The following is a 56,105-nucleotide window of genomic DNA, read 5'->3' as shown; positions in this document are numbered from 1 at the left end:
GGCTGAAAAATTTGTGGATGAAGTGAAAAAGAAAACAAATAACAATGAGTTTGGAGTCGATAATAAATATTATGATACGTACTTAAGAGAAAGACTTGATTCGTTGAAAGGCGCATATAAAGATATTGATTATACTGAATCGCCAGAGTACTCAGATTTTGAGATTTTCTTAACGGTGGCAAAAGAATTGGGAATTGAAGTTGAAGTGATTATTTTCCCAGTTAATGGTAAATGGAATGACTATACTGGAGTTTCCAGAGAGATGCGTGAAAAGACTTATAGAAAAATCGAGAGTGTAGCTAATCAGTTCGGCGTAAAAGTGTTAAACTATGGTGACAGAGAATATGAGGATTATTTCTTGTTTGATGTGATGCACGTGGGTGTGAAAGGATGGATGGAAGTTGAAAAAAATCTATATGAATTTTCTAAATAATGCAACGGATAAACAAAAGTTCGTTCTATGGACTGCTTTCTTCTATGTGGTTATTTTAGGTTTAGTTATCTATTGTTTAGTAACTGATTTCTCGAATGTTCAGGAGTTTATTTATAGTGAATTTTAGTGATAATCAATATGACTTTGATCACTGCTTTAAGTATAAAAAAGAGGGGGCAATCCCCTCTTTTTTGTTTAGAATTTAATATTTAATAGTTCGTTTACTTCGTTATAGGTGGATTGGATTCGCTCAAGCGTTTCTTTATCGACGGTATGCTCTAGAGGGCCTCCTGGCATATAGTTTTCAGCGAGAAAAATTTGGTAATCATAGGCTTGTCTTCCTTCGAAGGTCCGGTCTATTCTTGTGCGGGAAACCCATGTTGGATGGGCTTTAACACTTGTGAGTGTGGTCTTTCCCTTTTCTTTTTCGATAGTAATATCCATTATCACACCACGTTCTGTCCAAATATCATCAAGCGTTTCAAGTCGTTGGTTAGAAAGGAGATTCCCCATCGAGTAGATGATGAATTTCTTTTCACCGTCTTTAGTGATAGTTTCGGTCGGTTCAATGACGTGTGGATGTCCGCCAAAAATCACGTCCGCACCCCATTCAATCATTTGGTGATACGTATCAATTTGTCCTTGTGTTGGATGAAGGTGATATTCTTCTCCCATTTGTGGCAACACAATCGTAAAGTCGGCAATTTCTTCAGCGCGTTGGATGAGTTGCTTCACTTTTTGCATATTCAAATCGTATAAGTGGTTGTTATATTCTTCGTCGGTAAGGCTTGCTTCGATTCCGTTGAAGCCATACGCAAATCCAAGGATAGCGACTTTAATGCCATTGACTTCTTTTACAAGAATGCCTTCAGATGGGTCGACTTTTACCCCGAAAATATCAAGTCCGTTTTTACGAAAAGCATTGGCTGTGTATTTCAACCCTTCGATGCCTGTATCAAGAATATGATTATGCGCTAAGTCGAGTACATCGTATCCTGCGTCTTTGATGCTTTGAATCACTTCTTCTGGCGCATTGAAAATTGGATATCCAGCAAGGGGTTCGTTTGGGTTGATGGTTCCTTCGAAATCTCCAATCGCAAGGTCCGCGCTGGATACGAGTGGGGTAATTTGTTCATAGTCATTTTTGAAATCATATGATGTCCCATCAAATGCACTTCCATAAACAATATCATGATAGAGCATATCTCCGCTTGCGGTGATGCGAGCAACTTGCTTATTCGTTGGTGGTGACTGCAGTTTATTTGGTGTAGCATCTTGGTTTTGTTCGCCCGAAGTCTTTTGTGTTTGAACAGTCTCTATGCTTTCTTGCGCGGAGGGACGAGTAAGGAATCCTGCCGTAATCGTAAATGCAGATAAGATACAAACCCCATAAAATTCCATTCGCTTAATCTTGTCATTCTGTGAATTGCCTCTCATATATTCCCCTCCAATACCTGTTGTAACTGTATTATACCCCGAATTAATTCCTATTTAAATAGTAATTTTGGAATATGAAGAAATAAATAATTTAATCACAATATCCTCTAGAATTACTCAGCTGATAGCTATATAATTTAGTTGAAGGCAGTAGGTGATAGTTTTTTATAGGAAATTGTTATAGGAAGGGTGTAGGGAAATGGATAAGTCGATTAGGTTTCTTCTAAGAATCTTCTGTTGTTTTGCTGCTTTGATTATTTTAGTTCTAGTGCGGGTTAGAGTAGCTAGTGTGTATGGAGAAACGGGAGCCTCGATTCATTCTAGGGACGAGATTGTTCATCTAGAAGAAGAAATTCTTAATATGTCTCGCGATGGTGACGAACATATAGAAGGTGTTGATTTTGAACATGCGGTCGAGACGTACTATGATGTACCGCTGTTTAAAGAGGAAAAGAATCTAGATAGCGAAGAGATTGAACGTCTCGTAACAGATAGTCACTACAAATGGGTGGTTCCGATAAAGAATCCTTCATTGGAGAAAGAGGCGCATCTTTATATAGGAGGCCCAGCAAATTCGTCGGAAATAGAAGCTAAAGTGAAGCAGGGATATCTGACAAAAGAAGAAGGAGAAAAACTGATTCAGTCACAAGGAAAATGGACAGTTGCATATGTGAGCACTTATGAGAAAAATAAGCATTCGATTGTGACAGCGGCACAGGAAGTGATTGCCAGAGAGAACTTGAATGTTGAAAAGATTTTGTTTGTTGTGCCCAAAGAACTACAAATTCCGGTAGTGCTTATAAAAGTTGATGGGGAATACCAAGTGATGTTTCATGAGTTTCCTTTAGTAGAAGGTGGCATCTCAAATGTAAAAGGTGAGTTATCACTTGATCGGTTCTATCCGTTTAATGAGGCTAAAGAAGTAGTGCGCGAGTTCGCTAAGGAACATCAATTAGGTTTGACAAGTGGTGATGCGAGACCGAATGGCGTTGTCGTTCCGTGGAAAGAGTCTTCCATTGTTGTGGTAGGTATAGGGGTTGCTGGATTCGTCCTTTATAAACTGTTTCGAAAAAAGATAGCGCAACCAAAAGTTCCTAAACCTTAAAAAACTGTAATAAAACGACAAAGGGTGGAAAAATAAAAGGAAATACGTTATAATAAGACCGTTAAAAATAAATGCTGTAAGCATCAAGGAGGAACTAAAACATGAGTCGTTTAGTAAGCATGACTGAAATGTTACAAAAAGCTAAAGAAGGTAAATACGCTGTTGGTCAATTCAACATCAACAACTTAGAATGGACACAAGCAGTATTAACAGCAGCTCAAGAAGCTAACTCACCAATTATCTTAGGTGTATCTGAAGGCGCTGGTAAATACATGGGTGGTCCTACAGTTGTTTCTGCTATGGTAAATGCATTATTAGATGCAATGAACATCACTGTTCCAGTAGCATTACACTTAGACCACGGTTCTTCAGTAGAAGTATGTAAACAATACATCGACGCTGGATTCAGCTCAGTAATGTTTGACCACTCTCACTTCCCAATCGATGAAAACATCGCGTTAACTAAAGAAGTTGTAGAATATGCACATCCAAAAGGAGTTTCAGTTGAAGCTGAAGTAGGTACTGTAGGTGGTACTGAAGATGGCGTAACTGGAGGAATCAACTACGCTGACTTAAACGAATGTGTACGTATGGTTAAAGAAGCTCACATCGATGCTTTAGCAGCAGCTTTAGGTTCTGTTCACGGAACTTACTCAGGTGAACCAGTATTAGGTTTCGATGAAATGTTAGCAATCTCAGAAGCTACAGGGGCTCCATTAGTATTACACGGTGGATCAGGTATCCCAGAATACCAAATCAAAAAAGCAATCGAACGTGGACATGCTAAAATCAACGTTAACACTGAATTACAACAACAATGGACAGCAGCAGTTCGTGCTAAATTAAACGCAGACGCTGGTGTTTATGACCCACGTAAAATTATCAAACCTGGTTTCGATGCAATCGTTAAGATTACAAAAGAAACAATGGACATCTTCGGTTCAACAGGAAAAGCTTAATAATTACTATTTTGAGACAGGTGATTTCGCCTGTCTCTTTTTAATTAGACCAATAAATATCCACTGGCTAAGCCGGTGGATATTTATTTGAGCAAAATAATACCATAAAAGAGCAATATTATCATATGTGATAATTATCATATATGATAATTTTAAGGTGTGGAGGTGGGAGAAATGAAGCGCAAGTTTAAAATCGAAAGAGATATGGTAGATCAGCTAGATGAGTATTCATACAAAGAAAAAGTAAAGTATGCAGCCATATTAAAAATACTGCAAGAAGATGGGTTAACAGAAGAGATGATTCAAAAATGGGGTCGATGGTATAAAGGAAAACACGGATTGCTAATAACCCTTTCAAAAAATGTTAAGGAGGAGATGGACGATGGGGACGTACCTAACTTCAAAACTTTGCAAGCTTTCATCAGAATATCCGACGTTTGAGTATGATTTAGAAAAGGAAATGATGATGCAGCGAGTTGCGTTACAAATGACAAAGTTACAGACGGTGACAGGACTTTCTTTAGAAGATTTTGCAAAAGAAGTCGATCTTAAAGCATCAAATCTTTCGAGATTGCAGAGCGGAGACCATAATCCAACTATTCTTACTCTGTTGGATTTAGCTTATCGATGTGGATATGATGTAGAAGTGAAAGTAAAAAAGAAAAAACTGCCTAAGTAGCATTACAAAATTACAATTGTTCACAGAAAAAATCTCTTAGAGCATAGCAATTTAACTCCTAAATTTGTTTTTATAAGTGTAAGACTTATTAGATTATGAATAGAAATGAGGAGGAAAAATTATGACACATCATACATTTGTTGAGAAGAAACTGCATTTACGATTCAAAGGGAGTGACAGAAAAACAAAGAACCTGATTATTTCACGTCCTAAGGATAAATTGAAGAAGGATTCAGCTAATATAGCAATGGAGAGTATTATAGGAGCTAATCTTTTTGAAAAAGACGGAGTACAATTGTATGAAGGACGAAGAAATGCTTATTATAAGACGCGGAGAGTGGATGTCTTTCTTTAACAACAATAAATAATCGAATAAATATCCACCGGCTAAGACGGTGGATATTTATTTGTGGAGTAAGTTTCTTCTATATAGATTGTACCGAATAAAAGGGAACATTTTCTCTTAAGAAAATTCTTGACGTGTTGAAGGAGAAATGCTATTCTATTAGAGGTGCTTTTATACCTGATTCCTGATAAGTAATCAAATCAGTCGTGCTGACTGGTAAGAAGGCCATTTTATGAGACAGTGATGTCTTTTAATTTTTAACAAAAAATGGTCCGCCCGGAAGTGTGGACCAAGAAGAACCCGTTAGGGAAGGAGGAAGAGCTTAATGCCAACTATTAACCAATTAGTCCGTAAACCTCGTAAATCAGCAGTTGAGAAATCAGCTTCTCCAGCGTTAGGTAAAGGCTATAACAGTTTCAAAAAATCACAAACGAATACAAACTCTCCACAAAAACGTGGTGTATGTACTCGTGTAGGTACTATGACACCTAAAAAACCTAACTCAGCGTTACGTAAATACGCTCGTGTACGTTTATCTAACTTAATCGAAGTAACTGCGTACATTCCAGGTATCGGTCACAACTTACAAGAACACAGCGTTGTGTTAATCCGTGGTGGACGTGTAAAAGACTTACCAGGGGTACGTTACCATATCATTCGTGGTGCTTTAGACACTGCAGGAGTTAACAACCGTATGCAAGGCCGTTCTAAATACGGTACTAAACGTCCTAAAAAATAATTAAAAAAATAAAACACTCATTAAATGAAAGGAGGATTATAAATGCCTCGTAAAGGTCCTGTCGCAAAACGTGATGTTTTACCTGATCCAATTTATAATTCAAAATTAGTTACTCGTTTAATCAACCGTTTAATGGTAGATGGAAAACGTGGTAAAGCTGCAACAATCTTATATAACGCATTTGATATCGTTAAAGAAAAAACTGGAAACGATCCAATGGAAGTTTTCGAACAAGCAATGAAAAACATTATGCCTGTTCTTGAAGTTAAAGCTCGTCGTGTAGGGGGTTCTAACTATCAAGTTCCTGTTGAAGTTCGTCCAGACCGTCGTACTACATTAGGTTTACGTTGGTTAGTAAACTACTCACGTTTACGTGGTGAAGACACAATGGAAGTTCGTTTAGCTAAAGAAATTATGGATGCTGCGAACAACACTGGTGCTTCTGTTAAGAAACGTGAAGATACACATAAAATGGCTGAAGCGAACAAAGCGTTTGCTCACTATCGTTGGTAAGATTAAAAAGGTTTTTCAACCTTTTTGGTCTCGCTTATTGTTAGAAATATAGAAAGAGGTGTAGAACGAAGATGGCAAAAAGAGAATTCTCTCTTGAAAATACTCGTAATATTGGTATCATGGCCCACATCGATGCAGGTAAAACTACAACGACTGAGCGTGTACTTTATTACACTGGTAAAATCCACAAAATTGGTGAAACTCACGAAGGAGCTTCACAAATGGACTGGATGGAACAAGAACAAGAACGTGGTATCACTATTACATCAGCTGCTACAACAGCACAATGGAAAGGTCACCGTATCAACATCATCGACACTCCAGGGCACGTGGACTTCACAGTTGAAGTAGAACGTTCTCTACGTGTATTAGATGGTGCGGTAGCTGTACTTGATGCTCAATCTGGGGTAGAACCTCAAACAGAAACTGTATGGCGTCAAGCTACAACATACGGAGTTCCACGTATCGTATTTGCAAACAAAATGGATAAAATCGGTGCTGACTTCTTATATTCAGTACGTACAATCCACGAACGTTTACAAGCAAATGCACACCCAATTCAATTACCAATCGGAGCTGAAGACAACTTCACTGGTATCATTGACTTAATCAAAATGAAAGCTGAAATCTATACAAATGACTTAGGTACAGATATCCAAGAAACAGATATCCCTGAAGATTTACAAGATTTAGCTGAAGAATGGCGTGAAAAATTAGTGGAAGCAGTTGCTGAAACTGACGAAGCTTTAATGGAACGCTATTTAGAAGGTGAAGAAATTTCAGAAGCTGAATTAAAAGCAGCTATCCGTAAAGCTACATGTGCGGTAGAGTTCTACCCAGTATTATGTGGTTCTGCCTTCAAAAACAAAGGGGTACAATTAATGTTAGATGCAGTAGTTGACTACTTACCATCTCCATTAGATGTTCCTTCAATTAAAGGTATCGATCCTAACACAGACCAAGAAACAGAACGTCATTCATCAGATGAAGAACCATTCTCAGCATTGGCCTTCAAAGTTATGACTGACCCATTCGTAGGTCGTTTAACATTCTTCCGTGTGTACTCTGGTACTTTACAATCAGGTTCATACGTTAAGAACTCAACGAAAGGTAAACGTGAACGTGTAGGACGTATCCTACAAATGCACGCGAACTCTCGTCAAGAAATTCCAGAAGTATTCTCAGGAGACATCGCTGCTGCAGTTGGTCTTAAAGATACAACTACAGGGGACACATTATGTGACGAAAAAGCGGAAGTTATCTTAGAATCAATGGAATTCCCTGATCCAGTTATCGAGGTTGCTATTGAACCTAAATCAAAAGCTGACCAAGATAAAATGGCTATCGCTTTACAAAAACTTGCAGAAGAAGATCCAACATTCCGTGCTTACACTAACCAAGAAACTGGTGAAACAGTTATCGCTGGTATGGGTGAGTTACACTTGGATATCATCGTTGACCGTATGCGTCGTGAGTTCAAAGTAGAAGCTAACGTAGGTGCTCCTCAAGTATCTTACCGTGAAACATTCCGTGCTTCTACACAAGCTGAAGGTAAATTCGTTCGTCAATCAGGTGGTAAAGGTCAATACGGTCACGTATGGATTGAATTTACTCCTAACGAAGAAGGTGCTGGATTCGAATTCGAAAACGCTATTGTCGGTGGGGTAGTTCCTCGTGAATACATCCCTGCAGTTGAAGCTGGATTGAAAGACGCTATGGAAAACGGGGTATTAGCTGGTTATCCATTAGTTGACATCAAAGCTAAACTTTACGATGGATCATACCATGATGTCGATTCATCTGAAACAGCCTTCAAAGTTGCCGCTTCTATGGCATTGAAAGCTGCTGCTAAGAAAGCTCAACCTGCTATCTTAGAACCTATGATGGCTGTTGAAATTACAGTTCCTGAAGAATACTTCGGAGATGTAATGGGACACGTTAACGCTCGTCGTGGACGCGTTGAAGGTTCTGAAGTTCGTGGTAACGCACAAATCGTTAAAGGTATGATTCCTTTATCAGAAATGTTCGGTTACGCAACTACATTACGTTCTGCAACACAAGGTCGTGGTACTTTCAGTATGACATTTGACCACTATGAAGATGTTCCTAAGAGCATTGCAGAAGAAATCATTAAGAAAAACGGCGGTAACGGAGAATAATCTCTAGCGCTGCATCCTATCAAATGAACTGAATCGACTGGTTATGTCAGTCATAACCAGTTGATTTTTAAGAGAGTTCTTTGGTATAATTACAATCGGTAGATACTGTTATAGAATCTAACAAAACTCAATTATTAGGAGGAATCATTTAAATGGCAAAAGAAAAATTTGACCGTTCAAAACCACACGTTAACATTGGTACAATCGGCCACGTTGACCACGGTAAAACAACATTAACTGCTGCTATTACAACTGTATTAGCTAAGAAAGGTTTCGCGCAAGCTCAAGATTACGGTTCAATCGATAAAGCTCCAGAAGAACGCGAACGTGGTATCACAATCAACACAGCTCACGTTGAGTACGAAACTGACACTCGTCACTACGCTCACGTTGACTGCCCAGGACACGCGGACTACGTTAAAAACATGATCACTGGTGCTGCTCAAATGGACGGTGCTATCTTAGTAGTATCTGCAGCTGACGGCCCAATGCCACAAACACGTGAACACATCTTATTATCACGTCAAGTAGGTGTTCCTTACATCGTTGTATTCTTAAACAAAGTTGACATGGTTGACGATGAAGAATTATTAGAATTAGTAGAAATGGAAGTTCGTGACTTATTATCAGAATACGATTTCCCAGGCGATGACACTCCAGTTATTGCAGGTTCTGCTTTACGCGCTTTAGAAGGCGACGCTTCATACGAAGAAAAAATCTTAGAATTAATGGCTGCAGTTGACGAATACATCCCAACTCCAGAACGTGACGTTGACAAACCATTCATGATGCCAGTCGAAGACGTGTTCTCAATCACAGGTCGTGGTACTGTTGCTACAGGTCGTGTTGAACGTGGACAAGTTCGTGTTGGTGACGAAGTTGAAATCGTTGGTATTTCAGAAGAAACTTCTAAAACAACTGTTACAGGTGTTGAAATGTTCCGTAAATTGTTAGACTATGCTGAAGCAGGGGATAACATTGGTACATTATTACGTGGTGTTACACGTGACAACATCGAACGTGGACAAGTTCTTGCTAAACCAGGAACAATCACTCCACATACTAAATTCAAAGCTGAAGTTTACGTATTAACTAAAGAAGAAGGTGGACGTCACACTCCATTCTTCTCTAACTACCGTCCTCAATTCTACTTCCGTACAACAGACATCACTGGTGTTTGCTTGTTACCAGAAGGCGTTGAAATGGTAATGCCTGGTGACAACGTAACTATGGAAGTTGAATTAATTCACCCAGTTGCTATCGAAAACGGTACTAAATTCTCTATCCGTGAAGGTGGACGTACAGTAGGTGCTGGTTCAGTAGCTGCTATCGAAAAATAATTTTTCTTAAAATTGATTTTCAAGACTATCCAATTTTGGATAGTCTTTTTTTATTAAAAAATTTTTAAAATAAAATGTCAGACAATTGAAAGCGAAAAACATAAATGAGTATAAATCTCTGAAAACGTTGATATATCAACGTTTGTAAAGGCTTTAAAATAAAATGGAACACACGGGCGCGTGTGCATAAATAAATGCTGTTAAATCAACGGTTTTCACTTGCAATCAAAAAAAGAATCTTGTATACTATTAAAAGTGCCGCAGAGGAATGTAAATTCTAAAGCAGCATACCCCCTCTTAAAATAAGAAGGGGAGCTATGAAACGAGAGGTTGCGACACGCCCGGACGCTTTGCCACGAAAGGGTCAAGTCGGAAATTCGCGTGGAGCTAGTCTTATGACAACATTAGACGAAGGAGGAAAGACAATGGCAAAACAAAAAATCCGTATCCGTTTGAAAGCTTACGAACACCGTGCGCTTGATCAATCAGCGGAAAAAATCGTAGAAACAGCAAAAAGAACTGGTGCTAGCGTAGCTGGTCCAATTCCATTGCCAACAGAAAGATCGCTTTACACAGTTATTCGTGCGACTCACAAATATAAAGATTCTCGCGAACAATTTGAAATGCGTACACACAAGCGTTTGATCGACATCGTTAATCCAACGCCAAAAACTGTTGATGCCTTAATGAAGCTTGATTTACCAAGCGGCGTTGACATCGAAATCAAATTATAATAAATAGAAAAATGGAGGTGTAACCATGACCAAAGGAATCTTAGGCAAAAAAGTAGGGATGACTCAATACTTTACAGAAGCAGGTGAACTTATTCCTGTAACAGTTGTTGAAGTAACTCCAAACGTTGTTCTTCAATTAAAAACAATCGAAAACGACGGTTACGAAGCTGTTCAATTAGGTTTCGACGACTTACGTGAAGTTTTATCAAATCGCCCTGCTAAAGGTCATGTAGCAAAAGCAAATGCTACTCCTAAGCGCTTCATTCGTGAATTCAACAATGTCGAGCTTAGCGAGTACGAAGTAGGACAAGAAATTACAGTTGATGTATTCAAAGCAGGAGACATCGTTGACGTAACAGGTACATCTAAAGGGAAAGGTTTCCAAGGTGCTATCAAACGTCATGGACAATCTCGCGGACCAATGGCTCACGGTTCTCGTTACCACCGTCGTCCTGGTTCAATGGGTGGAGCATCATTCCCATCACGCGTTTTCAAAGGTAAAGCATTACCTGGACAAATGGGTGGCGACCGTATCACTATTCAAAACTTAGAAGTAGTGAAAGTTGATGCAGAACGCAATGTAATCTTAATCAAAGGTAACGTACCTGGATCTAAGAAATCATTAGTAGAAATTAAAACAGCAATTAAATCTAAATAATAAATAGGGAAGGAGGAACGAGAGAATGACAAAAGTTACATTATTTAAACAAGATGGAACAACAAACGGAGAAATCGAATTAAACTCAGAAATCTTCGGAATTGAACCAAACGAAAATGTAGTATTCGACGCAGTAATCATGCAACGCGCTTCATTACGTCAAGGAACACACGCTGTTAAAAACCGTAGTGCGGTAAGCGGAGGCGGCCGTAAACCATGGCGCCAAAAAGGAACTGGTCGTGCTCGTCAAGGATCAATCCGTTCACCACAATGGCGTGGCGGAGGTATTGTATTCGGACCAACACCTCGTTCATATAGTTACAAATTACCTAAAAAAGTACGTCGCTTAGCGATTAAATCAGTATTATCACAAAAAGTATTGGATAACAAGCTTGTTGTAGTGGAAGCATTACAATTTGACGCACCAAAAACAAAAGAGTTTGCACAAGTATTGTCTAACTTAAACGTTGATACAAAAGTGTTAGTAGTTGTAGAATCTTCAAACGATTTCGCATTATTAGCAGCTCGTAACATTCCAAACGTAACAATCGTTGACGAAACAGATGTTACAGTATTAGACGTTGTAAACAACGACAAATTATTAATCACTAAAGCAGCTCTTTCTAAAGTAGAGGAGGGACTTCAATAATGGATGCACGTGACGTAATCAAACGCCCTATCATTACTGAAGCTTCAATGCTTGCTACTGACGAAAAGAAATACACTTTTGAAGTTGATGTACGTGCTAACAAAATTCAAGTACGTCAAGCCGTAGAAGAAATTTTTGGTGTTAAAGTTGAAAAAGTTAACATCTTAAATGTACGTGCTAAATTCAAACGTGTTGGCCGCTACGGTGGTTACACTAACAAACGTCGTAAAGCAATTGTGAAGCTTACAAAAGATTCAAAAGATATTCAATTATTCGCTGAAGAAGCTTAATCTTCAGAAAGAAAAAACTACTATAATAATAGGAGGAAATAGACGTGGCGATTAAAAAATATAATCCAACCTCAAACGGCCGTCGTAATATGACAGGTTATGACTTCAGCGAAATCACAAAGTCAACACCAGAAAAAACTTTGTTGGAATCATCAAAAAACAACGCTGGTCGTAACAGCCAAGGTAAAATCACTGTACGTCACCAAGGTGGCGGACACAAACGTGCTTACCGTGTGATCGACTTCAAACGTAACAAAGATAACGTTGAAGGTGTAGTTCACTCAATCGAGTACGATCCAAACCGTACAGCAAACATTGCATTAATTCACTATGTAGATGGTGTTAAAGCATATATCATTGCTCCAAAAGGTTTACAAGTAGGACAACGTATCGAATCAGGAGAACATGCTGATATTAAAGTAGGTAATGCTTTACCATTAGCAAACATCCCAGTGGGTACTGTAATCCACAACATTGAAACAAAACCAGGTAAAGGCGGACAATTAGTTCGTTCAGCTGGTACAAGTGCACAAGTACTTGGTCAAGAAGGTAAATACACTTTAGTTCGTTTGAACTCAGGTGAAGTTCGTATGATTCTTTCAACTTGCCGTGCAACAATCGGTACTGTTGGTAACGAACAACACGAATTAATTAACTTCGGTAAAGCAGGACGTTCTCGTTGGAAACGTAAACGCCCAACAGTTCGTGGTTCTGTAATGAACCCTAACGATCACCCACACGGTGGTGGTGAAGGTCGCGCTCCTATCGGACGTCCAACACCTGTATCTCCATGGGGTAAACCAGCTCTTGGATACAAAACTCGTAGCAAGAAAGCTCGTTCTAACAAGCTTATTGTTCGTGGTCGTAAAAAATAATTAACTAGATAGCAAATCTGATTCTATTAAAATTCTGGAAGGAGGATTTCCATAATGGGTCGTAGTTTGAAAAAAGGACCTTTCGTCGATGATCATTTGATGAAAAAGGTTGAAGCTGCTCAAGGTAGCGACAAAAAAGTTGTGATCAAAACTTGGTCACGTCGTTCAACAATTTTCCCAAACTTTGTTGGACAAACAATTGCTGTATATGACGGCAGAAAACATGTTCCAGTATATATTCAAGAAGACATGGTAGGTCACAAATTAGGTGAATTCGCACCAACAAGAACTTACCGTGGTCACGTGAATGACGATAAGAAATCTAAACGCAAATAACGAGGGGAGGACTTGAAAAATGTCAGAACAAATCACATCTGCAAAAGCAGTTGCTAAAACAGTTCGTATTGCACCTCGTAAAGCTCGTCTTGTTGTCGATCTAATTAGAGGTAAAAAAATCGGTGACGCAATTTCAATCTTGAAATTTACACCACGTTCTGCATCACCAATCGTAGAAAAAGTTTTAATGTCTGCAATTGCTAACGCTGAACACAATTTTGACTTAGATGTTGAAAACTTATATGTAAGTGAAGCTTACGTGAACGAAGGACCAACTATGAAACGTTTCCGTCCACGTGCTAAAGGTTCAGCTTCACAAATCTTAAAACGCACAAGCCACATCACTGTAGTGGTATCAGAGAAGAAGGAGGGATAATCAGTGGGTCAAAAAATTCATCCATTAGGAATGCGTGTTGGAATCATCCGTGACTGGGATTCAAAATGGTACGCAGAAAAAGATTTCGCAGAATTCTTACATGAAGATTTAAAAATCCGTGATTATATCCGTAAACAATTAAACGAAGCTAGCGTTTCAACAATTGAAATTGAACGTGCTGCTAATCGTGTTAATGTTTCAATCCACACAGCTAAACCAGGTATGGTAATTGGTAAAGGTGGATCTGAAGTAGATAAATTACGTACAAACTTAAACAAACTAACAGGTAAACGAGTTCACATCAACATTGTTGAAATCAAAAAACCTGATTTAGATGCTAAATTAGTTGCTGAAGGAATCGCTCGCGACTTAGAACGTCGTATCGCTTTCCGTCGTGCACAAAAACAAGCTATCCAACGTACAATGCGCGCTGGTGCTAAAGGTATCAAAACAATGGTATCAGGTCGTTTAAACGGTGCCGATATCGCTCGTTCTGAAAGCTATTCAGAAGGAACAGTTCCATTGCATACATTACGTGCGGACATTGACTACGCATGGGAAGAAGCAGATACAACATACGGTAAATTAGGTGTTAAAACTTGGATCTACCGCGATGAAGTATTACCAACAAGAAAGAACAAAAACTCTGAGAAAGGAGGGAAATAATCATGTTAGTACCTAAACGTGTAAAACACCGTCGTGAGTTCCGTGGAAAAATGCGCGGGGAAGCTAAAGGTGGTAAAGAAGTAGTATTCGGTACATACGGTTTACAAGCAACAGAATCTCACTGGATTACAAACCGTCAAATCGAAGCAGCACGTATCGCTATGACACGTTACATGAAACGTGGTGGGAAAGTATGGATTAAAATTTTCCCTCACAAATCATACACAGCTAAAGCTATCGGGGTTCGTATGGGTTCTGGTAAAGGGGCACCTGAAGGATGGGTTGCACCAGTTAAACGCGGTAAAGTGATGTTTGAAATCGCTGGCGTATCAGAAGAAGTAGCACGCGAAGCTTTACGTTTGGCATCACACAAATTGCCAGTTAAAACAAAATTTGTGAAACGCGAAGAAAATGGTGGTGAATCGAATGAAGGTTAATGAACTTAAGAAAGAACTTAAAGGGTTATCCACTGCTGAACTTGTTGAAAAAGAAAATGAATTAAAACAAGAACTATTCAACTTACGATTCCAACTTGCTACTGGGCAATTAGAAGGTACAGCACGCATTCGTGAAGTACGTAAACAAATTGCGCGTATCAAGACTGCATTGCGTCAAGAAGAATTGCAAAAATAATCATCAGCAAAGGAGGCAATGAACATGACTGTAGAACGTAACCAACGTAAAGTATATCAAGGACGCGTTGTTTCAGATAAGATGGACAAAACGTTAGTAGTTGCAATCGAAACTTACAAACGTCACTCAACTTACGGTAAACGTGTTAAATATACTAAAAAATTTGTAGCTCATGATGAAAATAACTCAGCAAAAGTTGGGGACATTGTTAAGATTATGGAAACTCGTCCATTGTCAAAAACAAAACGTTTCCGCTTAGTTGAAATTGTTGAAGAAGCAGTAATTATTTAATTTCAAATTGTGTATACATTTGAAAGGAGGAACCAATAGTGATTCAAACAGAAACTCGACTAAAAGTGGCTGACAACTCAGGCGCTCGTGAAGTGTTAACAATTAGAGTTCTAGGCGGATCTGGCCGCAAAACAGCTAATATCGGTGACGTAATCGTTGCATCCGTTAAACAAGCAACACCAGGTGGAGTTGTTAAAAAAGGGGATGTCGTTAAAGCTGTAATCGTTCGTACTAAATCAGGTGCACGTCGTAAAGACGGTTCATACATTAAGTTCGACGAAAATGCATGTGTAATCATTCGTGATGACAAGAGCCCTCGTGGAACACGTATCTTTGGACCAGTTGCACGTGAATTACGTGACAACAACTACATGAAGATCGTTTCATTAGCTCCAGAAGTATTATAATTCTCATCAAAATCGAAGGAGGTGTAACACATGCACGTAAAAACTGGTGATATCGTAAAAGTAATCTCAGGTAAAGACAAAGGTAAAGAAGGAAAAATCTTAAAGAGCTTTCCTAAAAAAGACCGTGTAATCGTTGAAGGTGTTAACATTGTTAAGAAACATCAAAAACCATCTCAAGCGAACCAAACAGGGGGAATCGTTGAAGTGGAAGCTCCAATTCATGTTTCAAACGTAATGTTCGTAGACCCAACTACAGGTAAAGCAACTCGTACAGGCTTTAAAGTAGAAAACGGTGAAAAGGTACGCGTACCTAAAGGTCGTAATAAAGCATAATTCAGTAATTTGAGGAAGGAGGACCATCCTGCATGAATCGCTTAAATGCAAAATACAAAAACGAAGTAGTACCTTCATTAATTGAAAAATTTAACTACAAATCAGTTATGGAAGTACCAAAAGTAGAAAAAATCGTTATTAATATGGGTGTTGGTGATGCAACATCTAACGCTAAAAACTTAGAAAAAGCAGTTGAAGAGTTAACATTAATCTCTGGTCAAAAACCAGTTGTAACAACTGCGAAGAAATCAATCGCTGGTTTCCGTTTACGTGAAGGTATGCCAATCGGAACTAAAGTTACTTTACGTGGTGAACGTATGTATGACTTCTTAGACAAGTTAGTAACAGTTTCATTACCTCGTGTACGTGACTTCCGTGGGATTTCTAAAAAATCTTTTGACGGACGCGGTAACTACACATTAGGTGTTAAAGAACAATTAATCTTCCCTGAAATTGACTACGATCGCGTAGACAAAGTCCGTGGTATGGATATTGTTATCGTAACAACAGCTAATACAGACGAAGAAGCAAAAGAATTATTAACTCAACTTGGAATGCCTTTCCAAAAATAAAAATAAAACTCACAGGAGGCGAGTAGTTTGGCTAAAAAATCAATGATCGCAAAAAACAAACGTCCAAAAAAATATTCAACTCAAGAATATACTCGTTGTGAACGTTGTGGTCGACCACATTCAGTTTATCGTAAATTCAAACTTTGCCGTATTTGTTTACGTGAGCTTGCCTATAAAGGGCAAATCCCAGGAATGAAGAAAGCAAGTTGGTAATCATTACTACTTGATAAAGGAGGTACTCATTAATGGTTATGACAGATCCAATCGCGGATTTCTTAACTCGTATTCGTAACGCGAACATGGTTCGTCACGAATCACTAGAAGTTCCGTCATCAAACATGAAAGTTGCTATTGCGAACATCTTAAAATCTGAAGGTTTCATTAAAGACTTCTCAGTTGAAGAAGATGGTAAACAAGGCATCATGAAAGTGTTCTTGAAATATGGAAAAAATAACGAACGTGTAATTACAGGATTGAAACGTATTTCTAAACCTGGTTTACGTGTTTATGCTAAAACAGGTGAAGTTCCTAAAGTATTAAACGGTTTAGGAATCGCTATTGTATCAACATCTGAAGGTGTTATTACAGACAAAGAAGCAAGAGCTAAAAACGTAGGTGGAGAAATTCTAGCATACGTTTGGTAATCTAGAAAATAAGGAGGTGCAGCCAAGTGAGCCGTATCGGTAATAAACCAGTCGTTATTCCAGCTGGAGTAACAGTAGACGTTAAGGATCATACAGTAACAGTTAAAGGTCCTAAAGGTGAATTAAGTTATACATTTAACCAAAACATTTCTTTAGAACAACGCGAAGGTGAAGTAGTATTCACTCGTCCAGATGATTCAAAAGAAAACAAAACAATCCACGGAACAACTCGCGCAGTTTTCAACAACATGGTAGTTGGTGTTACTGAAGGATTCCAAAAAGAATTGGAATTAATCGGGGTTGGGTATCGTGCTCAATTACAAGGTAAAAAACTTGTATTAAACGTTGGATATTCTCATCCAGTGGAGTTCACTCCAGAAGAAGGAGTAGAAATCGAAGTTCCTTCTAATACAAAAGTAATCGTTAAAGGTTATGACAAACAAAAAGTTGGCGAATTAGCTGCTAACATTCGTGGCGTACGTCCTCCAGAACCTTATAAAGGTAAAGGAATTCGTTACGTTGATGAATTTGTACGTCGTAAAGAAGGTAAAACAGGTAAATAATTTTAGTGATTATTTACCTTTTGTTGCGCTTATCGCAGCATGATTAATTAATAAGAGGTGAAAATTGTGATTACAAAACCAGACAAAAATAAAGTGCGTCAAACTCGTCACGCACGTGTTCGTCGTAAAATCTCTGGTACTGCTGAGTGCCCACGCTTGAACGTTTTTCGTTCTAACAAAAACATCTACGCTCAATTAATTGATGACGTAGCGGGTGTGACGCTAGCAAGTGCCTCTACTTTAGATACTAATGTAGAAAACGGAACAAAAACTGAGGAAGCTTCTGCTGTAGGTAAATTAATTGCAGAACGCGGACTTGAAAAAAATATTAAAGAAGTAGTCTTTGACCGTGGTGGATACTTATACCATGGACGTGTAAAAGCTTTAGCTGAAGCTGCACGTGAAAATGGACTAGTATTCTAGGAAAAGGAGGATCCACAATTCATGGTTAATATTGATGCAAGAAACTTAGAATTAGAAGATCGTGTTGTTGCGATTAACCGCGTTACAAAAGTTGTAAAAGGTGGACGTCGTTTACGTTTTGCTGCTTTAGTAGTTGTCGGTGACCATAATGGACATGTTGGTTTCGGTACTGGTAAAGCTCAAGAAGTACCAGAAGCTATTCGTAAAGCTATTGAAGATGCTAAGAAAAACCTTATTGAAGTTCCAACTAGTGGTTCTACAATTCCTCACGAAGTTATCGGTCGCTTCTGCGGTGGTAACGTATTGTTAAAACCAGCTCAAGCCGGTTCAGGAATTGCAGCAGGTGGACCAGTTCGTGCCGTTGTTGAATTAGCAGGTATTTCAGACGTAACTTCAAAATCTTTAGGTTCAAACACACCAGTTAACATGGTTCGTGCTACAATCGAAGGATTAAAACAATTAAAACGTGTTGAAGATGTTGCTGCATTACGTGGCAAATCAGTTGAAGAACTTTTAGGATAAGGAGGACATTAAAATGGCAGAATTAAAGATTACTTTAAAGAAAAGCTTGATTGGACGTCCTCAAAACCAAATCGATACTTGTAAAGCATTAGGCTTAACAAAAATTCGTTCAACAGTTGTTAAACCAGCTAACGTAGCTATCAAAGGCATGGTTAACACAGTTTCACATTTAGTGGATGTTGAGGAAGTTTAATTTAAAACTTATAAGAGGAGGTGCCCGGAACATGAAACTTCATGAATTACAACCAGCTGAAGGTTCACGTAAAGAACGTAACCGTGTTGGTAGAGGTCAAGGTTCAGGAAATGGTAAAACTGCTGGACGCGGAAGCAAAGGACAAAAAGCTCGTTCAGGTGGTGGCGTTAGATTAGGATTCGAAGGTGGACAAACTCCATTATTCCGTCGTATTCCAAAACGTGGTTTCCAAAATATTAATCGTAAAGAATATGCAGTTGTAAATCTTGAAACATTAAACCGTTTTGAAGATGGTCAAGAAGTAACTGCGACTGTACTAGTGGAGGCTGGTATCGTTAAAAATGAAAAAGACGGTATCAAAGTGTTAGCTAATGGTAAACTTGAACGCAAGTTAACTGTAAAAGCAAATAAATTCTCGCAAGCAGCAAAAGAAGCTATTGAAGCTGCAGGTGGAACTGTAGAGGTGATCTAATGTTCACTCTACTAAAGAATGCTGTTCAAATGAAAGATATTAGAAAACGTCTGTTATTCACATTGTCGATTCTAATTATCTTTCGTATTGGATCACAAGTTACTGTTCCTGGTGTAAATGCTGGAGCAATTCAGACATTTGCAACAACAGGAATTTTCGGATTGTTAAATACATTTAGTGGTGGGGCTTTATCAAACTTCTCATTGTTCTCAATGGGAGTTTCACCTTATATCACCGCATCCATTGTTGTCCAATTGTTACAAATGGATATTCTACCAACGTTCGTTGAGTGGTCTAAACAAGGGGAAGTTGGTCGTCGTAAATTAAATTCGGCAACTCGTTATTTAACAATTGTGATTGGATTTTTCCAAGCATATGCAATTTCTTTTGGATTTAATGTTTGGTCAAACTATGGGTTAATTAACAACCCAGGGGTCAAAACATTCTTAATGATTGCACTTGTGTTAACAGCTGGTTCCATGTTTCTAACATGGTTGGGAGATATGATTACCGTTAAGGGGATTGGTAACGGGGTTTCCGTTCTAATCTTCGCAGGTATTGTAGCAAGAATGCCACATGATATTTATGAATTCTATGTAAATCAAATTCAAGGTCGTACAGACACTGATTTTTATCGTGCAGTAGGATTCACAGTTGCATTAGTTGTAGCGATTGTTTTAGTCGTTATGTTAGTAGTATATATTGAACAAGCGCAACGTCGCCTGCCAATCTCATACTCAAAACGTGCAACTGGTTCAAGTGAAACATCTTGGTTACCTTTAAAAATCAACTCTGCAGGGGTAATTCCGGTTATCTTTGCTAGCTCATTTATGACATTGCCATCAACTATTTTAAGTTTGTATGCAAAAGATCATAATGAATCTGGCTGGTACCAACTTGCCACTAACATTTTTGATTTTTCTAAACCTGCTGGTGCAACATTATACACAGTGTTAATTGTTGTATTTACATTTTTCTATGCTTTCGTACAAGTAAACCCAGAGAAAGTAGCAGAAAACTTACAAAAATCAAGCGGATATATTTTAAGTGTCCGTCCTGGTAAAGATACAGAACAATTCGTTTCAGGTACTTTACTACGATTAAGTACAGTTGGTGCTCTTTATCTTGGTGGTATCTCAATCCTTCCAATGGTAGCTTCAGCATTATGGAACTTACCTCGTGGATTGATGCTTGGTGGTACAAACCTTCTAATCGTTGTTGGGGTAGCGTTAGAGTTAAGCCGACAAATTGAAGGACGTACAATTAAACGTAAGTATAAAGGATTTATTGAGGAATAATGGAAGAAATTGACAAGATGCAGCAATGCGTTTTGTCAGTTCTTCAATTATGATTCTAGGAGGCAACTATGAACATTATCTTAATGGGTCTACCTGGTGCAGGTAAAGGTACTCAAGCAGAAAAAATCGTTGCTACATACGGAATTCCACATATTTCAACAGGAGATATGTTCCGTGCTGCTATGCAACAAGAAACTGAATTAGGTCTTAAAGCTAAATCATTCATGGATAAAGGCGAATTAGTACCTGATGAAGTAACTAACGGCATTGTAAAGGAACGTTTACAACAAGCCGATACAGAAAAAGGATTCTTATTGGACGGTTTCCCACGTACTCAAGCACAAGCGGAAGCACTTGATAAAATCTTAGCGGAATTAAACCGCTCAATCGATGCAGTAATTAACATCGAAGTGAACCCAGAAATCTTAATGCAACGTCTAACAGGAAGAATTATTTGTCGTAACTGTGGTGCTACTTACCACAAAACAAATAATCCACCTAAAGTAGAAGGTACATGTGATCGTTGTGGTTCTCATGATTTCTATCAACGTGAAGACGACAAACCTGAAACAGTGGAAAATCGAATTCAAATTAACATTGAACAATCAAAACCAATCTTAAACTACTATAATGCAAAAGGCTTATTACGTAATGTTGATGGAGAAAGCGGCATTGACAATCTCTTCAAAACAATTCAATCAATTATGGGCGAACCTCGCTAGGAACTGCCTGTTATCTTGCAATTATGGTAGCTAAAATGGTATACTTAGAAAGTTAGATAACGGTAGAAGTCCGTCAAATAATCCGTAAAAACTTTTTACAAGTAAGGAGGATGAGACATGGCAAAGGAAGACGTAATTGAAATTGAAGGTATTGTTAATGAAACATTACCGAATGCGATGTTCAAGGTCGAACTTGAAAACGGTCATGAGGTTTTAGCGCATGTATCTGGAAAAATCCGGATGCACTACATTAAAATTTTACCGGGCGATAAAGTAACGGTTGAATTATCACCGTATGATTTAACGCGCGGAAGAATCACGTATCGCTTTAAATAATGGACTCCGTTAATGAAATAGAGGAGGGAACTTAAATGAAAGTTAGAGCATCAGTAAAACCAATTTGCGAAAAATGTAAAGTAATTAAACGCAATGGTAAAGTTATGGTGATTTGTCAAAATCCCAAACATAAACAACGTCAAGGATAATATATAAGGAGGTACTCATTAGTATGGCTCGTATTGCAGGTGTGGATATTCCACGTGAAAAACGTGTTGTTATTTCTTTAACCTATATTTACGGTATCGGTATTACTACTTCAAAACAAATCTTAGCAGCTGCTAACGTTAGTGAAGATACTCGTGTTCGCGATTTATCGAACGATGAGTTAGACCGTATCCGTGCTGAAGTGGATAAACTAAAAATTGAAGGTGACTTACGTCGTGAAGTGAACTTAAACATCAAACGCTTGATGGAAATTGGTTCATACCGTGGAGTTCGCCACCGTCGTGGTTTACCAGTTCGTGGTCAAAACACAAAAAATAATGCTCGTACTCGTAAAGGCCCAGCTAAGGCCATTGCAGGTAAGAAAAAATAATTTAGAGAAGAAGGAGGTTAATTCTTCATGGCAAAGAAAGTTGTACGCAAACGCCGCGTGAAAAAGAATATTGAATCTGGTGTAGCACACATCCGTTCAACATTTAATAATACAATTGTTATGATTACAGACGTTCATGGTAATGCTATTTCATGGTCTTCTGCAGGTGCTTTAGGATTTAAAGGTTCTAAAAAATCAACACCATTTGCTGCTCAAATGGCTGCTGAATCTGCTGCAAAAGGTTCAATGGAGCATGGAATGAAAACTGTAGAAGTTTCTGTTAAAGGTCCTGGTTCAGGTCGTGAAGCTGCTATTCGTTCATTACAAGCTACTGGATTAGAAGTGACAGCAATTCGTGACGTAACACCAATCCCTCATAATGGATGTCGTCCTCCAAAACGCCGTCGTGTGTAATGGATTGTTATTGTTGAATTTTGTCGGACAATCGCACATTGAACGTACGTTTTGAAAGGGGTAAATAACATGATCGAAATTGAAAAACCAAAAATTGAAACGATCGAAATCAGCGAAGATGCAAAGTTTGGTAAATTCGTTGTTGAGCCACTTGAACGCGGTTATGGTACTACCTTAGGGAACTCATTACGCCGAATCTTATTATCGTCACTCCCTGGTACTGCAGTAACAGATATCCAAATGGATGGCGTTTTACATGAATTTTCAACAATAGATGGCGTGGTTGAAGACGTAGCTGCAATCATTTTAAACATTAAAAAAATTGCATTGAAGTCTTTCACTGAAGATGAAAATAAAGTATTAGAAATTGATGTTAAAGGTCCAGCGGTAGTAACTGCAGGCGATATCAAACATGATAGCGACATTCAAGTTCTAAACCCTGATTTATATATCTGTACAGTAGCTGAAGGATATCACTTCCATGTTCGTATGAATGCTAAAAATGGTCGTGGATATGTTCGCTCTGACTACAATAAATCTGATAATATGCCAATTGGTGTAATCCCAATTGATTCTATTTATACTCCGATTAGTAAAGTGAACTACCAAGTCGAAAACACTCGTATTGGTCAAAAAAATATTTATGATAAACTAACTCTTGATGTATGGACAGATGGTTCTATCGCTCCTCAAGATGCTGTTAGTTTAGCGGCTCGTATCTTAACTGAGCACTTAAATATCTTTGTTAATTTAACAAATGAAGCACATCCTATGGAAATCATGGTCGAAAAAGAAGAAACTCAAAAAGAACGTCTTCTTGAAATGACTATTGAAGAACTAGATTTATCAGTTCGTTCATATAACTGCTTAAAACGTGCTGGAATTAATACAGTACATGAATTAACAAGCAAGTCTGAAGCGGAAATGATCAAAGTTCGTAACTTAGGTCGTAAATCGCTTGAAGAAGTGAAACAAAAATTAATCGATTTAAATTTAGACTTACGTCGTGAAGACTAATAGAAACTCTTAAGAAGGAGGAATATTAAAAATGGCTTATCGTAAATTAGGACGTACAAGTTCACAACGTAAAGCGTTATTACGTGACTTGACAACTGACTTAATTATTAACGAACGTATCGTTACAACTGAAGCTCGTGCTAAAGAAATCCGTTCTACTGTAGAAAAAATGATTACTTTAGGTAAACGTGGAGACTTACATGCTCGCCGTCAAGCAGCTGCATTTGTACGCAACGAAGTAGCAGATGTTCGTGAAGAAGGCGAATCAATCGTTGTTGAAACAGCGTTACAAAAATTATTTAATGATTTAGCATCACGTTACAGCGAACGTCAAGGTGGATACACTCGTATTCTTAAAACTGAACCTCGTCGTGGCGATGCTGCACCAATGGTTATCATTGAATTAGTTTAATAAACATTCAATCGAACACTTTTCGATGGTTGAAAAGAGCGTCATGATGGTAATAATCATCTTGCTTATAAGATGGAAAGTCTGGGGCTACTGAACAGGTAGCCTTATTCTTTCTCAGATTATTTAGTCTAGCTCGTTGTTTTCCCGCCGAAGCTTTTTGGCGGGAGAGCACTTCATCATGAAAAAGTGTGTTTTTTTATTTATACATATTTTTGATACATACATAGGAAAAGGGAAAGGGGTGTCCCCGTTGCAATCAACAATTATTGAGTTAAATAACATCCATTATCGTTATCATGAAGAGGATGAGCGTGAAGCGTTGGCAGGAGTATCCTTAAAGGTCGAACGCGGTGAATGGTTAGCCATCATTGGGCATAATGGTTCTGGGAAATCAACATTAGCCAAAGTCATGAATGGACTTATCGAAGCAGGTAGTGGAGAAGTTCTGATTAATGGTGTTGTTTTAAATGATGAGACCGTATATGACGCTAGACGTGCGGTGGGTATGGTTTTTCAAAATCCAGATAATCAATTTGTTGGGACAACGGTGGAAGACGACATCGCCTTCGGATTAGAAAATATCGGGCTCCCACGAGAAGAAATGATTGAGCGTGTGACTCGCGTTCTTGAAATGGTAAAAATGAGTGACTTTAGAACGAAGGAACCTGCACGACTCTCAGGAGGCCAAAAGCAACGGGTTGCGATTGCCGGCGTCACAGCCTTAGAACCTTCTGTCATTATTCTCGATGAAGCTACTTCTATGCTGGATCCTAAGGGACGTATGGAAGTTATCGGGACGATTCAAAAGTTACACAAAGAGAAAAACATTACGGTCATCTCGATTACACATGATTTAGATGAAGCAGCGCAAGCAGACCGTGTTGTGTTAATGGAACAAGGACAAATTCAACAAATCGGAACTCCTGAAGAAATTTTCAAATTGGGAACGAAGCTTGTTGAAAAGGGACTCGATGTGCCGTTTGCTGAGAAATTAATCGAAGTACTTCGCGAAAAGGGATTGGAAGTTCCTGAAGCGTATCTTGATGAAGAAGGGTTGGTGGAATGGTTATGGACATCCGTTTTAACGAAGTAAATTTCGCATACCAAGCAAACACACCTTTTGAAACACGTGCGCTTTTCGACGTAAACTTCAATATTCCATCAGGAAAGTACACGGCCATCATTGGACATACAGGTTCTGGGAAATCGACCATTTTACAACACTTAAACGCGTTACTGAAACCAACATCGGGTACGGTGGAACTTGGGGATCGCGTAGTAGACTCTGAAACGAGCAATAAAGACCTGAAGCCACTGCGCCAAAAAGTCGGTATCGTATTCCAATTTCCGGAATCACAACTCTTCGAAGAAACGGTTGAAAAAGATATTGCTTTTGGGCCAAAGAACTTCGGAGCAAGTGAGGAAGAAGCAAACCAGCTAGCGAAAGAGACTCTAAAAATCGTGGGACTTCCTGAAGAGGTCTTACATAAGTCACCATTCGATTTATCTGGGGGACAAATGCGTCGTGTAGCGATTGCTGGCGTGTTAGCGATGCAACCAGAAGTATTAGTCTTAGACGAACCAACAGCGGGATTAGATCCTAAAGGTCGCTTTGAGATGATGGAAATGTTTGCGCAACTCCAACGCGAAAAAGGCATTACAATCGTCCTTGTAACACACCAAATGAATGATGTTAGCGATTATGCGAATTACGTGATTGTGTGTGAAAAGGGGACTGTTGTAAAAACAGGAACTCCTGAAGAAGTATTTGCGGATGCTGCTTGGTTACAAGAAAAACAACTAGGCTTGCCTTCGACTGTTCAGTTTGTCGAAAAGCTAAAAGCAAAAGGATTCCAAACAGACGCTCGTCCAATGAACCTAGACGCTTTAGCAGATTTACTTGTTTCACATTCGAAAAACGGAGGTGACACAAGTGCTCGATAAACTTATTTTAGGTCGCTACTTACAAGGCGATTCATGGATTCATAAACTCGATCCAAGAACAAAATTAATTGGAACATTTGCATTCGTGTTAGTCATTTTCTTAGCGAATAACTGGGTGACATATGGCTTATTAATCGCCTATACACTGATTGCCTTACTTTTATCGAAGATTCCATTAGGGTTCTTCTGGAAAGGGATTAAGCCGTTAATTTGGGTGATTCTGTTTACAGTAGCACTTCAAATCTTATTTACAAGCGGTGGAGACGTCTACTTCCAATGGGGATTCATTCAAGTAACGTCTGAGGGGATTATTAATGCGGTATTCATCTTCTTACGTTTCGTATTAATTATCTCGTTCTCAACGCTATTAACACTAACAACCGCACCATTACAATTAACGGATGCGATTGAAGCGGTGATGAAGCCATTAGCCGTTGTGAAATTCCCAGTGCATGAAGTGGCATTAATGTTATCCATTGCACTGCGTTTTGTACCAACATTAATGGACGAAGCACAAAAAATTATGAACGCGCAACGAGCTCGTGGGGTTGATTTTGGAGAAGGAAATCTCTTCGAACAAATGAAGGCGATTATCCCAATCTTAATTCCGTTATTTGTCAGCTCATTAAACCGTGCGGAAGACTTGGCAACAGCCATGGAAGCACGTGGATACCAAGGCGGAGACGGACGTAGTAAGTACCGTGTTCTAAACTATGAAATGCGTGATGCCATTGCGGGATTATCCCTTGTGGCCGTAACGATTTTATTATTTGTATTAAAAGCATAAAAAAATAAGGAGCTTGACTTGTCAAGCTCTTTTTTGAAAGAAGGGAAAAGGATGCAGCGATATAAACTCGTCATTCAATATGATGGTACGCCGTATGTTGGATTTCAAGTACAAGAGAATGGGAATAGTATTCAAGCAGAACTGAATAAAGCCTTGAAGAAGATGACAAAGGGGCAATATATTCCTGTTAGTGGCTCTGGTCGTACCGATTCTGGAGTGCATGCCAACGGTCAAGTGGTTCATATCGACTATCCCAAAGCTATCGAAGCTGACTCACTTGTTCGTGCGATGAACAGTTTATTGCCGACGTCGATTCGGATTGTTTCGGCAGAGGCAGTATCGGATGACTTCCATGCGCGCTATAGTGTGACTGGGAAACGATATATCTATAAAGTAACGACTGCTGCTATACAGAGTCCTTTCCGTCGTCAATATGAACTGCATCACCCATTCAAGACGGATGTCGAACGCATCAATAAGGCGTTTGAAGCGGTGATAGGAGAGCACGACTTTACAAGTTTTTGTTCGACTAAAAGTGATAAAGACTCTAAAGTACGAGTGGTCACAAAAGCAGAAGTTGCTCGTTACGGCGATGAATTGATTTTCACGTTTGAAGGGGAAGGGTTCCTTTACAATATGGTTCGAATTCTCGTTGGAACGGCGCTTCAAATTGGAGACGGCTTACGGGAAGTAGAAGAGATGAAGCAAATTCTAGAAGCGATGGATCGAAATGCGGCAGGACCAACAGCACCTGCTCATGGACTGTACTTAGATGAAGTGTTTTATAAGAATTTCGACTAGAAATATGATAGGATGAAAGTAGTTATATTAAAAGGAGTGTCAATATGGTATTAAAAGATTTCGACAAAAACTTAGAAAAATATGCTAAATTATTAATCTCAACAGGGATTAACGTGCAACCAGGTCACACAGTGAATATTGTGATTGACGTAGACCAAGCACCTTTAGCTCGTTTATTAGTAAAAGAAGCTTACGCACACGGAGCAAGCGAAGTAATCGTATCATGGGCTGACGATTTTGTAGGCCGTGAGCGCTTATTACACGCTGCTGAAGACCGTATCACAAACGTTCCAGAATACCGTGTAGCAGAAATGAACTACTTATTAGAGAAGAAAGCAAGCCGCTTAAACGTTCGCTCAGCGGATCCAGATGCATTCGCTGGCGTATCAGCAGAACGTCTTCAAAAATCAACAAAAGCATTAAGCCTTGCATTAAAACCATTACGTACAGCAACACAAGCCAACAAAGTGAGCTGGACTGTAGCAGCAGCTGCTGGTAAAGAATGGGCGAAGAAAGTTTTCCCTAATGCAGCAACTGACGAAGAAGCAGTAGATTTATTATGGGATCAAATCTTCAAAACTTGCCGTGTTTACGCTGATGATCCAGTGGCAGCATGGAAAGAACACGAAGAAAAATTAGATGCTAAAGCAGCTATTTTAAACAAAGAACAATTCGTAAAATTACACTACACTGCACCAGGAACAGACTTAACTCTTGGAATGCCTAAAAACCATGTTTGGGAAAGTGCTGGAAGCTTGAACGCTCAAGGAGAACACTTCATCGCAAACATGCCAACAGAAGAAGTCTTCTCAGCTCCTGACTTCCGCGTAGCTGACGGATATGTATCAAGTACAAAACCATTGAGCTACAACGGTAACATCATCGAAGGAATCAAAGTGACTTTCAAAGACGGTCAAATCACAGAAGTATCTGCTGAAAAAGGCGACAAAGTAATGAAAGACTTAGTATTCGAAAACAATGGTGCTCGTGGATTAGGTGAAGTTGCATTAGTAAGCGACCCATCACCAATCTCACAATCAGGAATCACATTCTTCAACACATTATTCGATGAAAATGCATCAAACCACTTAGCAATCGGTTCAGCTTATGCAACAAGCGTTAAAGGTGGAGAAAACTTCGAAACTGAAGAAGAATTAAGAAAAGCTGGATTAAACCGTGCTGATGTTCACGTGGACTTCATGATCGGTGGACCAGAAATGAACGTGGATGGTATCCGTGAAGACGGTACTGTTGTTCCAATCTTCCGTAACGGAGACTGGGCTATTTAGTCGGATAAATTGAAAAAGTAAAAGGAACGAACTTTGAGAGAAGTTCGTTCCTTTTTTTGTGTTGTTATAAGAAAAATTAATACGGCTATAAGAAAATTCAATTGGTAAAAACTTCACAAAGAAGGTACAATAAAAACAGAGGAATCCTTATAAAGTTCGTAATAATTCAATGAGTTCTAAGACGTTTTGCGAATAAGTTTCGTTTGGGCGATAGGCGACTCCGATTGGGAAAAATCCATTTTTATCGATGAGAGGAATCCATACGAGTTCGTCATCTGAATAAAACTCTTTATATTCCAGCGCCATGATGCAAACGGAGTTAAAGGTTGCAAGACTGGCAAGGAGTACTTCCCAGTTGTCGTCTACGTAAACGATATTCGGTTCAAAGCCAAAATGTCTAGAGCGTTGGTGTAATAATTTTCCAAGCATAAAGTGTTCAGACAAGGTGCTAAAACGTTCCTCCTTCAAATCTTCAAAGGTGATAGAGTCTCTCGAAGCTAGGCGATGACCCTTAGGAACGACAAGACTCGCCTGGTAACCAGCGAAGTGTTGTTGGAACGGTTCAATCACAATATCGGATTCAATCTTTGGAAAGGATAGAACACCAAGGTCGATTTCTTCATTCACTAGTGCAGTTTGAAGCTCACGCGAACCGCCTTGTACCATCGTTAAGTGAATCGAAGGATGCGACATCATAAAACGCGAGAATTCAGGCATTAATTTGATCGCAAAAAGTGTCGGTAGCCCAATTCGAATTGTTTCTTTTTGAGGCTGATTAAGCTCATGAATTTGAGCCACAGTCCCTTCCATCAAAGAAATGATTTTCTTACCATTATCGTATAAGAGCTGTCCAGCTTCAGTCAGTCGAATACTATTGTTAGTTTGCTGAATAAAAAGCGGAGTATGTAATTCGGATTCTAATTTTTTAATGGTTTGAGAAAGGGTCGGTTGCGTAATGAATAAACTACGAGCGGCATTGGAATATCCGCCATGGTCAACGATACTAATGAAGTAGTGTAGGTGTTTAATATCCATTGGACATCTCCTATTCTTTTAAGTGAAGTGTTATACAATAATTGTAACAAAGAATAAAGACGGAAACAATAAGGTTTTGAAAACATAAAGGAGGAATTATGATGAAAATTACAATCGCAGGTGCTGGCGCCATGGGAAGTCGCTTTGGATTAATGCTCCATCAAGCAGGGCATGAAGTGCTCCTAGTCGATGGATGGAAAGATCATGTGGATGCCATTCAAAAAGAAGGATTAAAGGCAAACTATAATGGAGAAGAAATCGTTGTAAAATTACCAGCGGTGCTCCAAAGTGAAGTCACAGAAGAGATGACAAGTGACCTAATCATTTTATTTACAAAAGCGATGCAATTAGAAAGCATGTTAACAGATTTGAAACCAGTGATTCATGATGAAACAAAAGTACTTTGCTTACTCAATGGTATTGGACATGAAGAAGTGATTGAACAATTTGTTCCAAAAGAAGATATCTTTATTGGGAACACGATGTGGACGGCTGGAATGGAAGGTCCTGGTCGCGTGAAACTCTTCGGTAGCGGAACGGTAGCCATGAAGAACTTGGTGGATACACCAGAGGCAAAAGCCAATGCCGAAGAAATCGTTGAGGTGTTGAACAGCGGTGGTTTAAATGCATCTTACTCTGAGAATATTCTATTCGCCATTTATAAGAAAGCATGTGTAAATGGAACGATGAATGGACTCTGCACCATCTTGATGAGTAATATGTATGAATTTGGTTCTACAACGACTGCACACTTGATTGTTGAAAATATCGTGAAAGAATTTTCAGAAGTTGCGAAAAGTGAAAACATTCTGTTAAATGTTTCAGAAATTGTAGATTTCATCGAAACGAATTGTTATAATCGTGAAACAATTGGGCTTCATCACCCATCGATGTATCAAGACTTAATTGAAAATAATCGTTTAACAGAAATCGACTACATCAACGGAGCGGTGGTGCGTAAAGGACAAAAATATGGCGTTCCAACACCATATTGTGAGTTTTTAACAGCATTGGTTCATTGTAAAGAACAAATTCTTGGAGCTAAATAGCTCAGATTAGAGGGGGACAAAACTATGGAAGCACAAGCAAAACAAAAAATGACGGCTTCAGTTTTTATCAATAAAATCTTAGCAGGGACAGCCCTAGGGGTTATCGTCGGACTGATTCCAAATGCCGTTCTTTCAGCAATTTTAAAACATTTTAGTCAATATCCAATCGCAGTAACCATTACGCAAATCGCGGTTATTTTCCAATTAGCAACTCCACTGATTATCGGGGGCTTAATTGCATTACAATTCGGATTTAAACCAATGCCGATGATGGTTGTTGCAGGGGCCTGCTTCGTAGCAAGTGGGGTAGTGACGTATAATGCAGAACTTCAAAAATATGTCGGTGCTGGAACAGGGGACTTGATTAATACAATGGTCACTGCTGGTATCGCTGTGGGAATGTTAATGCTGATCAAAGATAAATTTGGTTCAACTGCCGTTGTAGCAATGCCAATCGTTGTTGGTGTGGGTTCTGCCTTTATCGGATTGCTATTATTACCATACGTTAAAATGATTACAGCAGCCATTGGTCAAGTCATCAACGAGTTCACAACATTACAACCAATCTTGATGTCAATCTTAATCTGCTGCTCATTCGCAACATTAATCATTTCGCCAATCTCAACTGTAGCGATTGGTTTAGCAATTCAATTAAACGGTGTATCTGCCGGGGCCGCTGCTATGGGGGTTGCTGCAACAGCCGTAGCATTAGTGGTTCACTCATGGAAAGTCAATAAATCAGGGGTAACATTAGCCATCGCTCTTGGAGCTATGAAATTGATGATGCCTAACTTATTCAAATATCCAGTAATCTTGATTCCATGTTTATCAACAGCGATTCTTTCAGCGATTCCAGTAGCGCTATTCTCAGTAAGTGGTACTCCACAATCTGCAGGGTTCGGTATCGTAGGATTGGTAGGACCGTTAGCTTCTATCGATGCTGGATTGAACGTTGCCTTAGCAGCTATTGTATGGTTCGTTGTTCCAATTGCAGCAGCGATTGCAAGCAAAATTTTATTTGAAAAAGTTCTTAAATTATACGATTCTTCTGTCGTATTCAAATTCCAAGAATAAGCACAAATTCCTATCGACTCCTTCATGCAAATTGCATGGAGGAGTTTATTTTTATTTTTGCAGGAAGATGGTACAATAAACGTAATAGAAGGGAGTGGTCGGATGAGAATTCAACAATTAATTTATTTCGAGAAAATCGTTGAAAAAGGCTCTATGAATGAAGCCTCAAAAGACTTATATGTCAGCCAACCAAGTTTATCAAAGGCCATTCGTGAGTTGGAATTAGAAATGGATATCACCCTCTTTCAACGGGGGAATACTGGAATTACATTGACGGGAGAAGGGCGTGAGTTTTTAGTTTATGCTCGCCAAGTGTTAGACCAAGTCAATTTGATGGAAGAAAAATATAAACGACAAACAAAACGGAAACGGACATTCTCCGTATCCGCGCAACACTATGCGTTTGTGGTGCATGCCTTTGTCGATTTTATTCAAAAGGAAGCAGGAGACGAATATCAATTCACGCTTCGTGAAACGGAGACTCAAAACATTTTAGAAGACATCACGAACTATAAGAGTGAGATTGGTGTCTTGTATTTGAATGATTTCAACCGCAAAGTGATGGAAAAATTATTCAAGGAGAAAGACTTAGTATTTACACCACTCTTTACAGCGAAACCACACGTGTTCTTAAGCACACAAAATCCATTAGCAGAGAAGAAGAGTATCACATTAGAAGAGTTAGAAGACTACCCTTACTTATCTTATGAGCAAGGGGAAGAAAACTCATTCTACTTCTCAGAGGAAATCCTCAGCACGATGGAGCATAAGAAGAGTATTAAGGTAAGTGACCGTGCGACCATCTTTAACCTAATGATTGGCCTAAATGGATACACCATCAGTTCAGGGATTATTAGTAGTAAGCTAAATGATGATAAGATTGTTGCGGTGCCGCTGGACGTAGAAGATACAATGGAACTCGGAATTTTGCAACACGATCAACGCAAATTATCCAAAGAAGCAGGGCGATTCTTGCATATGCTAAAAACACATATTCAGGAATACGGCTTCGAAGTTCAAAATCTTGATTTTTAGTTCACAAAGAGGTTGAAACTATTCGGAAAATCGTAGATAATAAAAGAACATAAGACATTATTACTCAGTAGAAGGAGACGAATACAAATGAGTTGGAAAGAAACAGCAAAATTATGGGAATCTTTTGAGGCACTTGAAGAAGGATTAAAAGTGCAATTACAATCAATGGATGACACACAAAAAGAGGAAGCCTTCTATACACCATTAGAGTTTGGTACTGCGGGAATGCGTGGAATTGTGGGACCTGGGATTAATAGAATGAACACTTACACAGTGCGTCAGGCAACTGAAGGATTATCACGCTTAATTGAAAGTTACGGGGAAGAAGCGAAAAAACGTGGGGTAGCGATTGCTTACGATTCACGTCATTTTTCACCAGAATTCGCAATGGAGTCTGCACGTACTTTAGCAACTCATGGGATTGCTTCGTATGTATTTGAAAGCTTACGTCCAACACCAGAATTATCATTTGCAGTACGTCACTTGCATACATTTGCCGGAATTATGATTACAGCTAGTCATAACCCAGCAGCTTACAACGGATATAAAGTATATGGTGAAGACGGCGGTCAAATGCCTCCAAAAGATGCGGATGCTTTAACGGCATATGTGCGTCAAGTAGTTAATCCGCTTGAACTTAAAGTGTTAGATGATGAAGCATTAGAAGCATCAGGACTTGTAACGATTATCGGAAAAGACGTCGATGATGCGTACTTGAAAGAAATCAAAACAGTCTCTGTAAATCCAAAACTTCTTAGCGATGTGGAAGGATTATCAGTCGTTTATACACCATTACACGGTACAGGTTTAATGCTTGTTGAAAAAGCATTAGAACAAGCAAACTTCAAAGGCTTGCACGTTGTTGAAGAACAAGCAATGCCAGATGGAGATTTCTCAACAGTTAAATCTCCAAACCCTGAAGAAGCGGGTGCATTTGAATATGCGGTAGAATTAGGGAAAAAAGTGGGCGCTGATGTATTATTAGCCACTGACCCGGATGCGGACCGTATGGGTGCAGCCGTACGCTTACCAGATGGAAGCTACCAAGTGATTACAGGGAACCAAATTGCGGCTATCTTAGTTGATTACTTATTATACGCTCACCAACAAGCAGGAACTCTTCCAAGTAATGCGCTTGTTGTAAAATCAATCGTAAGTAGTGAACTTCCAACAGCAGTCGCTCAAAGTTATGGCGCTGAAATGATGAATGTGTTAACAGGATTCAAATTCATTGCAGAACAAATCCAACATGACGAAGAAACAGGAGATCATACGTTCATGTTCGGTTTCGAAGAAAGTTATGGCTACCTTGTGAAATCATTCGTCCGTGATAAAGATGCCGTTCAAGCAGTGTTATTACTCACAGAAGTAGCCGCACACTTCAAGAATGAAGGTAAGACTTTATATGATGGTCTTCAAGCGTTATACGCAAAACACGGGTACTTCTTAGAAAAAACAATTTCTGTAACAGTAGCTGGTTTAGAAGGTCCACAAAAGATTAAAGCTTTATTAGATGGCTTACGCTCTTCAGTTCCAACAAGCTTTGGAGGATTGAAAGTAGCGTTAGCGCAAGACTTCGCAGTGAATGAGCAAAAAGATGCGAACGGAGTCGTTTCTGAAATCGGACTTCCAACTTCAAATGTATTGAAATATATTTTAGAAGATGAATCATGGATTGCGGTTCGTCCAAGTGGCACAGAACCAAAAATTAAGTTCTACATCGGTGCAAAAGCGGATAGTGAAGAAGCTGCAAAAGAAAAAGTAGCAGCCTTACAAGCCGACTTAGAAAAATTACAAAAATAATGAAATGAGTCACTTACGATTGTGAGTGGCTCTTTTAGTTTCGCATTAAATATTGCGAATGAGGAAATAAAATGATATAATACATTTATATTACAAATGGTAATTGAACGCACAATATTTTTCAAAGTAAGAGGGAAAAGACAATGAATAAAGAAACGAAACGTTTTTTACTAGGAAGTGTAGCACTATTGTCATTGGTAGTAGCAGGGTGCTCTACTGAAAAAAAAGATAGTGAAACGACACAAGTTACAACTGCTGAAGCTTCAACAGAAGAGACCACTCAAGTGACGACACAAGCGACAGCACAAGATGTCAGCAATTATAAAACAGACGGTACGCAACCATCTGAAACATTTAACTGGGAAGCAACAGTCGCTCCACTAAAGAATTTTGAAAAAGAATACATCGATTATGATGGGAATAGAGTAAAAATGAAATCGGCCTCTCTAGCAAATGCGGTTTCGGAGCTAAAACAGATGAAAAGTAAAATCACTGAGCCAAAAGTTCTTGAAGCATTGAAATTACTCGACGCTGTATTTATAGACCAGGGAAATATTGGAGAGCTCTTAAAGGCTGCAGGAGTATCGAGCCAAAAGGAACTTTATACGAAGATTTGGAATGATTTTATGATATCGTTCCTCAAATCAGCTAGACCAGAATTTACTAATGATGCTACGTATGAATATGCGGGTGTCACTTATGCAATTAAGGACTATGGCCCGATGAAATTAAAAGTTGATGTGAATTCGCTGGGGCAGGCTGGTGCTTATACTTTAGAAAGTTATGGTGTAGAGGGAGATACGGTGTACCTCAAGTATAGAGCGCCAATTAAGGATGAAGGAGTAGAGAATCTATTAATCAAGCATCAAACGAATAATCAAGCCTTCTTTGATGCCCTCAAGGAATTGTCTGCAAAAATTGTGAAAACAGATTATAGTAAAAATTTATTGTTGAGATTTTTATATAGTTTAGGATCTCTGGAATTTAAAGGAGATGGTTCCTTTGGCACAAAAGGTGATAAAGAATATTTAGACCAAAGCAGATATATTGTAGCGATTAAAGTAGATGACAATGGGAATAAGAGTATAGATATGAATAATTTGGTGGCTTTATTACAAATCTATGCTGATAATGCAAACGAGGCAAATAAATCCCGATTCAAGTCAACACGTTAACAATTTCATGTTAGCCAGCTACCCAATTGGTGGCTGGTTCTTTGTTGGAGTTTAGAGGAATTTTATAGAAAGATGGAACTATGTTATACTTACTACAAGTATATCGTGAATAACAAAATCTATGAAGATTGAGAGGGGCAGTTTATGAATAAAAATGCCAAACGATTTTTAGCAGGGAGTGTGGCCGTTCTATCACTAGTAGTAGCGGGATGCTCTCAGTCTAAATCAACATCAGAAGTAGCAAAGGAAACAACAGAAGCAACAAGTGAAGTAACAACACAGGTAGCTTCTAATACAAAAACGGATGCTAAAAATCCAGCAGCATCATTTGACTGGAATGCAAAGATCGCACCAATGACGAAATACGAACAAACGTATGTTGAATCAAATAGCGGAAAAACAGTTACGATGAACCTGGAGGGTGTCAAAAAAGCAGTAGAGACCTTGAATGAAAAGAAGAAGAGCATTACTGATAAGAAAGTTCTAGAAGCTTTAAAACTTGTGGATGCAGTATTTGTAAATCAAGAAAACTTTGACGTGCTTCTAAAAGCAACAGGGACTTCAAGCCAAGAAGAACTCTATACTCGTATTTGGAATGATTACATGGTGAACTACTTGAAGGAAGCACGCCCAACATTTACTAATGACGGGGAAGTGGAGTATCAAGGAGTGAAGTATCCCGTTAAAGTCTATGCTCCAATGTACTTAAAGGTAAATACGAATGCCTTAGGAAGAGCAGCAGCTTATACGCTCGAAGATTACAAGGTTGAAGGCGATACCGTATATTTGAAATTAAAAGCACCTCGTGTTGACTTATACCAATATGAAGTACAAGCAAGCTATCAAACAAATAACAAAGCCTTCTTCGATGGACTGGTTGAAGAAGTACAAAAACTGGGACAAACAGACTTTACAAAAGCGCTCTTGTATAAATTTATTTACCGCTTAGCAGCCGTTGGATTTAGAGGAGATGGCTATGTCAACTTAGAAGGAATGGATTATTACGATAGAAACGAACACTATTTAGCGATTAAGGTGGATGACAAAGGCAATGAAACTATCGATGATAAGAATTTAGTGAACCTTCTACAAATCGATATGAAGCCGGCGAACGAAGCAAATAAGACAAAATTTGAATAATTAAACTGAAAAGGCCGATAATGCTGAAAAAGGATTACCGGTCTTTATTTTGTCTAAACGGTAAAAAATAATGGTGTTCCAGTCGGACTTGCATGGGATAATGAAGTCAAAGCATACGAAGAACAAGTGTTATCAAAAAGAAACTAAGGGAGAATTGAAAAATGACAAAATTTATTAAATCACTAGTGGTAAAAAATTATGTGAACTGACAAAAGAATCGTACTTGCGTTATTGGGACGAACGTAATGGCGGGAACGTATCCGTACGCTTAGAAGCGAGTGAAGAAGAAGCGTATGAAGATGTGAAAGAAGTGAAACGTGTCCTCGACTTAGGATTCGACGCTTCCACACTTGCGGGCTACTATTACTTAGTAACCGGTACAGGCCGTTACTTCAGAAACGTGATCAACCAACCGCTTCTTGATTTAGGCTTGGTTCGTATTTCAGAAGACGGACAAAAAGCAGAATTACTATGGGGATTCGAAGATGGCGGAAAACCAACCTCAGAATTCGCGAGTCACTTAATGAGCCACATCGAACGACTCAAAGTGAATCCAAATCATAAAGTGGTCTTCCATTGCCACCCAACAAACTTAATCGCGTCAAGCTTCACACAACCATTAGACGAACGTCATTTATCAAGACTTCTTTGGAAAATGCAGGCTGAATCGATTGTGGTTTTCCCAGAAGGGATTGGTGTGATTCCTTATATGACACCTGGAACAAACGTCATTGGGGAAGCAACGGCTGCGAAAATGGCTGAGTTTCGAGCTGTGATTTGGCCGCATCATGGATTGTTTGCGGCAGGCGATACTTTGGATGAAACATATGGGTTAATCGAAGTGATTGAGAAAGCTGCGATGATTTACTCTCAAGTAGGGGCTCAAGGCGGAAAAATCCTACAAGAAATTACAGATGTGCAATTACAAGAAATTGCGGAATACTTTAACATGACTCCGCACGAAGGTTTCTTAGACGTTTAATAGATGAATCGTTTATAGGGCAAGCTGAAAAGGCTTGTCCTTTTTTGCGTTTTAACAGTCCTCAAGTCGCCAACCGTGTACATTAATACTGAACTGTTGTAAAATAAAGGGGTAACTACAATAAAAAAGGGGTATTGACAGATGAGCTCAATTTACAATGATGATAGTTTAACACTACATACAGACCTATACCAAATTAATATGATGAAAACCTACTGGGAAACAGGCGTTTATGAGAAAAAAGCCATTTTCGAAGCGTATTTCAGAAAATTACCTTTTGAAAATGGATATGCGATTTTTGCTGGACTAGAACGCATCGTTCGTTACATTGAACAATTACGTTTCTCAAAAACGGATATTGACTATTTACGTGGACTTGGACATTATCCAGAAGAATTCTTAACATACTTAGAAAACTTTGAATTCAAAGGAAGCATCCGTTCAGCAGTAGAAGGGGAACTCGTTTTCGCGAACGAACCTCTTGTGCAAGTAGAAGGAACGCTTGCGGAATGCCAATTAATTGAAACTGCCTTATTAAATATCGTCAACTTCCAAACACTTATCGCAACAAAAGCGAGCCGTGTACGCATGGTTTCAGGAGACAATCCAGTATTAGAATTCGGAACTCGTCGTGCGCAAGAATTAGATGCGGCCATTTGGGGAACACGTGCAGCGTACATCGGTGGATGTGATGCGACAAGTAACGTTCGTGCCGGCAAGATGTTTGGCATTCCAGTTTCTGGAACACATGCCCACTCATTAGTACAAGCGTACCGTGATGACTACGAAGCGTTTAAAGCCTATGCTGAGAGTCACCGTGACTGCGTGTTCTTAGTGGATACGTATGATATCTTGAAATCTGGTGTTCCAAATGCCATCCGTGTAGCCAAAGAATTCGGCGACAAGATTAATTTCTTAGGTGTTCGTATCGACAGTGGTGACATGGCGTATATGTCGAAAAAAGTTCGTCAACAATTAGACGAAGCTGGATTTACAAAAGCGAAAATTTACGCATCAAGTGACCTTGATGAAAAAACAATCCTCAACTTGAAGATGCAAGGTGCTAAAATTGACGTTTGGGGAATCGGTACTCGTTTAATTACAGCGTATGACCAACCAGCACTTGGTTGTGTGTACAAGCTTGTAAGTATCGAAGATGAAAACGGCGTAATGGTGGATACAATGAAGATTTCAAACAACGCTGAAAAAGTATCGACACCTGGTAAGAAACAAGTATGGCGTATTACACGTAATTCGGACGGAAAATCTGAAGGGGACTACATTGCGCTATGGGATGAACGTCCAGATCAATTAGACGAACTCTTTATGTTCCATCCAGTCTACACTTATATCAATAAAACAGTGAAAGACTTTACTGCGCGTCCAATTTTACAACCGATTTTCAATAACGGAAAATTAGTGTATGAATTGCCAAAACTTCAAGAGATTAAAGCATACAAAAACGAGCAAATCGAAGCGCTATGGGACGAATACAAACGTATCTTGAACCCAGAGCAATATCCAGTCGACCTCTCTCAAAAGACATACGACCAAAAATTGGCAAGTATTGCGGAAATCAGAGAAGAAGTGCGTCTTAAATCAGAACAGTTGGCCAAAGAAAACGCAAAGTAAGGGGAACGTTATGAGACCATTACAACAAAAAATTATCGAAACGCTTCGTGTGAAACCAGTGATTAATCCTGAAGAAGAAATTCGTAAAACCGTCGATTTCTTAAAGGCGTATCTTGCAAAGCATCCCTTCTTGAATGGGTATGTCCTTGGGATTAGCGGCGGACAAGATTCAACGCTTGCTGGGAAACTTGCACAAATGGCGATTGATGAATTGAACGAAGAACAAGACCAAAAAGTGTATCGTTTTTATGCCGTGCGCCTTCCTTATGGGGTGCAAGCAGATGAACAAGATGCCATGGATGCAATTGACTTTATGAAAGCAACGGATGTGCTTCGCGTGAACGTGAAGGATGCAGTAGATGCGTCTGAACGCAGTATTGAAGCCTTAGGAATGGAAATTTCGGACTTCAATAAAGGAAATATCAAAGCGCGTGAACGCATGGTCGCTCAATATGCGATTGCCGGCCAAACGGGTTGTGCCGTTATTGGAACAGACCATGCGGCAGAATCGGTAACAGGTTTCTATACGAAATTTGGGGACGGGGCTGCGGATATCACTCCGCTATGGCGTCTCAATAAACGTCAAGGCCGTGCGATGTTACAAGTGCTGGGTGCTCCTGAGCATTTATACTTGAAAGTTCCAACGGCAGATCTTGAAGAAGATCGCCCATCACTTCCAGACGAAGTAGCGCTAGGGGTTACTTACGAAGAGATTGATGATTATCTCGAAGGAAAAGACATCAACGAAAAAGCTGCAGAGACGATTGAAAATTGGTATCGAAAGACAGAACATAAACGTCACTTACCAATCACAATCTATGATGATTTCTGGAAATAAAGCTTCAAAGGCTATTCCTATCAGACAACTGGTAGGGATAGTCTTTTTTTGCTCTTTCAAGCAAACGCTCTATTGAATTTCGAATGCGGAGTGCTATAATGAAGATAACAATAGTCGGTTAATAGTTTTCAATTTCATTGGAGGTGGTCTTTATGGACTTAGTATTACCATTGTTTCTGGGGACGTTTGCACTGATGGGAGTTGCTCTATATTTGTTCTACTGGATCATCCGATTAGCCGTAAAACATGGAGTAGAATCTCAACAAAGGAAGTCACATTAACGGCTTCAGAAAAAAGAAATAGAGGTGGCGTGCCACCTCTATTTTCGTGGAGGAAGACAATGAAAGAAATGAAACACTTTGGCGTGTATGGAGTTTGTATTCGCGAGGGACGCATCCTTTGCATCCGTAAGACACGTGGGCCTTACCGCGGGAGATTTGATCTGCCAGGAGGAACGCCAGAAGAGGGCGAGAGTTTGGTAGAAACATTGCGTAGAGAAATGTTAGAGGAGACTGGGTTCCAAGTGTCTGCCATTCATCAAAATACGATTCGTGATGTGTTTGTGACCGTTCCAGGGATTGCGCGAGTGCATCATGAGTTTGTTTTGTTTACCATCGATGTTGAAGAAAAGGGTGCTCAAACGGTAGAAGACTTCGTGACGAGCGAAGAGAAGAACGATTCGAAGGGGATTGAGTGGGTTCCACTTGAAGAAGTCAGCCTTACCAATGCATCTCCACTCGTAATAGAAGCCGCAAGACCTTCAGAGGCATTCGAGGCGAAGCATTACGAACAATGGGTGATGTACGACGAAGATTTTATGAACTAAAATGAATTTAGCTATTTAAAGAACTCTGAATTTTTGTTACAATGAAGTTGGAGCATTTATTCATGTTTTTAGAACCCTTTTTTGAAAGGGGATTCAGGGAGGTACTATTAATGGAAGTTATTGTTGTAAAAACTCAAGAAGAAGGCGCATTAGCTGCTTTTGAGATTTTTAAACGCGCACACGGCGAAGGAGCGCAAGTGTTTGGACTAGCGACAGGCTCAAGTCCAATTGGGTTATATGAATTACTAAGAAATAGCGATTTAGATTTCTCAGATCGTATCTCAGTGAACTTAGACGAATATGTTGGATTGGCACCAACGGATGAACATAGCTATCATTATTTCATGAAAGAGCAATTATTCGATGCAAAACCATTTAAACATAGCTATTTACCAGACGGATTGGCCGAAGATGTCGATGCAGAAGTTGTTCGCTATGAACGCATTCTTCAAGAAAATCCGGTTGACCTACAATTATTAGGAATTGGAAGTAACGCGCATATCGGATTCAACGAACCAGGTACACCGTTCACACAACGCACACATAAGGTTCATTTAACAGAATCAACCATTGAAGCGAACAAACGCTTTTTCGAAAAAGAAGAAGATGTGCCACGCTACGCTTATTCAATGGGATTACAATCGATTATGGATGCTAAAGAAATCGTGTTAATTGCATTCGGACCTAAGAAAATCCATGCGATTAAAGGATTAGTGGAAGGTCCTATCACAGAGGAAGTTCCTGCAAGTATCTTGCAAAACCATCCGAAAGTGACCGTCATTTGTGATGAAGCAGCTGCAGCATTATTAACAAAATAAAGAGTTTGAAAGGGCGTCTTCCGGGCAACGGAAGGCGCCTTTTTGCGCTTTTAAAAGAGAGATAATCAGCTGATTTAAGCGTGTAAAGGCTTGTTTTCAAAAATTTTCTGAAAAATTTTTTGTAAACCTAAAAAAACACTTGACGAAATTATTTTTTTAGGGTAACCTAATAAATGTAGAATCTACATAAATTGAGGGGATGAATTCATTGATTACGATTAAAAATGTTGGGGTATCGTATGCGATGCAACCACATGTTTTAAAAGATTGTAATGCAACCATTGAAGGACCAACCATTACTGGGATTATTGGGCCCAATGGTGCAGGTAAATCAACATTATTAAAAGCAATATTAGGACTTATTCAATCGTCAGGAGAAATTCTGATTGATGGAGAACCCGCAAAAAAAGTATTACAGAAAATCGCCTATGTCGAACAAAAAAGCCAGATTGACTTTACATTTCCAATCACCATTCGTGAGTGCGTTGCTTTAGGAAGAACCGTTAAAAAGAAACCATTGCAACGATTGACGAAAGAAGATTGGGAAAAAGTTGATACAGCCATTGAAGAAGTTGGATTAACGGATTTAGCATCTCGCCAAATCGGGGCTCTTTCTGGCGGTCAATTCCAACGTGTACTATTAGCGCGTTGCATGGTTCAAGAAGCACAATATATTTTCCTTGATGAACCATTTGTAGGGATTGATATGCTTAGTGAGAAAGTCATTATGACAATTCTCCGTAAATGGAAAGAGGAAGGGAAGACTATTTTAATGGTCAACCATGACTTATCGAAGGTGAAAGAATACTTTGACCAGGTGATTCTTGTTAAACACGCGATTGTAGCCTCTGGAAAAACAGAAGACGTATTCATTAAGAAATACTTAGATGATGTATACGGCGGAAGTGTCTATATTCCACAAGGAGGTGAGCAACATGCATAATTTCATTGAAGGGTTAATGGAATTCCATTTCCTACAAAATGCGCTTGTTTCAGCAGTCGTGATTGGTGCGGTTGCCGGAATTTTAGGATGCTTCATCATTCTAAGAGGGATGTCATTAATGGGGGACGCTATCTCTCACGCGGTATTACCGGGTGTAGCGTTGTCGTTTATTTTAGGCATTAACTTCTTTATTGGAGCCCTGGTGTTCGGGTTATTAGCATCGTTCCTTATTGCATTTGTGAATCAAAATAGTACTATCAAAGGCGATACTGCTATCGGGATTACCTTTAGTTCGTTTTTGGCATTGGGAATTATTTTGATTAGTGTGGCGAAGAGTTCAACAGACTTATTCCATATTTTATTCGGGAATATTTTAGCCGTACAAGATATTGATTTACTCATTACATTGGTGGTGAGCGTGATTGTAGTCGTCGTTATTTTAGCGTATTTTAAAGAATTACAAGTAACGAGCTTTGATCCAGTCTTTGCTCAATCTACAGGGATGAACGTACAATTTTACCACTACTTATTGATGTTCCTCTTGGCGCTTGTATCAATTACCGCGATGCAAAGTGTCGGGACAGTTATGATTGTGGCACTATTAATCACCCCTGCAGCAACAGCGTATTTATATTCAAATCGTCTGAAAACAATGCTCATTTTAGCCGCAACATTTGGCTCACTGTCATCCGTATTAGGATTGGTTATTGGATATACGTTTAACATCGCTATTGGATCAACCATCGTATTAACAGCAGCAGCACTTTTTGTCGTAAGTTTTATCGTTTCACCAAAACAAAGAGAAAGAAGGAAATCTCATGAATAGAATGAAGAAACTCTTTGTAGCAGCACTTGTTGTATTAGGAATTGCAGGATGCGCTACAAGTAAAGATACAAGTAAAGATAATAGTTCAAAGGCAAATACTGAAAAAATCAATGTGGTGACAACCAACTCTATTATTTATGATATGACAAAAAATATCGCCGGTGATTTAGTGAACTTACATAGTATTGTTCCAGTAGGACAAGACCCACACGAGTATGAACCATTACCAGAAGATGTTCAAAAGGTACAAAAAGCAGACTTGATTTTCTATAATGGAATCAACTTAGAAAACGGTGGGGACGCTTGGTTCACAAAGATGGTGAATAATGCGAAGAAAGAAGCGAATAAAGATTACTTTGCAGTGAGTGATGGCGTAGAAGTGATTTACTTAGAAGGCCAAAGTGAAGCTGGAAAAGAAGACCCTCACGCATGGTTAAACATCGAAAACGGGGTTATTTATGCGAAGAACATTGCAAAACAATTAATCGCAAAAGATCCAAAGAACAAAGAAACATACGAAAAGAATTTAGCAGCATATGTTGAAAAACTAGAAGCATTAGATAAAGATGCTAAACAACGTATCGCGAAAATCCCTGAAGAAAAACGTTTAATCGTAACAAGTGAAGGTTGCTTCAAGTACTTCTCTAAAGCATACGATATTCCATCAGCGTACATCTGGGAAATCAACACAGAAGAAGAAGGAACTCCAGAACAAATCACGAAATTAGTTCGTCAATTACGTGCATCAAAAGTTCCATCATTATTCGTAGAAAGTAGTGTGGATGACCGTCCAATGAAGACTGTTTCTCAAGAAACTGGTCTACCAATCTTCTCAACAATCTTCACTGACTCTATTGCAGAAGCAGGAAAAGATGGAGACAGCTACTACAGCATGATGAAATGGAACCTAGATAAAATTATCGAAGGTTTAAGCAAATAGTGAATCGGGGCTCCTGGGAAACCGGGAGCTCTTTTGTTTTGAGTTTTGAATGAGAATAACAAACAGCGAGGTGAAGAAGAATGAATAAATTTTTAAAAGGGATGTTTATCGTATTAATCATTGCGATGACAGGAGCAATGATTTTCCAAATTTTCTTTCCAGAGGTGATGGGTTCACACTCGGGATACGGAGTTGCAGTCGGTTGGCAAAGGGAAATCGGATTTTGGAATCTAGCCGTCCTTATGATTTTGATTGCTGTAAATGTGAAGTATGATTGGTTTTATTTGCGAGTGGTATTGGCAGCACTGATGGTTGGAGGAATTGGCATTGGAACCAATCATTTGTTAACGTATTTAGCTCAGGCTTCTTCAGTAAATCTCGTTGGAGCCATTGAAAACTACCTTCTTGTTGTAGGATGGGCAGTTGGTTGGTATCTTCAAGACAAAATGGAAAAGATGAATCCGTAGGGTTTATCTTTTTTTATGCAAATTTACACTCACTAGTTGACAAGCGAAAAGAATGGGTCTAAAATACAAAACAACTTAAGAACATAAATTCATTGACAAAGAGAGTACAGAATTTTGGAGTCGCAAGCGAGATGAGGTAGAGTGGAAGCTCATTGGATAAGAAATTCTGGAAGCGCACTTTGTAGAAAAGATGGGGAAATCGAGTAGCCATCTTCGCAGAAATCTGCGTTAACAAGGAAAAGGATCGGGAAGCAATTCCCCGTCAAAATAGAGTGGTACCACGACAGACATCGTCTCTTATGCTATTTGCATAAGAGGCGTTTTTATTTTATAAGGAGGTTTCAAATGAAGAAAATTATAGCGATGCTCATCGTGCTTGTCGGCTTTTTAGCTTCGTGCACGAATCAAGTAACAACAGAAAATAGTACAGGGTCAGCGGTATTAGACCGTATTTACAAAAAGCAAAAAATCGTCATCGGAACAACAGCGGACTACCCGCCGTTTGAATGGCATTATATTAACGACGGTAAAGACTCAGTCGTCGGAATTGATATTGATATCGCCAATGCCATTGGGGAAGCGCTTGGGGTAGAAGTTGAGATTCGAGAGATGGAATTTAACTTCTTGATTGCTGCGATGAAGTCTGGGAAAGTTGACCTCGTTCTTGCAGGGATTACGCCAACGGAAGAGCGGAGTAAGGAAGTGGCGTTCACGAATATTTACTACGATTCACATATGGTAGCGGTCGTGAAGAAAACGGATGCCGGTAAGTTCACGTCGCTAGATAGCTTCAATGGGGCAAATGTCGGAGCGCAAAAAGGAACCTCTCAAGAAGGAATTGTAAAAGACACATTGACAGGAGCAACACTCACGTCACAACCGAAAAATCCAACCTTGATTTTAGCGTTGCAACAAGGGAAACTCGATGCGGTGATTATGGATAATATTGCAGCGGATGAGTTTGTAAAGGCAAATTCGGATTTAACGGTTGCTTCGGTAGAAATTCCAAGTGAAGATGCTGGGACTGCAGCAGTGGCACAAAAAGGCAATGAAGTGTTTGTACAAAAAGTACAAGAAGTGCTCGACCAGTTAGAGTCTTCAGGAAAACTGAAAGAATCGATTATTCGCAATACGAATTTAATGTCAGAATAGAAAGAAGGAAAAAGAATGGAATTAATCATTAAATATTGGCCTCTGTTTCTCGAAGGGGCAACGACAACCGTGTTACTGTCATTCTTCTCTGTAATTGTCGGGGTTGGATGTGGAACGTTAATGGCACTCGCAAGACTCAGCTCGAACAAATTCTTGTCAAAAGCAGCGAAGGTCTATATCGACATTATTCGTGGAACGCCACTTCTTGTGCAATTGTACTTAGTGTATTTTGGACTCGCGACCGTCCTTGATTTAAACGACTTCGTTTCAGGAATCATTGCCGTGTCCGTTAATACGACAGCCTATATCGCTGAAATCATCCGTAGTGGGATTCAATCGGTGGATAAAGGGCAAATGGAAGCCGCTCGTTCAATGGGGATGCCAAAAAGAATGGCGATGCGTCAAATTATCTTGCCACAAGCGATGAAAAATATTTTACCGGCCATCGGGAATGAATTTGCGACCTTAATTAAAGAAACATCGATCGTCTCTTTAATTGGTATTCACGATTTAATGTACAGTTCGGATACGGTTCGTGGAGCAACCTTTACCGTATTTATACCACTGTTAATGACGGCGTTCTTATACTTCGTCATGACTACGACGATTGCATTCTTTATGGACAAACTAGAAAGGAAGTTACAAGCCAGTGATTAGAACAGAAGAGATTAAAAAACAATACGGCGACAAGCAAGTCTTAAACGGAATTTCCACTCATATTGAACAAGGGGAAGTGCTCGTGATTATCGGTCCTTCTGGATCAGGAAAATCGACTTTCTTACGTTGCTTAAACTTATTAGAAGAACCCACTAGCGGGAAGGTGTTCTTCAAAGACCAATGCATCAATGAAAAAGGAGTGGACCTCGATAGCGTGCGTCAACACTTAGGCATGGTATTCCAACACTTCAATTTATTCCCGCATTTAACCGTATTAGAAAATATCACCATTGGACCAATCCAATTGAAGAAAATCGACAAGGCGGTCGCAGAACAAAAAGCACACGAGCTTCTGGAGAAAATGGGTTTAGCCGATAAAGCGGATGTTTATCCAAACTCCTTATCTGGGGGACAAAAACAAAGAATCGCGATTGCGCGCTCCCTTGCGATGGAACCCGATGTGCTCTTATTCGATGAGCCAACGTCAGCGCTAGACCCAGAAATGGTCGGCGAAGTGCTAGGCGTGATGAAAGAACTCGCAGCAGGTGGCATGACCATGGTTGTCGTAACGCATGAAATGGGATTTGCCCGTGAAGTGGGAACGCGTTTAATCTTCATGGACGGTGGCGTGATTGTGGAAGAAGGCTATCCAAAAGAAGTCCTCGAGAATCCACAAATGGAGCGGACACAATCGTTCTTATCAAAAGTATTAATCTAATAGAAGAAAAGTCTTATTTGCGATGATGCGAATAAGGCTTTTTTGTGGGTTGAAAAAACGTAAACAAAATGCTAACATTATTACAAATTGTTAGTGAATTGTTTACGTTTTTAGGAGGTGAAAGAATGAATTCAAAACAAACAGAAATTATAGAGTATTTAAAAAGAAATAATGGCATCTTATCTTATCGTGAAGTGAAAGAAGCAGGATTAAGCTATCGAACCTATCGAAAAATGATTGAGCAAGAGGAACTTGAACCACTCGGGAAAGGTTTGTATGGGTTGGCAGAATACTATATGGATGACTGGTATTTAATTCAATTACGAAATCCAAAAGGAGTATATGCACTCGATACGGCATTGTGGTTACACGGATTGTCGCTAACGGTTCCTTTTGAAAAAACGATGATGTTCCCATACGGAGTGAATACTTCAACGATTAAGCAAGCACAAGAAGTGAAACCTGTTGTGACACGTACTAATTTTGATGTTGGTATTGTAGAAATTGAACGCCAAAAAGGGCAACAAATCCGTATATATGAAATAGAAAGGACTCTAGTAGAGTGTTTGCGTCCGGTATATAAAATGGATGTACAATTGATTGCACAAGCTTTCAAACTATATTTCCAAAAGTATTCAGTAAACTATCAAAAATTGATGTATTACGCAAAGCTCTTCAGAGTCACCGATAAAATATATTCATATATTGAGGTGCTATCGTGAAGTTCAAAAATGCTACGAGTCTTAAGAACAGAATATAAAAGATTGCGCAGGAGAAATAAGTTCAACAAAACTTTTTCATGACTAGCACATGATAAGTAACTTGCTGTCAAAACATTTTCAGAAAATAATCCTTGCAATGAATCTTGTGAGGTGCTACAATGTAAAACGTAAGAATTACGATTTAAGAAATGGAGACAGAATATATCATGAAAAAAACGACATTTATTGGATTATTATTGATGTTTGTACTGGTTGCCGTTGGATGTGCGCCAAGTAATTCAAATAGCAAAACACAATCAGGAAAGCTAAAAATTTCAACGACTTTCTTTCCGATTTACGATTTTACAAGAAACATTGTAGGGGATGAAGGAGACGTATCGCTTGTCATCGGTGCTGGAACAGAGCCACACGACTACGAGCTTTCTGCAAAAGAAATCGCAAAAATGAGCGAAGCAGATGCACTTGTTTATGATAGCGAGTATATGGAAACATGGATTCCTGCAGTTCTTAAGACTATCGAATCTGATAGCAAAGTCAAAGCAATCAGCGCAACTAAAGATATGGTACTTCTTCCTGGTGGAGAAGAGGAAGAACACGACCATGACCACGATGGCGAAGGCCACAGCCATGAATATGATCCACACGTATGGTTATCACCAGAGCGCGCGATTCAAATGGTTCAAAACATTACTAAGCAGCTAGCGGAAGCTTTCCCTGAGCGTAAAGAAGCTTTCGAGAAAAATGCTAAAGCCTACATCGAAAAATTAACAGCGTTGCATAAAGACTACACAAATGCATTTAAAGATGCCAAACAAAAGAACTTTGTAACTCAACATACAGCATTCCACTATTTAGCATTAGACTACGGCTTAAACCAAGTCGGAATCACTGGGATTTCACCAGAAGCTGAGCCAAGTGCTGCACGTTTAGCAGAATTAACAAAATACGTGAAAGAAAACGACATTAAGATTATTTACTTTGAAGAAAATGCTTCTGAGAAAATCGCGAAAACATTAGCGGAAGAAGCAGGCGTTGAGTTAGCCGTTTTAAATCCAATTGAATCTTTAACAAAAGAGGAAATGGATAAAGGTGAAGACTACATCTCTGTAATGCGCGAAAACCTTGAAGCGTTGAAGAAAACGACAGACCAACCAGGAAAAGACATCCAACCAGAACACGCAGAAGACGAAAAAACAGTCCACAAAGGCTACTTCGAAGACAGTGCTGTAAAAGATCGCACACTTTCTGATTACGCTGGCGAATGGCAATCCGTATATCCTTACTTAGTGGATGGCACTCTTGATCCAGTCTTTGACTACAAAGCAAAAATTGGCAAAAAGATGACAAAAGACGAGTACAAAGCATACTACACAACAGGATATAAAACAGATATTAAAAATATCAATATCACGGATACTACAATGGAGTTCCAAAAAGAGGATGGAACAACTGCTAAAGCGGAATACAAATATGTAGGATATAAAATCCTAACATACAAAAAAGGAAACCGCGGCGTCCGCTTCTTATTCGAAGCGGTGAACCCAGTAGAAGGCGCTCCTAAATACGTTCAATTCAGCGACCACAACATCGCTCCAGTGAAAGCAGAACACTTCCACATCTTTATGGGCAATGAAAGCCAAGAAAAACTATTCGAAGAAATGGACAATTGGCCAACATACTACCCATCAAACTTGACAGGGTTGGAAATTGCACAAGAGATGGTTGCTCACTAAAAAACAGGATGTGAGAAAAGGCGTTCATAGGCGATGACGGTTCGCAGTTTAGCCGTAAGCGGTCTGTAAGACCGTGCGGACTAAACTCGAAAGGCTTGAGCCTATGCCTTTTCGAACTCAACTACACAGGATACGAGACCGAACGCTCAGAAATGGAACGTTGGACTGGAACACCGGAAGGAACGTGCAACGTTCTGCGGATGTTTCAGGAAACGCACGCCATTTCTGTGAGGTCGAGTTCAACTTCACAGGATGGCAGAAAGACAGAAACTAAGAATGATTTCACAGTGTGAAGTCATTCTGTTTCGTAGTCTTTCGCCCGCAAAGTTTATTAGACTTTCTTGAATCACGAGTGATGAAAAGAAAGTCAATAAACCACTGCGTATAAATCGATGCAAATAAATCTATGCAGACACCAAAACAGGATTCAATATCGAATCCTGTTTTTTTGTTTACTCAAAATTAACTTATAAGTTAATTTTGATTTTTTAAACGATGTGCAATTATCATAAAAGATAATTATCATATATGATAATTTCAGCTTTTTTCACGAGAAAAAATAAGCACAAAACCCGCGCTATCATGCGAAAAAATATACTCTCAAAAAAGTGCATTTTTTAGGGGTTGATTTGTTGACTATTACTAAACTTAATGTATAATGGTCTTTGTGTTAGTAAACAATTAGTTTAAAAGGAGAAGACAATGGAAATCGGTCATCAACTGCGTGCCCTCCGTATTCAAAAGGGGTTAACGCAAGAAGAGTTAGCAGAGAGAACAGATTTGTCAAAGGGATATATCTCGCAATTGGAGAATGATTTGAGCTCACCATCAATGGATACGTTCTTTGATATTCTTGAAGTGTTGGGATGCCCTGCAGCGGACTTTTTCGATGAGGGGCCAGAAGAGGCGCTCACGATTTACCGCGAAGAGGATATGACGATGATGGAAGACGCCAAGCACCATACGATGGTCACATGGCTCAATCCAGACTCGAACGAGCATGAGATGGAACCCGTAATTCTAGAGTTTGCCGTTGGGGGAGCGTACAAGACGTTCCAACCGTCACTTGCAGAAACATTTGGGTATGTGCTCGAAGGTTCTATTCAGGTCAAAGTCGGTAAACAAGTTGAAGTAGTTTCCAAGGGAGAGTCCTTCTATTTTGAGGCGAAAGCCAAACACCAAATTAGCAACGCCGCTAAGACAACATCGAAAGTTTTAGTCGTGGCGACAGATTCATATTTATAATTAAGAAAGTTAGGTGCTAGCAATGTCAAACAACACAATTATCTCATTTGAGAATGTGAACAAATTTTATGAGGACACTCATGTTTTAAAAAATATCAACTTCGAAATCGAAAAAGGAAAATTCTATACATTACTAGGGCCTTCGGGATGCGGTAAAACAACAATCTTGCGTATCATTGCTGGATTCACAGATGTATCAAACGGAAAAGTGACTTTAAACGGGGCAGACGTTACTAACCTTCCACCAAACAAACGTAAAGTGAACACTGTTTTCCAAGACTACGCATTATTCCCACATATGAACGTATTCGAAAATATCGCGTTTGGATTACGCTTAAAGAAAACTCCAGAAAACATCATTAAAGAAAAAGTGGCAGACGCTTTAAAAATGGTGCAATTATCAGGCTACGAAAACCGTGAAATCTCACAAATGTCTGGTGGACAACAACAACGTGTGGCTATCGCCCGCGCGCTTGTCAATGAACCAGAAGTGCTACTACTTGATGAACCATTATCAGCATTAGACTTAAAACTTCGTACAGACATGCAATATGAACTTCGTGAATTGCAACAACGTTTAGGAATCACATTTATCTTCGTAACGCATGACCAAGAAGAAGCGTTAGCGATGAGTGATGAAATCTTCGTTATGAGTAAAGGAGAAATCTTTCAATCGGGAACGCCAGTAGATATTTACGACGAACCAATCAACCGTTTCGTTGCCGACTTTATCGGTGAAAGTAATATCGTTGACGGGGTTATGAAGGAAGACTACCTAGTAGAGTTCGTTGGAAAAGAATTCGAGTGTGCCGATGCCGGTATGCGTCCAAACGAAAAAGTTGAGATCGTGATTCGTCCAGAAGACTTAACGTTAACTTCTATCGAAAATGGAAAATTAACAGTTGAAGTGGACACGCAATTGTTCCGCGGAGTTCACTACGAAATCATCTGCTATGACGAAAATGGCAATGAATGGATGATTCACTCAACTCGTAAGGCAGAAGTTGGATCAAAAGTGGGCTTATACTTCGAACCACAAGATATCCACGTAATGCGTTTTGGAGAAAGTGAAGAAGACTTCGACGCTCGTTTAGAAAGCTACGAAGACGAGGTAGAAGAAAATGATTAAACAATCGCGTCTATTATTTTCCATTCCATACTTTATCTGGTTGTTATTATTCGTAGTAACGCCACTTGGAATGATTTTCTATAAATCATTCTTCGACATCAATGGTCAAGTAACGCTTGGAAACTACACGAACTATTTCGCGTCAGGAAACTACTTAGAAATGACATTCAACTCTGTGTGGTACGCATTTCTAGTAACACTTGTAACGCTATTCGTGAGTTATCCAACAGCACTTTTCCTAAGTCGTACAAAACATAAACAATTATGGCTTTTATTAATCATCTTACCAACATGGGTAAACCTACTATTAAAAGCCTATGCATTTATTGGAATCTTTAGCCAAACAGGAACAGTGAACAACTTCCTTTCATTATTCGGATTGGCGCCACAAGAATTCCTATTCACTGACTTCAGTTTCTTAACGGTAGCAGCGTATATCGAGTTACCATTTATGATTTTGCCAATCTTCAACTCTATCGAAGAGTTGCCAAGTTCACTCATTGCGGCAAGCCGCGACCTTGGGGCAACAAAATGGGATACGTTTAGACGCGTTATCTTCCCATTAACAATGAACGGAGTGCGCAGTGGAGTACAAGCCGTATTTATTCCATCACTCTCACTCTTCATGTTGACTCGTTTAATTGGAGGAAACCGCGTGATTACACTTGGTACAGCCGTTGAACAACATTTCTTAGTAACGCAAAACTGGGGAATGGGTTCTACAATCGGGGTTGTATTGATTGTAGCAATGATTATTTTAATGTTTATTACAAGAGACCGTAGAAAAGGAGGCGTATCAGAATGAAATTAGAAAATAATAGCAAGTGGACGAATCTCTACTTAGTTTTCGTATTCGTAGTTTTATACGCTCCGATTTTCTACTTGATTTTTTACTCATTTAACAGTGCTGGTAGCATGAACGGATTTGAGAGTTTCACACTCGACCACTATAAAGCCGTTCTTGCGGACACACGTTTAATCGGAATTGTACTCGATACATTAATTCTTGCACTCTTATCTTCTTTAATCGCGACAGCGATTGGAACACTTGGAGCTATCATGATCCATTACATCCGTTCAAACCGTCGCAAACAAGTATTATTAGGCTTTAACAATATTTTGATGGTATCGCCAGACGTTATCATCGGTGCCAGCCTTTTAATTCTCTTTACAGTGGTTGGATTCAAACTCGGCTTTATGTCGGTATTACTTGCGCACATCGCGTTTAACATTCCAATCGTTGTACTGATGGTTTTACCAAAATTATCAGAAATGAACCCATCGATGATTACAGCTGCTCGTGACTTAGGAGCAACAAGCTCACAAGTATTAACACGCATCGTTTTACCAGCAATTACACCAGGAATTCTAAGTGGATTCTTTATGGCATTTACGTATTCATTAGACGACTTCGCCGTGACATTCTTCGTAACAGGAAATGGATTCTCAACGATTGCCGTTGAAATCTACTCACGTGCGCGCCAAGGAATCAGCTTAGAAATCAATGCCTTAAGTACATTGATGTTCCTATTCTCATTATCACTCGTGATTGGATATTATTTCATTCAAAAATTCCAACAAAAACGATTGAATGGGAAGGCTTCAGAGAGTGACCTATTGAAAGGAGTCACACTATGAAGCGACTAACGATGTTAATCGGGACGATCGTAGTTTCTTGCCTAGTGTTGTTTGGAATGCGTAAGAATTTTGAAACAGCAACGGCAGGTGACCCTCAAACCATTATCGTATATAACTGGGGAGACTATATCGACCCAGAACTTATTACACAATTTGAGCAAGAAACAGGTTATAAAGTCATTTATGAAACGTTCGATTCAAACGAAGCCATGCTGACAAAAATTAAGCAAGGTGGAACGAACTATGACATCGCGATTCCAAGTGAGTACACCATCAACAAAATGGTACAAGAAAACCTACTAGAAAAACTGGATTACTCAAAAATCAAAGGGATGGAACATATCGACCCACGTTTCTTGCATCAATCCTTTGACCCAGAAAATACTTATAGCATCCCTTATTTCTGGGGAACGCTAGGAATTGTTTATAATAAGAAAGTTTATCCAGAAGGGTTTATCAGCGAGTGGCGCGATTTATGGAAAACGGATTTGAAAGATTCGATTCTCTTTATCGATGGCGCTCGTGAAATGATGGGGATTGCCTTACAAACTCAAGGGTATTCTCTCAATGAAAAAGACGAAACGATTGTTAAAGAAGCGGGTAAATTCTTGAAGACATTAATGCCAAACGCTAAAGCGATTATCGCCGATGAGATGAAGACGTATATGATTCAAGGAGAAGCTAACGTAGCCGTGACTTTCTCTGGGGAAGCTTCAAAAATGTTGAGTGAGAATGAAGATTTAGCTTATGTGGTTCCAAGCGAAGGAACGAACTTATGGTTTGATAATATCGTCATTCCAAAAACGGTTGGCAACAAAGAAGGCGCGTATGCGTTTATCAACTTCATGTTGCGTCCGGAAATCGCAGCGAAGAATGCTCAGTATGTTGGGTATGCAACGCCTAACAAGGATGCGCTAGCACTCTTGCCAGAAGAAATTACTTCGGATGAGAGCTTCTATCCGAGTGAGGAAGCGATGGAGAAGATGGAGGTTTACGACAATTTAGGAACCGACCTATTATCGCTTTACAACGACCTCTTTTTAGAAGCCAAGATCTTTAGAAACTAAGAAAAGTCGAGACACGCTCTCGGCTTTTTTTGTGCAAAAAAATGAATAAAGGAACTTCGTTCCTTTGAAATTCTGGTGCAGAGAAATAAGTTTAGGATATCAAATTAAGTATAAAAACTACGAACTCTCCTCGGATATCTTCATGATAGTGATAATAGCTGTACCGGTGTGAGCCTTACGTCTCATCACCTATCGAGCCTCAAAGTGACTCTAGGAAATAAATTTCCAGAGTCACTAATTCGCATCGATTACACTCGCTATTATTACTATCATAGAATCCGGGGAGTTCTCCGTTTTTATAGATGCATTGATGAATTAATTATTTCTAATGGCAGAATTTCAAAGTAACGAAGATTTTTTTGAAAAAAGGGAGAGTGTGTGGACTTTTGGAGTTCTACTTCTGAAAGAGGTGTTGGAAAGAGGAATAGGTCTTAGGGACGGCTAGAGGAACAGGGAGAGTGCTGAGACGGGTGCTAGGAGGATGATTGTGCTAATAAAAAAGCCCTCGTCCGATTGAAGTGCACCCCAAAAGTTAGACACAAAATCTAACTTTTGG

General features: G+C 39.3%; 70 protein-coding genes, 1 pseudogene and 1 other annotated feature (1 of these 72 running past the window's edge). Of the genes and pseudogenes, 69 read left to right on the top strand and 2 right to left on the bottom strand.

Annotated elements, in window-relative coordinates; all coding sequences use genetic code 11:
- Nucleotides 1-433 carry the 3' portion of a D-alanyl-lipoteichoic acid biosynthesis protein DltD gene (gene dltD, locus ADH02_RS09590; protein ID WP_048782847.1) on the top strand. Its footprint begins 731 nt before the window's first position, so the window shows 433 of its 1,164 coding nt (coding positions 732-1,164); its start codon lies beyond the left edge, outside the window; its stop codon occupies nt 431-433.
- 195 nt (nt 434-628) lie between these two features.
- Here dltD and ADH02_RS04370 read toward each other — a convergent pair whose 3' ends face one another.
- Nucleotides 629-1,870 carry a CapA family protein gene (locus ADH02_RS04370; RefSeq protein ID WP_048782844.1) on the bottom strand — a complete coding sequence of 414 codons (1,242 nt, stop codon included), beginning with the start codon at nt 1,868-1,870 and terminating at the stop codon, nt 629-631.
- Between the two features lie 199 nt (nt 1,871-2,069).
- Between ADH02_RS04370 and ADH02_RS04365 the strand changes: the two genes are divergently transcribed.
- From ADH02_RS04365 to ADH02_RS04155, 43 genes are all read left to right on the top strand, one after another.
- On the top strand, nt 2,070-2,975 hold the full coding sequence (locus ADH02_RS04365) for a hypothetical protein (RefSeq protein ID WP_048782843.1): 906 nt from the start codon (nt 2,070-2,072) through the stop codon (nt 2,973-2,975).
- Nucleotides 2,976-3,076: 101 nt separating this feature from the next.
- A complete protein-coding gene (gene fba / locus ADH02_RS04360) occupies nt 3,077-3,934 on the top strand; it encodes a class II fructose-1,6-bisphosphate aldolase (protein ID WP_048782841.1) in 858 nt (285 codons plus the stop codon).
- Between the two features lie 174 nt (nt 3,935-4,108).
- Nucleotides 4,109-4,375 carry a hypothetical protein gene (locus ADH02_RS04355; protein ID WP_048782840.1) on the top strand — a complete coding sequence of 89 codons (267 nt, stop codon included), beginning with the start codon at nt 4,109-4,111 and terminating at the stop codon, nt 4,373-4,375.
- On the top strand, nt 4,317-4,613 hold the full coding sequence (locus tag ADH02_RS04350) for a helix-turn-helix domain-containing protein (protein ID WP_239681736.1): 297 nt from the start codon (nt 4,317-4,319) through the stop codon (nt 4,611-4,613). The genes ADH02_RS04355 and ADH02_RS04350 overlap by 59 nt, the downstream gene beginning before the upstream one ends.
- A gap of 121 nt (nt 4,614-4,734) precedes the next feature.
- Complete coding sequence (locus tag ADH02_RS04345) at nt 4,735-4,968, top strand: DUF2922 domain-containing protein (protein WP_048782837.1); 234 nt, start codon at nt 4,735-4,737, stop codon at nt 4,966-4,968.
- Nucleotides 4,969-5,284: 316 nt separating this feature from the next.
- Nucleotides 5,285-5,698 (top strand): 30S ribosomal protein S12, encoded by a 414-nt coding sequence (rpsL, locus tag ADH02_RS04340; protein ID WP_005607493.1) that lies wholly within the window; start codon nt 5,285-5,287, stop codon nt 5,696-5,698.
- A gap of 42 nt (nt 5,699-5,740) precedes the next feature.
- Nucleotides 5,741-6,211, top strand: a complete 471-nt coding sequence (rpsG, locus tag ADH02_RS04335) for a 30S ribosomal protein S7 (protein ID WP_005607491.1) — start codon at nt 5,741-5,743, stop codon at nt 6,209-6,211.
- 71 nt (nt 6,212-6,282) lie between these two features.
- Nucleotides 6,283-8,370 (top strand): elongation factor G, encoded by a 2,088-nt coding sequence (fusA, locus tag ADH02_RS04330; RefSeq protein WP_048782836.1) that lies wholly within the window; start codon nt 6,283-6,285, stop codon nt 8,368-8,370.
- 152 nt (nt 8,371-8,522) lie between these two features.
- Nucleotides 8,523-9,710 carry an elongation factor Tu gene (gene tuf / locus ADH02_RS04325; RefSeq protein ID WP_048782834.1) on the top strand — a complete coding sequence of 396 codons (1,188 nt, stop codon included), beginning with the start codon at nt 8,523-8,525 and terminating at the stop codon, nt 9,708-9,710.
- A gap of 425 nt (nt 9,711-10,135) precedes the next feature.
- Entirely contained in the window at nt 10,136-10,444 is a 309-nt protein-coding gene (rpsJ, locus tag ADH02_RS04320) for a 30S ribosomal protein S10 (RefSeq protein WP_039849279.1), read from the top strand.
- Between the two features lie 25 nt (nt 10,445-10,469).
- Nucleotides 10,470-11,102, top strand: coding sequence for a 50S ribosomal protein L3 (gene rplC / locus ADH02_RS04315; RefSeq protein ID WP_005607483.1), 633 nt, complete (start codon nt 10,470-10,472; stop codon nt 11,100-11,102).
- Nucleotides 11,103-11,127: 25 nt separating this feature from the next.
- Nucleotides 11,128-11,751, top strand: a complete 624-nt coding sequence (gene rplD / locus ADH02_RS04310; RefSeq protein ID WP_048782833.1) for a 50S ribosomal protein L4 — start codon at nt 11,128-11,130, stop codon at nt 11,749-11,751.
- Nucleotides 11,751-12,041, top strand: a complete 291-nt coding sequence (rplW, locus tag ADH02_RS04305) for a 50S ribosomal protein L23 (RefSeq protein WP_005607479.1) — start codon at nt 11,751-11,753, stop codon at nt 12,039-12,041. The genes rplD and rplW overlap by 1 nt, the downstream gene beginning before the upstream one ends.
- A gap of 44 nt (nt 12,042-12,085) precedes the next feature.
- Nucleotides 12,086-12,916 carry a 50S ribosomal protein L2 gene (rplB, locus tag ADH02_RS04300; protein WP_048710364.1) on the top strand — a complete coding sequence of 277 codons (831 nt, stop codon included), beginning with the start codon at nt 12,086-12,088 and terminating at the stop codon, nt 12,914-12,916.
- Nucleotides 12,917-12,970: 54 nt separating this feature from the next.
- Entirely contained in the window at nt 12,971-13,252 is a 282-nt protein-coding gene (gene rpsS, locus ADH02_RS04295) for a 30S ribosomal protein S19 (protein ID WP_048710361.1), read from the top strand.
- Nucleotides 13,253-13,271: 19 nt separating this feature from the next.
- Complete coding sequence (gene rplV / locus ADH02_RS04290) at nt 13,272-13,628, top strand: 50S ribosomal protein L22 (protein WP_005607473.1); 357 nt, start codon at nt 13,272-13,274, stop codon at nt 13,626-13,628.
- A 3-nt stretch (nt 13,629-13,631) separates the two neighbouring features.
- Nucleotides 13,632-14,294, top strand: a complete 663-nt coding sequence (gene rpsC / locus ADH02_RS04285) for a 30S ribosomal protein S3 (protein ID WP_005607471.1) — start codon at nt 13,632-13,634, stop codon at nt 14,292-14,294.
- Between the two features lie 2 nt (nt 14,295-14,296).
- Nucleotides 14,297-14,731, top strand: a complete 435-nt coding sequence (rplP, locus tag ADH02_RS04280) for a 50S ribosomal protein L16 (protein WP_005607470.1) — start codon at nt 14,297-14,299, stop codon at nt 14,729-14,731.
- A complete protein-coding gene (gene rpmC / locus ADH02_RS04275; protein WP_005607469.1) occupies nt 14,721-14,927 on the top strand; it encodes a 50S ribosomal protein L29 in 207 nt (68 codons plus the stop codon). Before rplP ends, rpmC begins: the two co-directional genes overlap by 11 nt.
- Nucleotides 14,928-14,951: 24 nt before the next feature.
- Nucleotides 14,952-15,218, top strand: a complete 267-nt coding sequence (gene rpsQ, locus ADH02_RS04270; protein ID WP_039849226.1) for a 30S ribosomal protein S17 — start codon at nt 14,952-14,954, stop codon at nt 15,216-15,218.
- A gap of 38 nt (nt 15,219-15,256) precedes the next feature.
- Complete coding sequence (gene rplN / locus ADH02_RS04265; RefSeq protein ID WP_005607465.1) at nt 15,257-15,625, top strand: 50S ribosomal protein L14; 369 nt, start codon at nt 15,257-15,259, stop codon at nt 15,623-15,625.
- A 30-nt stretch (nt 15,626-15,655) separates the two neighbouring features.
- Entirely contained in the window at nt 15,656-15,958 is a 303-nt protein-coding gene (rplX, locus tag ADH02_RS04260) for a 50S ribosomal protein L24 (RefSeq protein WP_048710358.1), read from the top strand.
- A gap of 32 nt (nt 15,959-15,990) precedes the next feature.
- On the top strand, nt 15,991-16,530 hold the full coding sequence (rplE, locus tag ADH02_RS04255) for a 50S ribosomal protein L5 (RefSeq protein ID WP_048710355.1): 540 nt from the start codon (nt 15,991-15,993) through the stop codon (nt 16,528-16,530).
- A 27-nt stretch (nt 16,531-16,557) separates the two neighbouring features.
- Complete coding sequence (locus ADH02_RS04250) at nt 16,558-16,743, top strand: type Z 30S ribosomal protein S14 (protein ID WP_005607459.1); 186 nt, start codon at nt 16,558-16,560, stop codon at nt 16,741-16,743.
- A gap of 32 nt (nt 16,744-16,775) precedes the next feature.
- Nucleotides 16,776-17,174 (top strand): 30S ribosomal protein S8, encoded by a 399-nt coding sequence (rpsH, locus tag ADH02_RS04245; protein WP_048710352.1) that lies wholly within the window; start codon nt 16,776-16,778, stop codon nt 17,172-17,174.
- A 26-nt stretch (nt 17,175-17,200) separates the two neighbouring features.
- Complete coding sequence (gene rplF, locus ADH02_RS04240; protein WP_048782830.1) at nt 17,201-17,737, top strand: 50S ribosomal protein L6; 537 nt, start codon at nt 17,201-17,203, stop codon at nt 17,735-17,737.
- A gap of 66 nt (nt 17,738-17,803) precedes the next feature.
- Nucleotides 17,804-18,160, top strand: coding sequence for a 50S ribosomal protein L18 (gene rplR, locus ADH02_RS04235; protein WP_048710346.1), 357 nt, complete (start codon nt 17,804-17,806; stop codon nt 18,158-18,160).
- 21 nt (nt 18,161-18,181) lie between these two features.
- Nucleotides 18,182-18,682, top strand: a complete 501-nt coding sequence (gene rpsE, locus ADH02_RS04230; RefSeq protein ID WP_048710342.1) for a 30S ribosomal protein S5 — start codon at nt 18,182-18,184, stop codon at nt 18,680-18,682.
- A gap of 13 nt (nt 18,683-18,695) precedes the next feature.
- Nucleotides 18,696-18,875: a 50S ribosomal protein L30 gene (gene rpmD, locus ADH02_RS04225; protein ID WP_005607451.1), complete on the top strand. Its 180-nt coding sequence runs from the start codon at nt 18,696-18,698 to the stop codon at nt 18,873-18,875.
- Between the two features lie 31 nt (nt 18,876-18,906).
- Nucleotides 18,907-19,347 carry a 50S ribosomal protein L15 gene (gene rplO, locus ADH02_RS04220; RefSeq protein ID WP_048782825.1) on the top strand — a complete coding sequence of 147 codons (441 nt, stop codon included), beginning with the start codon at nt 18,907-18,909 and terminating at the stop codon, nt 19,345-19,347.
- Nucleotides 19,347-20,645 (top strand): preprotein translocase subunit SecY, encoded by a 1,299-nt coding sequence (secY, locus tag ADH02_RS04215; protein ID WP_048782822.1) that lies wholly within the window; start codon nt 19,347-19,349, stop codon nt 20,643-20,645. The genes rplO and secY overlap by 1 nt, the downstream gene beginning before the upstream one ends.
- Nucleotides 20,646-20,713: 68 nt before the next feature.
- Complete coding sequence (locus ADH02_RS04210) at nt 20,714-21,367, top strand: adenylate kinase (protein WP_048710334.1); 654 nt, start codon at nt 20,714-20,716, stop codon at nt 21,365-21,367.
- A 117-nt stretch (nt 21,368-21,484) separates the two neighbouring features.
- Nucleotides 21,485-21,703 (top strand): translation initiation factor IF-1, encoded by a 219-nt coding sequence (infA, locus tag ADH02_RS04205; protein ID WP_005607446.1) that lies wholly within the window; start codon nt 21,485-21,487, stop codon nt 21,701-21,703.
- A 35-nt stretch (nt 21,704-21,738) separates the two neighbouring features.
- Entirely contained in the window at nt 21,739-21,852 is a 114-nt protein-coding gene (rpmJ, locus tag ADH02_RS04200) for a 50S ribosomal protein L36 (RefSeq protein WP_005607444.1), read from the top strand.
- A gap of 23 nt (nt 21,853-21,875) precedes the next feature.
- Nucleotides 21,876-22,241, top strand: a complete 366-nt coding sequence (gene rpsM / locus ADH02_RS04195) for a 30S ribosomal protein S13 (RefSeq protein WP_048710330.1) — start codon at nt 21,876-21,878, stop codon at nt 22,239-22,241.
- Nucleotides 22,242-22,268: 27 nt separating this feature from the next.
- Entirely contained in the window at nt 22,269-22,655 is a 387-nt protein-coding gene (gene rpsK, locus ADH02_RS04190) for a 30S ribosomal protein S11 (RefSeq protein WP_048710326.1), read from the top strand.
- A gap of 69 nt (nt 22,656-22,724) precedes the next feature.
- Complete coding sequence (locus ADH02_RS04185) at nt 22,725-23,672, top strand: DNA-directed RNA polymerase subunit alpha (RefSeq protein WP_048710324.1); 948 nt, start codon at nt 22,725-22,727, stop codon at nt 23,670-23,672.
- Between the two features lie 31 nt (nt 23,673-23,703).
- Complete coding sequence (gene rplQ, locus ADH02_RS04180) at nt 23,704-24,084, top strand: 50S ribosomal protein L17 (protein ID WP_048782821.1); 381 nt, start codon at nt 23,704-23,706, stop codon at nt 24,082-24,084.
- Between the two features lie 241 nt (nt 24,085-24,325).
- Nucleotides 24,326-25,177, top strand: a complete 852-nt coding sequence (locus ADH02_RS04175; protein ID WP_239681735.1) for an energy-coupling factor ABC transporter ATP-binding protein — start codon at nt 24,326-24,328, stop codon at nt 25,175-25,177.
- Nucleotides 25,153-26,028, top strand: a complete 876-nt coding sequence (locus tag ADH02_RS04170) for an energy-coupling factor ABC transporter ATP-binding protein (protein ID WP_048782897.1) — start codon at nt 25,153-25,155, stop codon at nt 26,026-26,028. Before ADH02_RS04175 ends, ADH02_RS04170 begins: the two co-directional genes overlap by 25 nt.
- On the top strand, nt 26,018-26,815 hold the full coding sequence (locus ADH02_RS04165; protein WP_048710318.1) for an energy-coupling factor transporter transmembrane component T family protein: 798 nt from the start codon (nt 26,018-26,020) through the stop codon (nt 26,813-26,815). The genes ADH02_RS04170 and ADH02_RS04165 overlap by 11 nt, the downstream gene beginning before the upstream one ends.
- A 51-nt stretch (nt 26,816-26,866) precedes the next feature.
- Nucleotides 26,867-27,616, top strand: coding sequence for a tRNA pseudouridine(38-40) synthase TruA (truA, locus tag ADH02_RS04160; RefSeq protein ID WP_048782819.1), 750 nt, complete (start codon nt 26,867-26,869; stop codon nt 27,614-27,616).
- Nucleotides 27,617-27,660: 44 nt separating this feature from the next.
- Nucleotides 27,661-28,905, top strand: a complete 1,245-nt coding sequence (locus ADH02_RS04155) for an aminopeptidase (protein WP_048782818.1) — start codon at nt 27,661-27,663, stop codon at nt 28,903-28,905.
- Between the two features lie 147 nt (nt 28,906-29,052).
- Here the strand turns inward: ADH02_RS04155 and ADH02_RS04150 are convergent, their stop codons facing one another.
- Nucleotides 29,053-29,940 carry a LysR family transcriptional regulator gene (locus ADH02_RS04150; protein WP_048782816.1) on the bottom strand — a complete coding sequence of 296 codons (888 nt, stop codon included), beginning with the start codon at nt 29,938-29,940 and terminating at the stop codon, nt 29,053-29,055.
- Nucleotides 29,941-30,041: 101 nt separating this feature from the next.
- Between ADH02_RS04150 and ADH02_RS04145 the strand changes: the two genes are divergently transcribed.
- The 25 genes and pseudogenes from ADH02_RS04145 (at nt 30,042) to ADH02_RS04025 (ending at nt 55,549) form a co-directional block, all read left to right on the top strand.
- Nucleotides 30,042-30,989, top strand: coding sequence for a 2-dehydropantoate 2-reductase (locus tag ADH02_RS04145; RefSeq protein WP_048782815.1), 948 nt, complete (start codon nt 30,042-30,044; stop codon nt 30,987-30,989).
- 24 nt (nt 30,990-31,013) lie between these two features.
- Nucleotides 31,014-32,063, top strand: coding sequence for a PTS sugar transporter subunit IIC (locus tag ADH02_RS04140; protein WP_048782813.1), 1,050 nt, complete (start codon nt 31,014-31,016; stop codon nt 32,061-32,063).
- 102 nt (nt 32,064-32,165) lie between these two features.
- Nucleotides 32,166-33,098 carry a LysR family transcriptional regulator gene (locus ADH02_RS04135; protein WP_048782811.1) on the top strand — a complete coding sequence of 311 codons (933 nt, stop codon included), beginning with the start codon at nt 32,166-32,168 and terminating at the stop codon, nt 33,096-33,098.
- Nucleotides 33,099-33,185: 87 nt separating this feature from the next.
- Entirely contained in the window at nt 33,186-34,901 is a 1,716-nt protein-coding gene (locus ADH02_RS04130; RefSeq protein WP_048782809.1) for a phospho-sugar mutase, read from the top strand.
- A gap of 143 nt (nt 34,902-35,044) precedes the next feature.
- Nucleotides 35,045-36,076: a hypothetical protein gene (locus tag ADH02_RS04125; protein ID WP_048782807.1), complete on the top strand. Its 1,032-nt coding sequence runs from the start codon at nt 35,045-35,047 to the stop codon at nt 36,074-36,076.
- Between the two features lie 144 nt (nt 36,077-36,220).
- Entirely contained in the window at nt 36,221-37,216 is a 996-nt protein-coding gene (locus ADH02_RS04120; protein ID WP_048782806.1) for a hypothetical protein, read from the top strand.
- A gap of 161 nt (nt 37,217-37,377) precedes the next feature.
- Nucleotides 37,378-38,198 (top strand): annotated as a pseudogene (gene rhaD, locus ADH02_RS04115) (rhamnulose-1-phosphate aldolase).
- Nucleotides 38,199-38,339: 141 nt separating this feature from the next.
- A complete protein-coding gene (locus ADH02_RS04110; RefSeq protein WP_048782802.1) occupies nt 38,340-39,830 on the top strand; it encodes a nicotinate phosphoribosyltransferase in 1,491 nt (496 codons plus the stop codon).
- A 10-nt stretch (nt 39,831-39,840) separates the two neighbouring features.
- Nucleotides 39,841-40,668 carry an ammonia-dependent NAD(+) synthetase gene (gene nadE, locus ADH02_RS04105; RefSeq protein WP_048782800.1) on the top strand — a complete coding sequence of 276 codons (828 nt, stop codon included), beginning with the start codon at nt 39,841-39,843 and terminating at the stop codon, nt 40,666-40,668.
- A gap of 340 nt (nt 40,669-41,008) precedes the next feature.
- Nucleotides 41,009-41,494 (top strand): NUDIX hydrolase, encoded by a 486-nt coding sequence (locus ADH02_RS04100; RefSeq protein ID WP_048782798.1) that lies wholly within the window; start codon nt 41,009-41,011, stop codon nt 41,492-41,494.
- 110 nt (nt 41,495-41,604) lie between these two features.
- Complete coding sequence (locus ADH02_RS04095) at nt 41,605-42,312, top strand: glucosamine-6-phosphate deaminase (protein WP_048782796.1); 708 nt, start codon at nt 41,605-41,607, stop codon at nt 42,310-42,312.
- Nucleotides 42,313-42,520: 208 nt separating this feature from the next.
- Nucleotides 42,521-43,255, top strand: a complete 735-nt coding sequence (locus ADH02_RS04090; protein ID WP_048782795.1) for a metal ABC transporter ATP-binding protein — start codon at nt 42,521-42,523, stop codon at nt 43,253-43,255.
- Nucleotides 43,248-44,081: a metal ABC transporter permease gene (locus tag ADH02_RS04085; RefSeq protein WP_048782793.1), complete on the top strand. Its 834-nt coding sequence runs from the start codon at nt 43,248-43,250 to the stop codon at nt 44,079-44,081. The genes ADH02_RS04090 and ADH02_RS04085 overlap by 8 nt, the downstream gene beginning before the upstream one ends.
- Entirely contained in the window at nt 44,074-45,021 is a 948-nt protein-coding gene (locus tag ADH02_RS04080) for a metal ABC transporter substrate-binding protein (RefSeq protein ID WP_048782791.1), read from the top strand. The genes ADH02_RS04085 and ADH02_RS04080 overlap by 8 nt, the downstream gene beginning before the upstream one ends.
- Nucleotides 45,022-45,101: 80 nt before the next feature.
- Complete coding sequence (locus ADH02_RS04075; RefSeq protein WP_048782790.1) at nt 45,102-45,488, top strand: hypothetical protein; 387 nt, start codon at nt 45,102-45,104, stop codon at nt 45,486-45,488.
- 83 nt (nt 45,489-45,571) lie between these two features.
- Nucleotides 45,572-45,789: a binding site (T-box leader), on the top strand.
- A gap of 44 nt (nt 45,790-45,833) precedes the next feature.
- Nucleotides 45,834-46,640, top strand: coding sequence for a transporter substrate-binding domain-containing protein (locus tag ADH02_RS04070; RefSeq protein ID WP_048782788.1), 807 nt, complete (start codon nt 45,834-45,836; stop codon nt 46,638-46,640).
- Nucleotides 46,641-46,655: 15 nt separating this feature from the next.
- The gene (locus ADH02_RS04065) at nt 46,656-47,297 is read left to right on the top strand and encodes an amino acid ABC transporter permease (protein ID WP_048782787.1); all 642 of its coding nucleotides are present in this window, start codon (nt 46,656-46,658) and stop codon (nt 47,295-47,297) included.
- Nucleotides 47,290-48,015, top strand: coding sequence for an amino acid ABC transporter ATP-binding protein (locus tag ADH02_RS04060; protein ID WP_048782786.1), 726 nt, complete (start codon nt 47,290-47,292; stop codon nt 48,013-48,015). Before ADH02_RS04065 ends, ADH02_RS04060 begins: the two co-directional genes overlap by 8 nt.
- Nucleotides 48,016-48,140: 125 nt before the next feature.
- Nucleotides 48,141-48,737, top strand: coding sequence for a type IV toxin-antitoxin system AbiEi family antitoxin domain-containing protein (locus tag ADH02_RS04055; RefSeq protein ID WP_048782785.1), 597 nt, complete (start codon nt 48,141-48,143; stop codon nt 48,735-48,737).
- Between the two features lie 206 nt (nt 48,738-48,943).
- On the top strand, nt 48,944-50,470 hold the full coding sequence (locus ADH02_RS04050; RefSeq protein WP_048782783.1) for a metal ABC transporter solute-binding protein, Zn/Mn family: 1,527 nt from the start codon (nt 48,944-48,946) through the stop codon (nt 50,468-50,470).
- A gap of 702 nt (nt 50,471-51,172) precedes the next feature.
- A complete protein-coding gene (locus ADH02_RS04045) occupies nt 51,173-51,715 on the top strand; it encodes a helix-turn-helix domain-containing protein (RefSeq protein WP_048711699.1) in 543 nt (180 codons plus the stop codon).
- A 22-nt stretch (nt 51,716-51,737) separates the two neighbouring features.
- On the top strand, nt 51,738-52,844 hold the full coding sequence (locus ADH02_RS04040; protein WP_048782781.1) for an ABC transporter ATP-binding protein: 1,107 nt from the start codon (nt 51,738-51,740) through the stop codon (nt 52,842-52,844).
- Nucleotides 52,837-53,649 carry an ABC transporter permease gene (locus tag ADH02_RS04035; RefSeq protein ID WP_048782780.1) on the top strand — a complete coding sequence of 271 codons (813 nt, stop codon included), beginning with the start codon at nt 52,837-52,839 and terminating at the stop codon, nt 53,647-53,649. Before ADH02_RS04040 ends, ADH02_RS04035 begins: the two co-directional genes overlap by 8 nt.
- On the top strand, nt 53,646-54,482 hold the full coding sequence (locus ADH02_RS04030) for an ABC transporter permease (RefSeq protein WP_048782778.1): 837 nt from the start codon (nt 53,646-53,648) through the stop codon (nt 54,480-54,482). Before ADH02_RS04035 ends, ADH02_RS04030 begins: the two co-directional genes overlap by 4 nt.
- Complete coding sequence (locus ADH02_RS04025) at nt 54,479-55,549, top strand: ABC transporter substrate-binding protein (RefSeq protein WP_048782777.1); 1,071 nt, start codon at nt 54,479-54,481, stop codon at nt 55,547-55,549. Before ADH02_RS04030 ends, ADH02_RS04025 begins: the two co-directional genes overlap by 4 nt.
- Nucleotides 55,550-56,105 lie beyond the last annotated feature (556 nt).

The sequence above is a fragment of the Streptococcus sp. 263_SSPC genome (genome assembly GCF_001071995.1).
Taxonomy (GTDB): Bacteria; Bacillota; Bacilli; order Lactobacillales; family Aerococcaceae; genus Granulicatella.
Note: the sequence above shows the minus strand (reverse complement) of the source record. Positions and strands in the feature narration are given on the sequence as shown.

Bases quoted from the DNA above. Each gene is read 5' to 3' on its own strand.
- ADH02_RS04370 (WP_048782844.1), bottom strand. From the start codon at position 1,870: ATGAGAGGCAATTCACAGAATGACAAGATTAAGCGAATGGAATTTTAT.
- ADH02_RS04365 (WP_048782843.1), top strand. From the start codon at position 2,070: ATGGATAAGTCGATTAGGTTTCTTCTAAGAATCTTCTGTTGTTTTGCT.
- fba (WP_048782841.1), top strand. From the start codon at position 3,077: ATGAGTCGTTTAGTAAGCATGACTGAAATGTTACAAAAAGCTAAAGAA.
- ADH02_RS04355 (WP_048782840.1), top strand. From the start codon at position 4,109: ATGAAGCGCAAGTTTAAAATCGAAAGAGATATGGTAGATCAGCTAGAT.
- ADH02_RS04350 (WP_239681736.1), top strand. From the start codon at position 4,317: ATGGGGACGTACCTAACTTCAAAACTTTGCAAGCTTTCATCAGAATAT.
- ADH02_RS04345 (WP_048782837.1), top strand. From the start codon at position 4,735: ATGACACATCATACATTTGTTGAGAAGAAACTGCATTTACGATTCAAA.
- rpsL (WP_005607493.1), top strand. From the start codon at position 5,285: ATGCCAACTATTAACCAATTAGTCCGTAAACCTCGTAAATCAGCAGTT.
- rpsG (WP_005607491.1), top strand. From the start codon at position 5,741: ATGCCTCGTAAAGGTCCTGTCGCAAAACGTGATGTTTTACCTGATCCA.
- fusA (WP_048782836.1), top strand. From the start codon at position 6,283: ATGGCAAAAAGAGAATTCTCTCTTGAAAATACTCGTAATATTGGTATC.
- tuf (WP_048782834.1), top strand. From the start codon at position 8,523: ATGGCAAAAGAAAAATTTGACCGTTCAAAACCACACGTTAACATTGGT.
- rpsJ (WP_039849279.1), top strand. From the start codon at position 10,136: ATGGCAAAACAAAAAATCCGTATCCGTTTGAAAGCTTACGAACACCGT.
- rplC (WP_005607483.1), top strand. From the start codon at position 10,470: ATGACCAAAGGAATCTTAGGCAAAAAAGTAGGGATGACTCAATACTTT.
- rplD (WP_048782833.1), top strand. From the start codon at position 11,128: ATGACAAAAGTTACATTATTTAAACAAGATGGAACAACAAACGGAGAA.
- rplW (WP_005607479.1), top strand. From the start codon at position 11,751: ATGGATGCACGTGACGTAATCAAACGCCCTATCATTACTGAAGCTTCA.
- rpsS (WP_048710361.1), top strand. From the start codon at position 12,971: ATGGGTCGTAGTTTGAAAAAAGGACCTTTCGTCGATGATCATTTGATG.
- rplV (WP_005607473.1), top strand. From the start codon at position 13,272: ATGTCAGAACAAATCACATCTGCAAAAGCAGTTGCTAAAACAGTTCGT.
- rplP (WP_005607470.1), top strand. From the start codon at position 14,297: ATGTTAGTACCTAAACGTGTAAAACACCGTCGTGAGTTCCGTGGAAAA.
- rpmC (WP_005607469.1), top strand. From the start codon at position 14,721: ATGAAGGTTAATGAACTTAAGAAAGAACTTAAAGGGTTATCCACTGCT.
- rpsQ (WP_039849226.1), top strand. From the start codon at position 14,952: ATGACTGTAGAACGTAACCAACGTAAAGTATATCAAGGACGCGTTGTT.
- rplX (WP_048710358.1), top strand. From the start codon at position 15,656: ATGCACGTAAAAACTGGTGATATCGTAAAAGTAATCTCAGGTAAAGAC.
- rplE (WP_048710355.1), top strand. From the start codon at position 15,991: ATGAATCGCTTAAATGCAAAATACAAAAACGAAGTAGTACCTTCATTA.
- rpsH (WP_048710352.1), top strand. From the start codon at position 16,776: ATGGTTATGACAGATCCAATCGCGGATTTCTTAACTCGTATTCGTAAC.
- rpsE (WP_048710342.1), top strand. From the start codon at position 18,182: ATGGTTAATATTGATGCAAGAAACTTAGAATTAGAAGATCGTGTTGTT.
- rpmD (WP_005607451.1), top strand. From the start codon at position 18,696: ATGGCAGAATTAAAGATTACTTTAAAGAAAAGCTTGATTGGACGTCCT.
- rplO (WP_048782825.1), top strand. From the start codon at position 18,907: ATGAAACTTCATGAATTACAACCAGCTGAAGGTTCACGTAAAGAACGT.
- secY (WP_048782822.1), top strand. From the start codon at position 19,347: ATGTTCACTCTACTAAAGAATGCTGTTCAAATGAAAGATATTAGAAAA.
- ADH02_RS04210 (WP_048710334.1), top strand. From the start codon at position 20,714: ATGAACATTATCTTAATGGGTCTACCTGGTGCAGGTAAAGGTACTCAA.
- infA (WP_005607446.1), top strand. From the start codon at position 21,485: ATGGCAAAGGAAGACGTAATTGAAATTGAAGGTATTGTTAATGAAACA.
- rpmJ (WP_005607444.1), top strand. From the start codon at position 21,739: ATGAAAGTTAGAGCATCAGTAAAACCAATTTGCGAAAAATGTAAAGTA.
- rpsM (WP_048710330.1), top strand. From the start codon at position 21,876: ATGGCTCGTATTGCAGGTGTGGATATTCCACGTGAAAAACGTGTTGTT.
- rpsK (WP_048710326.1), top strand. From the start codon at position 22,269: ATGGCAAAGAAAGTTGTACGCAAACGCCGCGTGAAAAAGAATATTGAA.
- ADH02_RS04185 (WP_048710324.1), top strand. From the start codon at position 22,725: ATGATCGAAATTGAAAAACCAAAAATTGAAACGATCGAAATCAGCGAA.
- rplQ (WP_048782821.1), top strand. From the start codon at position 23,704: ATGGCTTATCGTAAATTAGGACGTACAAGTTCACAACGTAAAGCGTTA.
- ADH02_RS04170 (WP_048782897.1), top strand. From the start codon at position 25,153: ATGGACATCCGTTTTAACGAAGTAAATTTCGCATACCAAGCAAACACA.
- truA (WP_048782819.1), top strand. From the start codon at position 26,867: ATGCAGCGATATAAACTCGTCATTCAATATGATGGTACGCCGTATGTT.
- ADH02_RS04155 (WP_048782818.1), top strand. From the start codon at position 27,661: ATGGTATTAAAAGATTTCGACAAAAACTTAGAAAAATATGCTAAATTA.
- ADH02_RS04150 (WP_048782816.1), bottom strand. From the start codon at position 29,940: ATGGATATTAAACACCTACACTACTTCATTAGTATCGTTGACCATGGC.
- ADH02_RS04145 (WP_048782815.1), top strand. From the start codon at position 30,042: ATGAAAATTACAATCGCAGGTGCTGGCGCCATGGGAAGTCGCTTTGGA.
- ADH02_RS04140 (WP_048782813.1), top strand. From the start codon at position 31,014: ATGGAAGCACAAGCAAAACAAAAAATGACGGCTTCAGTTTTTATCAAT.
- ADH02_RS04135 (WP_048782811.1), top strand. From the start codon at position 32,166: ATGAGAATTCAACAATTAATTTATTTCGAGAAAATCGTTGAAAAAGGC.
- ADH02_RS04130 (WP_048782809.1), top strand. From the start codon at position 33,186: ATGAGTTGGAAAGAAACAGCAAAATTATGGGAATCTTTTGAGGCACTT.
- ADH02_RS04125 (WP_048782807.1), top strand. From the start codon at position 35,045: ATGAATAAAGAAACGAAACGTTTTTTACTAGGAAGTGTAGCACTATTG.
- ADH02_RS04120 (WP_048782806.1), top strand. From the start codon at position 36,221: ATGAATAAAAATGCCAAACGATTTTTAGCAGGGAGTGTGGCCGTTCTA.
- ADH02_RS04110 (WP_048782802.1), top strand. From the start codon at position 38,340: ATGAGCTCAATTTACAATGATGATAGTTTAACACTACATACAGACCTA.
- nadE (WP_048782800.1), top strand. From the start codon at position 39,841: ATGAGACCATTACAACAAAAAATTATCGAAACGCTTCGTGTGAAACCA.
- ADH02_RS04100 (WP_048782798.1), top strand. From the start codon at position 41,009: ATGAAAGAAATGAAACACTTTGGCGTGTATGGAGTTTGTATTCGCGAG.
- ADH02_RS04095 (WP_048782796.1), top strand. From the start codon at position 41,605: ATGGAAGTTATTGTTGTAAAAACTCAAGAAGAAGGCGCATTAGCTGCT.
- ADH02_RS04085 (WP_048782793.1), top strand. From the start codon at position 43,248: ATGCATAATTTCATTGAAGGGTTAATGGAATTCCATTTCCTACAAAAT.
- ADH02_RS04080 (WP_048782791.1), top strand. From the start codon at position 44,074: ATGAATAGAATGAAGAAACTCTTTGTAGCAGCACTTGTTGTATTAGGA.
- ADH02_RS04075 (WP_048782790.1), top strand. From the start codon at position 45,102: ATGAATAAATTTTTAAAAGGGATGTTTATCGTATTAATCATTGCGATG.
- ADH02_RS04070 (WP_048782788.1), top strand. From the start codon at position 45,834: ATGAAGAAAATTATAGCGATGCTCATCGTGCTTGTCGGCTTTTTAGCT.
- ADH02_RS04065 (WP_048782787.1), top strand. From the start codon at position 46,656: ATGGAATTAATCATTAAATATTGGCCTCTGTTTCTCGAAGGGGCAACG.
- ADH02_RS04055 (WP_048782785.1), top strand. From the start codon at position 48,141: ATGAATTCAAAACAAACAGAAATTATAGAGTATTTAAAAAGAAATAAT.
- ADH02_RS04050 (WP_048782783.1), top strand. From the start codon at position 48,944: ATGAAAAAAACGACATTTATTGGATTATTATTGATGTTTGTACTGGTT.
- ADH02_RS04045 (WP_048711699.1), top strand. From the start codon at position 51,173: ATGGAAATCGGTCATCAACTGCGTGCCCTCCGTATTCAAAAGGGGTTA.
- ADH02_RS04040 (WP_048782781.1), top strand. From the start codon at position 51,738: ATGTCAAACAACACAATTATCTCATTTGAGAATGTGAACAAATTTTAT.
- ADH02_RS04035 (WP_048782780.1), top strand. From the start codon at position 52,837: ATGATTAAACAATCGCGTCTATTATTTTCCATTCCATACTTTATCTGG.
- ADH02_RS04030 (WP_048782778.1), top strand. From the start codon at position 53,646: ATGAAATTAGAAAATAATAGCAAGTGGACGAATCTCTACTTAGTTTTC.
- ADH02_RS04025 (WP_048782777.1), top strand. From the start codon at position 54,479: ATGAAGCGACTAACGATGTTAATCGGGACGATCGTAGTTTCTTGCCTA.